We start from the raw sequence: 42,639 nt of genomic DNA, 5'->3' as shown, positions 1-42,639 counted from the left end.
GACAGCCATTGAGAAACTGGAGCCAGACTGTCTCTCAACTTGCTTTATTTTTTGAGGGTAGGCTAAAATTGGATATTACCGTTTAAGGTGATTTCACACTTGACACAGTTTATTGAATATATCCGAAATTTCCGCCTCCAGCATTGATATGCTGTATTTTTCTTACGTTGAAACAAAAGAGGATATAATGGCTCTCAGAGAAGCTGCAAAAGCAGTGGGTTTAGAAGTTCCTGTTGTGTCAAAGGTGGAAACAGTATATGCGGTTAAAAACATCTCAGAAATCTGTCTCCATTCAGATGCAATTTGTATAGCAAGGGGCGATCTTGGAGTGGAGGTGCCTCATGCGGCGCTTCCTTTTGTTGTCAGAGATATAACGGCAGCAGCAAAGAGGGCCGGAAAGCCGGTTTTACTGGCCGGAGAGGTTATGTATTCTCTTGTAACCAGGGCGGTGCCGTTTCGGGCAGAGCTGACCGATGTTGTCGTTGCAATTGAAAGCGGGATTGACGGCTTTATCCTCTCTGATGAGACCGCTATCGGGATTAATCCGGTTACTGCCATTAATTATATAACCTCTATTGCTAAAGAAGTGCAGGACAGGAAAGCTGCGCTCAGGTTGATTTAGTTTTTCTTACAAACTTAAAATACAGAATAAACCCCATCAAAGACGGTTCAAACCGAATCAGCAGATAATCTGTGAAGTGATACAGAACCACATGGATATTCATTTCTATGAAACCGACATCACAAAGGTTTTTATCGTAAATGACACGTGTCAAGGCAAGTGTTTCAAGACTATACAGATAAAAAAGATGAACACACAGAAGTATTGCCATAGCAAAGAGTATTGCTTGCTTTTTTTTAGAAATCCACGGGATAAATACTGTCGCAATTGCTAAACTTAATGGCGCATTGTAGGTATAGCGTGAGGTGGAGATAGTGAGATTACACTCTTCTTTGAGAGAACAACCCGTTTACATCTAAGTACCGCTCAAAGTATTCCAATAAGTAGGTCAGAAGATGGTTTAAGGGTAAGGGCAGAGTCCTTCCCCTTACCTAAAGCTAACTTTCTCCAAAAACCCAAAATATTATTACCAAAATATGTTAAAATCTCAGAGTCTGTTAATGTAAATCAAAAAATATAAAATCACAGGGAAGGTTAAAGATGTCATCAAAAGCAGAGGACGCAGCCGCAGGGTTTCGTTTTGGGTTTGTCTCCATAATTGGTAAGCCTAATGTCGGTAAGTCAACTCTTCTTAACACAATCGTTGGGCATAAACTGGCTATTGTTACCTCAAGGCCTCAAACGACAAGAAACAGAATAATGGGAGTCAAAAACCTTGAGGGCGGACAGATTGTATTTTATGATACGCCGGGAATACATGATGCCAAACATAAGCTCGGTGAGTTTCTGGTTAAAACTGCCGTCTCCTCAGTTAAAGAAACCGAGCTGACGTACTTTGTAACTAACCCGGTATCGGCAGATGAGTTGGACATGAGTATTATAGAAACTCTCAGGCAGCAGAATAAGCCCGCATTCCTCTTAATCAATAAGACCGATACCGTATCCGATAAGGCCCGGCTTTTACAGGTTATTGACGCCTACCAGGGATTGTATGACTTTAACGAAATAATCCCCATATCGGCTAAAACCGGCGACGGGATTGATATTCTGTTAGAGAAAACGCTCAGCTCATTGCCTGAGGGACCAGCGGGTTTTTCCACAGATGTACTGACTGACAAGTTTGAACGCTTCATGGCGGCTGAGATAATACGGGAAAAGGCAATGGAGCTGACATACAATGAGCTGCCTCATGCGCTTGCCGTTGAAATCATAACGTGGAAAGAAAAATCAAACAAACTTGTCTCAATATCGGCAAACATATATGTTGAAAAAGACTCCCAAAAAGGTATAATAATAGGTAAGCGCGGGGCGCTGCTAAAGGAGACCGGGATCAGGGCACGGGTTGAAATTGAGCAGCTGCTTGGCACTAAGGTGTATCTGGAGCTGTTTGTAAAGGTGAGGGATAAGTGGCGAAAGGATACAAATACGTTAAGGGAGCTGGGTTATAGCTAAAGTGGTAATAAGAATGAAAGTTGACGGGCTGCTGTTTGACCCCAGAAGCGGAATGTACATAATGCTTCTGAAAGCTCTTGAGGGGGAGGAAACTCTTCCCATATGGATAGGTAAACCTGAGGCTGACTCTATTGCCCTGGCCCTTGGCAGAGTAGCAACACCAAGACCACTGACCCACGATCTGTTAAAAAATGTCATTGAAGAGTTGAAACTTTCAGTGGCAAGAGTGGTGGTGCGTGAAATCATAGACAACACCTACTATGCAACACTTTACGTAACGGACGGTAAAAGCGAAAAACCTATAGACTCCAGGCCATCCGATGCGGTGGCTGTTGCGCTTAGGACAAATTCCCCTATTTTTGTGGATGAGACGGTCATAGAAAAACGAAACGCTGATGAGCTTGAGGAGTGGCTCCGAAACCTTAAGCCTGAGGACTTTGGAAATATCATGTAATGCTTCTCAGAACTGAGGGCATTGTCTTTAAAAGCTTCCCGCTGGGAGAGGCCGATTTAATCCTTACAGTGTTGTCTCATGACGGGGGGTTTTTGAGAGCCTTTGCAAAAAGCCCAAGAACTACCAAAAGCCGCTTTGGCAGTGCCCTTGAACCGCTTTCTCATATTCGGATTTCTCTTATGGGTAAAGAACATGCCGACCTGCCGCGTCTTACCCAGGCCGACATAATCCACTCGTACCAGAAGCTCAGGGAGCAGTTTGACTGTTTTCTGAGAATTAGCGAGCTGCTTGAAATCACTATGTCACTTTTTGGGGAAAAGGAGCATCACGAAGGGCTGTTTCAGCTTCTGGTGGATACGTTAAACTATATTGAAGCTGAAAAGGGATCTGATTCACTGCGGAGGTTTTTGTTTTATAAGGTCAGGGTGCTTGAAAAAGCGGGGCTTTCCCCAAGGCTTCAGGGCTGTGCCCGATGTGGGGTTTCTGTTGGCACGTTTTATTTTAGTGAAGGCTCTGTTATTTGCGGTAAGTGTAAAGATACAATTGCAGATGACACCCGAACATCGGGCGCACGGTTAATCAGCATTGGGGCTGTCAACCTATATGAAACCATTCGCACATGGAGTTGGGATAAACTTAACAGAATCATGCCAAACGACAAGCTCATCTTTGAGCTCGATTCCTTTCTTAACCTTCACATTAAATATCGAATAGAACGAGGACTCAAAACAAGGGATTTTATGTATAAGACAAAAACACTTGCCACCTGTTTTGTTAACTCTGATAAAAAGGGGATTGTTTAAAGCATCTGGCATAATAATTGACATAGTATTTTGTTGGCCAGTTTTCTTGTAAATTATTATGCGGGCTCTTGACGTTTAAACAGCAGAGACTGCAAAATATGTGTTATATACCAAGTCGCAGTCAGAAGCATAACGAGGCGGCAAGGAGAAAGTGACCTCCCCTTACAGGGGATTCCCCTTTTAGGGGAGACGTTGAGGAGCTTTCGACGTGTGCCAACAAAGTTAGGCAAGTGAATGTGGCTTGGGATAGTGATGACTGTAAATAGTGTAATAAGGAGGTGAGTAAATGAAGAGATTATTAGCTATTTTAGCCAGTTTGGTTCTTACCCTTTCATTTGCTGCGTTTGCAGTAGCAGAAGAGCCTGTATCAGATGCAGGGGCACCGGCAATGGAAAAGCCTATGAAAAAGGCTAAGAAACACAAGAAACATAAGAAGCATCATAGGACCCACAAGCACAAACACAAACACAAACACAGTACCCCGAGTTAGGCAGACAATACAAAAAATGGCGGTGTAAGCCGCCATTTTCTTTCTAAACTTCAATTATGGGATAAATCAACTGGTTACAAAAAGCTGCCGGAAAGCTTCGGGATAAATATGTAATTTTTTGTTTAACAAGGGGAGAATTTTTTTATTTACAAACTCTACCGGGGAATTTTCGGTGATAGAGAGACAATTCATATACATGTCCGTGAAAGCACTTTGTGGATGTTCATCGGAGTTATTCTTTAAATATCTGTAATAAGTTTCGGCAATATATAATACTGCAATATTGTCTCTGAATGTCGCCGGAATTTCATCTGGCGTTGCAAAATCAGGATAACACAGATAATAAACACTTTCATGGATAATTTCCGGCAGTCCCCACTTCTTTAAAAGCATAGCACCTAATTGATAGTGATTAAGATATGACAAAAAGAGCTTAAATTTTGGGTTTTGAATTTCTAACAGAAGCTGTATGCTTTTGCCGATTTTACTAAGCAGGCCGACTGTGCCTATCAGAGCAGAGTGCCCTCTTTTAGTTGATATGGATATTTCAAGTCCAAGTATTGACAGAGCGTTGGCCTCGTTGAGGATTTCTGTAAATTCTGCTCTGTTTGGCATACATTTTTTTATGCCGGAATCCACTATTATTTGATAAAGTTGATTAAAACCAAGAAATAAGATTGCATGATGAATATCGCTTATCTTGTTTTTTAAGTTGTAGTATGCTGAGTTAACGGTTTTCAGCACTATTGCAGCTAATGAGGGGTCGGATTTAACAAGCTCCACTACGTCAGTGACGGCGGTCTTTTCACTGGCCAGCATAGTAATCAGAGTGTTTGTATAGGCAGGAAGCATCGGTATCTTGTTTAGAACGTTTAAAATATGTTCATTGTGTTCATACAATTTGTCATATGAAGTGACAGCACTTTTAAGCTTTAACATCAGGGATTTAGTTCTTTTTTGAGACATTATCTCAAGCCGTATTATTTCGTTGATTCTTAAGGTGGCTATGGTGCTTAATTGCTTGAAAATTATAAGAAGTATTTCGGGTTTTACGGAACGTATTGCTCTTTCATCAAGAGAGAGTAAGTTTGTATCCTCATCTGCAACAATTGTAGCCGTTCTTTTAGACTCTTTAAGGAAAGCTATCTCTCCAACCCATGAGTCTCTTTTTATTGTCGCTATTTCCTGCTGTTTACCATCGATATTTTTTAAAACTTTCACCACGCCGTTAATTATGAAATAAAGCGTTTTATCCTCGTCACCCTCTTTTATTAATACATCACCTTTTCTTATTTTTATCAGTTTACCAGTGTTATATAAAGAAATAACATCTTTTTCGGAAAGACCCTCAAAAAGTAAAGGATATTTAACTTTGGAACCCCGTGCCTCCATGTTGTGTCCTCCTTAAAACTGCTGCGCTGCTTGCCAGCCTCTTAATTTTCCCTTTCATATTTATCTTCAAAGCGTATAATATCATCCTCTGCGAGGTATTCGCCGTTTTGGACTTCTATGACCTCAAGGGAGATTTTACCCGGGTTTTCAAGCCTGTGCAACGTGGACTTTGGCACATAAGCCGATTCGTTGGGGTGTACAAACGTCACGTTATCACCGATAGTTACCTTTGCAGTGCCGTTTACCACCACCCAGTGTTCAGAGCGATGGTGGTGGAGTTGAAGGCTTAGCGAGTGCTGGGGTTTCACAAAGAGCCGCTTGATTTGATAGCGCTGCCCTTTTTCAAGAAGTGTGTAGCTTCCCCATGGTCTGTACGTTGTTACGTGATCGTTTGTCTCCTCTCTGCCCTCTTTTCTAAGGCTGTTTACGATTTCCTTAACCTTATGGGTGTGTCCCCGTTTTGATATAAACACAACATCAGGGGTTTCAACAATCAGGCAGTCCTCAAGTCCTACGGTAACAATCAGGCGGGTATCACCCAGTACCATGGTGTTTTTGGTGTCGTAAGATTTAACGAGGCCGTTAATTACATTACCTTGTGCGTCTGAGTCCATGATTTCAAACATAGAGTCCCAGGAGCCTATGTCGTTCCAGTAAATTTCAAGAGGAAGTGTGAGAATTTTATCTGATTTTTCCATAATCGAATAATCTATGGAAATATCCGGCAGCTTTATGAAATTTTCAAGCATATCGTAATACGGGGAGTTTATGGCAGCTGAGATTTGAGGCTCAAAGCGATCAAATTCCGCCTTCATTGTAGCTATTGCAAAGGCAAACATGCCGGAGTTCCAGTAGTGCTCTCCGTCTCTCAGATAACCCTCAGCTGTTTGCAGGTTAGGCTTTTCGGTAAATTCTGCAACTTTGCAAAGCTGTGCACCGTCTTTGGTTTTGCTAAACTCAGCACCACGTTTGATGTAGCCATAGCCCATTTCCGGTCTGGTTGGCTTTATTCCAAAGGTGACTATGTGACCGTTTACAGCAGCCTCATCAGCTTGTTTAAGATACCATGTGAATTTTTCAGAGGGCTTAATTATGTGGTCTGAGGGACAGACAAAAATGGTTTCGGAATCTGCTGCCCCTAATGCCTCCTGACAATATTTTAATCCCAGAGCTATAGCGGGAGCTGTGTTTCTGCCGACCGGTTCAAATATCATATGTGGTTTTGGGCCGGAAAACAGAGCCTCCATATCAGACATAACGTGGAATTTATACTCTTTATTCGTAAGAATCACTATATCCTCAGGAGACATTGCAGCAGAGGTCAATCGCAGCACTGTATCTTGTAAAAGAGATGTTTTCCCGTTTAGCTTTAAAAACTGCTTGGGAAAACTTTTTCTGCTAAGCGGCCAAAGCCGTGTCCCTGAACCGCCGGCTAACAATAGTGCTTTCATGCTGACCTCCTGATTATAATTAGCAATTTTAAACCCCTGTAAAAATGCGCCTGAGAGGATTCGAACCTCCGGCCTGAGGTTCCGGAGACCTCCGCTCTATCCCCTGAGCTACAGGCGCTTGTGTTGATTGTAAAAGGATTTTTCCTTTTATGTCAATCACTTTTTATACGGCTGTAGCGAAAATATGATATATTATATAATTGGCTTCAGGATGCCGTATCTTATTGAATGTAAGGTGTGTGGAGATTAACGTTTATGCCGGATGTCGGGCTTAGTGAACTAAAAATAGACAAAACATCTTTTGTTAAACGAAAGCAGCATAAGAAGCTTGTCTATCTGATTATCATAGCATTGGTAATAGCCGTAGCCATACTTTATTACATCAGGGTGGCAAGGGTTTTAACGGTTGATGTGTCGGTAGCCTCGCTTATGTATCCGTCTGAGTCTGTGACAGTTTTAAATGCAAGCGGATATGTGGTTGCTGAGCGTAAAGCCGCCGTGTCTTCTAAAATCACCGGACGGCTAATCTCTATTAACGTTGAGGAGGGAAGCCGGATAAAAAAAGGCGATATCCTTGCACGGCTTGAAAACGACGATGTTATTGCTCTCAGAGATCAGGCGTCAGCTAATCTTCAGGAATCAAAAAACGAACTCGGTATAGCCATAGCACAATTCAAAGATGCGCAGATCAATTTTGGACGATTAAAACAACTCTCCGAAGCGGATTTTATTTCCCGCTCGGAATACGACACTGCACAGATGAAGTACAAGACGGCAGCTGCTCAAAAAGATGCAGCCCAATCTAAAATCAGAGCCAGCGAGGCAGCCCTCCGCTCTGCTGCCGTAAACATCGGATACACCGTTATACGCGCTCCCTTTGACGCCGTAGTGCTTACTAAAAACGCCGATGTTGGGGATATCATCACTCCTCTTGGCGCAACCGCAAACGTTAAGGCGGCAGTGGTCAGCATCGCAGATTTAGGTTCAATTATGGTGGAGGTGGACGTCTCCGAGTCTAACATAGCAAAGGTCAAACACGGTCAGCCATGTGAGATAACACTGGATGCCATACCTGATAAACGCTTTAGCGGAAACGTGCATATGATAGTTCCCACAGCTGACAGAACAAAGGGGGCTATCACAGTTAAGGTGAATTTTAATAAAAAAGATCCGGAAATTCTTCCTGAAATGAGCGCAAAGGTTGCATTCCTGTCCAGAGCCGTAACTGATTCGGAAAAACTCCCCCGTACTGTCATCAACTCCGCTGCAATTTCTAAAAACAGGTACTCGGTGTTTGTTATTTCAACAGACGGCAGAGTTAAGGAAACCGCTATAAAAACCGGTGACACCTTTGGTGATATGACAGAAATTACAGAGGGCCTTAAGGTTGGCGATAAAGTTGCCTCATCCGGCATCTCAAAACTAAGAGACGGCCAAAAGATTAAAATCAAAGAGAAGTAACATCACTCATATAGTTGAAATAGAAAACGTCTGGAAATCGTATGTGCGTGGAGCCGAGAAGATTCCTGTGCTTGAGGGGTTGACCCTGTCGGTGGAGGAGGGAGAGTTTTTAGCTTTGATGGGGCCATCGGGCTCAGGCAAGAGTACACTTTTAAATCTGATAGCGGCGATAGACCACGCTGATAGCGGCAATATACGCGTAGGCGGTGTGGACATTACCTCATTGAATGACAGTGAATTATCCCGATGGCGGGCAACAAATGTGGGTTTTATTTTCCAGTTTTATAATCTTATTCCGGTTCTTAGCGCTCAGGAAAATGTTGAACTTCCGCTTATTCTTACAAACCTTAGTAAAAAAGACCGAGTTGCACACGCCACGGCAGCACTGAGAGTGGTTAATCTTCTTGACAGATCCAAACACTACCCGTCTCAGCTTTCCGGGGGGCAGCAACAACGGGTTGCCATAGCCCGTGCCATAGTCACAGATCCCACAATAATAGTTGCAGATGAGCCTACCGGAGATCTCGACCGCCACTCCGCCAAAGATATTTTAGAGCTTATGACAACACTAAATGTGCAGCACGGAAAGACCATCATCATGGTAACTCATGACCCCAGAGCGGCAGACAAAGCACATCTTATCAGAAACTTTGACAAGGGCGTCCTTACCGAATGTATTGAAAACCATCATGCTGCAAGGAAAAAATAATTGCTGCTTTTAAAACTGATACTCAGAAACTCATTCAGGCATAAGCTGCGCACTGTGCTGACAATGTTTGGCGTAACGATAGCGATTTTAGCGTTTGGACTGTTGCGTACCATGGTGGATGCGTGGTATGCGGGAGTTGATGCCGCTTCTGCAAACCGCCTCGTTACACGTAGTGCAATTTCATTGAATTTCTTTTTACCGTTTTCATATAAGGAAAAAATCCGGCAGGTTGAAGGGGTTTCTGCCGTGTCATACGGGGACTGGTTTGGAGGCATATATATAGAAGAGAAGAATTTTTTTGCAAATTTTGCTATGGATTTAAGATCTTTTCTGGAAATTTATCCGGAGTTTTTGGTTTCGGAGACAGAGAAAAAAGTGCTTTTTTCCGATCGTAAAGGAGCAGTGGCAGGCACAAAACTTGCGAAAAGATTTGGCTGGAAAATTGGCGACACCGTTACTTTACGCGGTACGATTTTTCCAGGCAACTGGGATTTCACAATCCGGGCTATTTATAGGGGACGGGATAAAAACACTGATGAAACACAGTTTTTCTTTCACTGGGACTACTTAAACGAAAAGTTGAAAACTATGAACTGGCTCAAAGGCGCTAATTCAATAGGTTGGTACGTTATTGCCGTCACTAAACCAGAACTTGCTGCAGAGATATCTCAACGGATTGACAAACTGTTTAAAAACTCAATGGCCGAGACTCTTACTGAAACTGAAAAAGCATTTCAGTTGAGTTTTGTTTCCATGACGGAGGCAATTCTGGTGGCGGTTCAATTGGTCTCATTCCTTGTGATATTTATAATACTGGCTGTTGTTACCAACACTATGGCAATGACGGCGAGAGAGCGAATACGTGAGTACATGGTGTTTCGAAGCCTTGGATTTGAGCCATTATTTATATTTATAATGATAGCCGGAGAGTCAGTGTTTATAACCATAACCGGTGGTGCTCTCGCTATAGTGTGTACATTTCCTGTGGTCAAAGCATTTGGTGATTATATGTCAGCGTATTTGCCGGTTTTCAGTGTATCGCCTGAGACTGTCGTATTTGATGCTCTTATTTCGCTTGCTGTGGGATTTATAGCTTGTATCATACCACTTTGGTACACACTAAGGATAAAAATAGCGGATGGTTTAAGGGCTGTCGCATGACAGGGCTTTTGATGCAGTATTCTCTGAGAAACCTTTTCAGACGGCGGCTGACCACAACTCTGACGGCCTTGGGGATGGCCCTTGTGGTGTTTGTGTTTGCAGCGGTGCTGATGCTTTCCAATGGATTTGTCCGGACGCTTGTTACAACCGGTTCATACTATAACGCCATAGTGTTGAGGAAATCGGCCGGGGTGGAGATTCAAAGCCAGATAACCCATGAGGATGCAGACATTATAGAAAGCCACTCCGATGCACAAACAGACGTTGACGGGAGAAGACTCTCGGCACGTGAAATAGTGATACTGATAAGCCTCTCTAAGAAAATAACCGGTAAACCGGCTAATGTAGTAATTCGCGGGGTAACAGACAAGTCTTACAGGTTAAGGCCAGTGGTTAAACTCAGTGAGGGCAGGTTTCCTCGTGCCGGTTCAACAGAGATTGTCATAGGGAAAAGCATTGCAAAGGGATTTCAGGGAACAGAAATTGGACAGCGTCTTCGTTTTGCCATGCAGGACTGGGTGGTAGTGGGCATATTTGATGCCGGTAACAGAGGGTTTAACTCTGAAATATGGGGCGATTTAAATGTGATTTCGCAGTTTTTCAGAAGAAACGTGTATTCTTCAGTTATTTTTCAACTTAAGAGCGGCAAGATGTTTGAGGCTGTAAAGGAGAGAATAATCCATGATCCCCGCCTTAAAGTTGACGTCAAACGTGAAAACCTTTACTACGAGGAGCAGTCAGAGATGATGTCAAAGTTTCTTAATATATTGGGTATATCCCTGACCTTGATATTTTCCATTGGGGCAATAATCGGGGCCATGATAACCATGTACACGGCAACGGCAACCAGGATTGCTGAAATTGGCACCCTCAGGGCGTTGGGGTTTAAACGCTTCAGCATACTGATGGCATTTGTTTTTGAGTCGCTGCTTTTAGGAGGTGCCGGAGGAATTGCAGGATTATTTTTTGCGTCTTTTTTGCAGTTCTTTACGGTATCCACTATGAATTGGCAGACATTTTCCGAACTGGCTTTTACGTTTTCTATAAACATTGAGATAATCCTGTCAGGGTTTGCATTTTCCCTGATAATGGGTTTTGCCGGAGGCGTTCTTCCTGCCATAAAAGCAGCCCGGATGAATATCGTGGACTCACTAAGGAATGCTTAATTTTATTAATACCAAGTAGCTGCCAAATAGGTAATATAATGTAATGGTGGAGAAAAAGGACTGGATTCCCGCTCGGAGGCGGGAATGACAGAGTAGTGACTTCTTTTTTTCTGTCATTCCTGCGAAGGCAGGAATCCAGTATTTTATTTATATCTTTGAACGCAACTCGAGACCGTTGCAAAAATATTATAACACCAAAGTTGAGTTCAAAAATATAACAAAATGTTATAGAAAAAGGATGAGATTGCCACACCCCCTGCGGGGGTTCGCAATGACGGCGTGGGCTGTGCGTGGGCGTACCTATCCGTCATTACGAGGAGCGATAGCGACGTGGTAATCTCATCATTATTATATTTTAGGCTGCTACTCGGTATTAATTGGGAAATACTTTTCCCACATTTTGGGAATTTTGCAACGGTCTCAACTCGGTATAACGAAGTGCCTGGTTCTATTCAGTATAGACAAAGCCGCAAACGCACTCTCCCCTAAAGGGTATTCTCCTGTAAGGGAGGCGCTGCTTACTCCCTGCCGCCTGCGTTTACAGCGCTTATTTTAAATCCGTAAATCCCAGCGACTCGGCTGCCTTCATGATTACGTTACGCAGGTCATCCGGTTTGAATGGTTTTGCTATGAAATCAAATGCTCCTTTTTCCATAGCCTGACGAGCCAGTTCCATCATTGCGTAGCCGGTTATCAACACAACCTTTGTCCGCTCTGACTTGGTTCTGACTGTCTCTAAAACCTCAAGGCCGTCCACCTCATCCATTCTGATGTCGGTTACAACCACATCAAATTCCTTTTCCATAATGCGGCTAAGCGCAAGCCTGGGATTTTCAAAAATCTCCACCTCGCAGCCCATTTTCTCAAGTGCCGGTTTAAGCCTCTTTCCCACTATCGGCTCATCATCCACTATCAGTACAGTCAGCATTTTATCCATTGTCTCTACCTTCCCGCTTTTGTCTATGTACAATCTTTTTAATATTACCATCCTGTCACTGCTAAGCTCATCGCAGTTTTTACTGTAATCAACCTCTACGCCGCCCATATATAATATACTTATTTGGTCAGTTACCGCCAGATGCGACAGCTGCTCCGTTACCCAGGGAATCTGGTCGTCAAAAGCCCTCAGGGTAACTTCTAAAATATCGTATCCATTTTCCTCTTTTTTAATTTTATACTTTTTCACAACTTTCTTGATATGTTTTGAAAGGGATTTTAAGTCGGCATCGGCTGGAGGGTCATCTTCTGCCAATATCTTATCGTAACAGAACTTTATAGCACCACAAGCTGGCGATGATTTCTCATGTCCGTAGCGCACCATGACTCCAAAGCTGCCTGTGTTGCTGTCATAGCCGATATGGGAGAAGTTTAATATTAATAACTTACCGTCATTTCTTTCAGGAATATGGTGTGACGCAGGCAAAAGGCTCTCATATGTTTTTACCTTCGGGATGAAAATCCCGCCAAATAGTCTCATACCATAAAACTTTTCAAGATGAATTAAGTCGTCAGAATCATCTGTATCACCATACTTTGCAGGATGAAATTTTCTCATTTCCCGCTTTATAAACTCTATTACAGTTGAGCACTGGTCATCAAGGCAGGTTATGATTACAAGAATAGCGTTTTTACCCAGGAAAATGTCATATTTTTCCATTAATTCTTTTATGTGTTCACATAGTTGAGGAATAGTAACTGATTTTTTAAGAAAACTTTTATGATCCATGGCTATTTCCTCGTCTCCGGCGAAAAATATAAAATATTAATAGTCAGGTTCAAACCTAAATCCCTAAATTTCTGCTGCGTTTTTTCTGGCAGAAACCTCTTTTATTTTCTTGATTATGTCGTTTATATCAACCGGTTTAACAAGAAAATCAAAGGTAAATTCTTTTACTCTGCCGAGATTTTCGTTTGTTTGTAACTGTCCCGAAATGAGGACTATTTCCACATCAGGATTTATCTTTTTAAACTCATTAAAAGCGGCAATCCCGTCAACACCCGGCATTCTGACGTCAAGAAAAACTATATCGGGCGGGTTACTTGTAAAAGCCGCAAAACCATCTTGTGCTGAAAACACAGCCGTTGCCTCATACCCCCTCAACTGTAGCCGTTCCGACAGCGCTGTTGCGAAATCACTCTCATCATCCACTATCAGCACTTTCATCTGAGCAATGTAAGGGCACTTTTTGCGTTTATTTTTGCCATTTGCACCTGAGTCTATCATAAATTGTAAATCTTTGCAAACTATAGTATTTACAAAGCATTCCAACTATTTTTATCCTATCAGTTAGCATGAATGAAATAATTGTTGTGTTATCTATACTGGGTTATGCTGCGGCTGTTAAGTATCTCATGAGGGAGGATATGGAGCTTTCCCTGTTTTCAGCCATATCGCTTGTGGTGTGTCTCCTATATGCGTTTTCGCTTTTTGGAGCGTTAAAGTCCGGCAGTTTCATTGTATTTGGCACTGGGATGCTTTTCCTTGTGTTGGCTCTGATTGTAATTACAATACGATTAAGATCAGATTTGCTTTTAGAATATTTTCTAACGCCTGGAATTGCCACATTTTGGGTCATATCGGGGTTATTTTTATTTAAAACCCGCGGCTATACACTCGCCTTCTGGGATGAGTTTTCCCACTGGGGACTGATGACAAAGGAAATGTATCAAAGCGGAGCACTCAGTGTACCAAAAGGGGCCGTCACTTTCTGGTACTACAGTCCTGGCGCAAATCTGTTTCAATACTACTTTACTGTTATTTCCGGCTTTAACGAACACACCCTATATTTTGCCCAGTTTGTCCTGTTGTTTACCCCTGTTGTGGTTTTTTTCCGAGAGTTTTCATTTAAGAGACATACGCCTTTTATAATACTAACTACAGCCTTTTTTTATACCCTGATTATTGTCTTTTTTCAAACCACTGTTTCCATTATGGTTGATCAGGTGCTTGGTGTTTATTTTGGCATGGCGCTGACGGCTTATTTCAGAGGCGGCAACAAAAAAGATACGTCTTTGCTTTTGTATGTACCTGTTTTGTGTGCTCTAACCCTTTTTAAAGCATCGGGACTTTTCTTTGCTATCGCTGTAACTGTCATAATTTCAGCCTCGTTTATTTTAAAGAATTTTTTTGATAAATCATCTCTTAAATTAAACAGGACTTTGCCTGTTGTTATTACTCTTTTAATTTTTGTTTTATCACCGTTAATAACCTCTGAAAGTTGGAAAGCACATATAAAACACGAAAACGGAGGCCAAATTCCAAATCTAATTCAGTCATCAGGGCAGTCTCTAATGGATGCCGTCAGGTCTCCAAAAAACGACGACCAGCGCACCATAGTAAGTAATTTTTTTAGCGCCATAAAAGACAAGGGACGTGAAATCGGCACATTTAACGTAAAACATTGGTTTGCAGTGTTTTTTGCCTTATTTGGCATATTGTTCATATTAAGGTCTGGCAGAAGAGCCTCCATTTTGTGGGTGTTTTCCACTATGACACTTTTTTTTATAATTTATATTGCTGGAATTCTCAAGGTATATCTGTTTAATCTGGGCCCTTATGAGGGAAAACTCCTTGCCTCGTTTGAAAGATACTCTGCTACATATCTGTTATCGTTTTCACTGCTCTTCTATGGTTTTGTACAACCTGAGAGCATTTTTAAATGCAGACAGGACACTGGCGGAGTTCTTTCCGCTTTAAGGCAATATAAATTATTAATTTTCTATGTGTTTTTTATGGCAGTGTTTTTTTACCATTACCCGATTCTTAAGAATCTTAATATAAATACCGCATTTGCCCATCCCGATTACGACACAAAATGGTTCAGAAACAAGATTAGTCCGCAGATAAATTTTGTTAAATCAAAAACTCCGGCTAATAGCAGCGTTTTTATTGTGTTTTTAGCAACAACCGGATTTGAACACAGGGTTGTCTCCTACGAACTGCTTCCACGGCGTTTTAACATGGGATGCTGGTCACTGGGGAAACCGTTCTTTGACGGAGACATCTGGACTTGTAATATAACAACCAGGGAGTGGTTTGAGCAGTTGTCAAGCGGCAGATATACATATGTTTACATTGCCACCCCTTACGACATCTTTTGGCACACGTATGGTGAGGCTTTTGATAATTCCACAAAACAATGGAGTGATATTCTTTTTAAGGTCAATTATGAGAAAACCGACGGCAAACACTTTCTTTCACCTGTCAGGTGAGAGTATAATAGAGAGTTCTAATGAGTGAAGACACCAAACACGAGCCGGATACAAGAAAAAAAATATTAGATACTGCCTTTGAAGAGATCTACTTAAACGGCTACCAGGGAGCATCGCTAAACAGAATAATCGAAAAATCAGGTTTCACCAAGGGAGCACTGTATCACTATTTTAAGTCCAAAAAGGAGCTGGCCCTTGCTGCTATTTCTGAAACTATGTCTGTTTTTCTTAAACAATACTGGGAACTACCGCTGCTTAACCAACCAGATCCACTGTGTGCGCTCATTAATCACCTCAAAAACCTTCCAACTATTGTGTTTGAACACTGTAAGGTCTTTGAAATCAAGCACGGCTGCCCTCTAAATAACCTCATTCAGGAAATGTCTCCAATAGATGAGGATTTTGCGAGGATTTTAGAGAAGCATTTCAATGAGTGGCAGGATATTTTAACCAAAATCATAGAGCAGGCTAAAACAAAAGGGCAAGTAGAAAAAGACGTCAATCCGGCAGATGCGGCCATGTTCTTATTGTCCTGCCTTGAAGGGTGCATCACCACTGCCAAAAAGAGTAACTCTATGGATATTTTTATTCGCTGCACAGCTCAGATAGAGCATTACATCAACTCACTTAAGGCATAAAATTAAAAAAAAATACCTCTTGACATAGCAATGGTTATGTGATACTATGAAAATACCTACCAGTTGGTATGGGACTGAAATATTCAGAGGAGGTTTAGCCTATGACGGAACAACAGGTATCAAAAACAGTTGACTGTACGGGGATGAGTTGTCCGATGCCGGTAATCAAGACAAAAAAGGGCATTGAAGGTATTACGGTAGGACAGGTGCTGAAGGTTATTTCAACAGATATGGGAGCAAAGAATGATATTCCTGCTCTTATAAGCAGACTTGGGCACAAACTTAAAGAAATAAAAGAAGACGGGCGTACGCTATCGTTTTATATCGAAAAGACAGGGGGTATTAGTGATGCCATTAATTAAAACAGTATCACCGGAGGAGGCTACCGGGAAAACAGCAGAGATTTTCGCAGTGGCAAAAGAAAGGTTGGGGAGAGTTCCGAACGTTTATCAGCTCTATGCAACAACCCCCACTCTTTTAGAAATTCAGTTTAACTCAATGGGCTACTACATGAATCATCCAAATTTGAGCATGGGGTTTTTGGCTTTTGTCAGAATGCTCGTATCAGTAGGTACAAACTGTGAGTATTGCATTGATTTTAATAAGAATTTGTTGATACAGAGTGGTATAGGCGCAGATGTTCTTAATGAGACGATAAAAGACCCAAAGAAGGCTCCGCTACCCGAAAAGGAAAAGACATTACTTCTGCTTGTGTTAAAGGCTGTAAAGAATCCTCGTTCCGTTTGTGCCAGCGATGTAGATGAGCTTCGTAATTTGGGCTGGAGCGACCGGGATATATTAGATGCTGTAATTCACGGAGCTAATAATTCCGCAGCCGATATTATCATAGACACATTTAAGGTTGAGAAAGAATAAAGTTAATTTAACTGGACAATATCGGATATGTCAGGTTCTGGCTTGACAACTAAGTAAAAGGCTGTTGTGTGAAAACCTCAGCCTTTTACTTTATTTCTCTTGTTCTGCTGGGTTTTGTGTGAGTATAAAAAGAAAAAGCCGATGACGCCTTAAAAAGGATATATTGAGAGTGTTCAAAATTTTCGCAGATACTTTTTTTCATCTGCGCCATCTGCCAATTAGCCCTTATACCAATTAGCCGTCAAAAAAGTAGATTAACAAAAAACGGATAAACCACAGATGGACACAGATACAAACAGATAAATTAAATAATCATAATCTGTGTTCATCTGTGGTTAAAATTTTTTCTGAGTGCAACTCGAGACCGTTGCAAAAATATTATAACACCAAAGTTGAGTTCAAAAATATAACAAAATGTTATAGAAAAAGGATGAGATTGCCACACCCCCTGCGGGGGTTCGCAATGACGGCGTGGGCTGTGCGTGGGCGTACCTATCCGTCATTACGAGGAGCGATAGCGACGTGGTAATCTCATCATTATTATATTTTAGGCTGCTACTCGGTATTAATTGGGAAATACTTTTCCCACATTTTGGGAATTTTGCAACGGTCTCAACTCGGTATTACTTAAATTCCATTACAGATATTCATTCGCCTTTTGTATTTCTTCTTTTGCGATAACGTATTTGCCACCCTTTTCCTCTCCTTTGAGGTGATAGGGGTAGCAACTGCCAATTCCTGTTTCAAGTTCATCGTATGGTATTCTGATAAGACAGGCACGGCACTCAACTCCTGCCTCATAATTTCTGTATCCGAGATTTTTGGCCTTGCAGGAGTTGCAAACGTCAAAGTATGACCTGACCTTGCCATTCACTCTGACTACAAAAAATTTTATAGTCTTTCCATTATTATTATAAGCGTAAAAAACCGGAGTTTTCTCTTTTATATTATCAACGCTAACTTCAAAAACGCCGTTGGACAATGTAACCGGTAAGAATTTCTGTGTGTTATTACAGCCAAACAGTGTTAAAAGGAAAATTGCCGCACTTATGATATTTAGTTTAATGATTCCACACCCCAGCTGCCTTTATTTATGAAGCGTAATATGATTAGTAAATTAAAGTCAAGTAGAGCTGTTCATTATAGAAACACTACGGTAATGGGGTTTTAATATCGCACGAATTTATATTAAAATAACGGTTATTATTAAATACTCTTGTAAAGGGGGAGCATCTGAAATGGCATCAGTGTTAGTGATATTAGCAGAGGGGTTTGAGGAAATAGAGGCGGTAGCGGTAATAGATATATTAAGGCGTGCTGAGATAAACACCGTAGTTGCTGGGTTAAAGGAGGGGTTTATTACAAGCGCAAGGGGGGTTAAAATAATACCGGACTGTACGCTGGACAGCGTTAGTGCCGGGAGTTTTGATATGGTGGTTTTACCCGGAGGAATGCCAGGGACAATGAATCTTGCCGCAGATACCCGCGTCAAAGCAATAGTTTCCAGTATGTACAATGACGGCAAATATACAGCCGCTATATGTGCGGCGCCATTTGTACTTTCTGAGGCAGGAGTGCTTAACGGAAAAACAGCGACAAGCCATCCCTCATTTCAGGATAAAATCAAAGCCGCCACGGTTTCTAAAACAGACCGTGTTGTGATTGACGGCAAAGTGGTAACAAGCCAGGGGGCCGGCACGGCGATAGAGTTTGCTTTAAAAATTGTAGAGTTGTTTTGTGGCGCAGAGCGCGCAGAGTCCATTCATGCTGCCATGGTGTGTTCATAAGTCATGGCAATAGAAAGCAGCGAAACGATTAAAAAATACGGGGGGGCAGCGTATCCTGTCAAAGTGGTACGGACGGCTCCGATGTTTGCTGAAAAGCAGCGGAATTTCACCGAACTGATTCCCCATCCCTTGATTCCCCGCATCTCCGTAATGTGGGCGTTTCTGGAAAGTTATATGAAAAAAACCGCCGATGTCTTCCGGATTTATCCTGAAACCACCACAATCCTGGAACAGCGGATTGCTGACTTAAAGGGCGCATTCAAACTTCAGGCTGAGGGAAAGACGGTTGATGCTGACCTTGTCGGCACATTTCACATTATGGTTAATTATCTTGTTAAGTACTCTCTTGTCAGTGAGCCTTTAACTATTGACCAAAGAGAGGAGCTTTTCAATAATCTTCAAAGGGTAAGAGCTCAGCTCTCTAACGCCCACGGCACTACCCCTGCCGTCATAGCCGTCGATAAAACTGACAGATATGTCGCAGACCTCATGTTTATGCTGGCTGAAAGCGTTACAAAGGCGATATCCGATATGTCTGATAAATCATGGATTGAGTGCAACTCCGTACTCGTATCCGTTTTAAACGTGTATAGAAACAGACTGGGGAAACTTCTTGACGGATTTCATGTTTTTATTAACTCATCAGAACTCGGCGGAGCTACAACACCCTCGTTCCATGCTCATGCAATGAGCCAGAGGAGGGACTCAGCTATGGACACCCTCCCGCATGAAAACCGCATGGATAGTACTATCGTTACCAAAAAGCACTTCGAGCGGCTTGGACAAAAAACACTTGATGGCAACTACATCGTGGAAACTCTACAGGAACTTGCTTTGGAAAATTTTCTTGCTCTTTCGGACTCCCTTCAGTCAGGGATTGAATCTCTTGCCGTTGAAAGGCTAAACGACCCAGGTTACATAGATGAGGAGGAGTTTAAGAGATTTTTGAAATCCCTGGCCGTAGTTTCGGAAAAGATACTTGGGGCTGATGAGTATAGCTTTGATGATTTCCTTGAGGATATGCAAAAGCGCCGTGTGTTGTTTCTTTTTGAAAAATACAGTGTGCTTCTTAGTGATAAGGGGCCAAAAAAGTCACTCTCTGAAAGACAACGGGCTATGGAATTTTGCCATTTTATGAAAGATATCAGAGTGCGCCTGAGGTACTGGCACAGGCACGCAAATAAGGTTGCAATATCCCCTGCCTCAGAGATATTTGCCTGCGCTATTATGAAAAAATTAATAGACAGAGGCATCGTAGAAAAAATCCGTGAGGCCATAGTTAACGGAGTTCCGAATGAGCTTTCCATACACTTTGAAGTAATAGATTACTTTAACTTTAGCGGAACAGAAAGTGTAGTTCCAGCGTTTAGCTTTATAGCCGACCCGCAGGTGTGGTCAATGTACGGCAAACCGATTATGAAAATAGCCGAGGAAAGCCTGAACAGCCAGTGGGAAAAAATCTACTACCTGACAGAGGCATGTGTGCAAATATCAGGGGATGCCAGCACAGAGAGCGAAATACTACAGAAACTGGATGATTTAATCGGCATTTCCGATATGCTTACTGAAATGTCACGGCAAGGGATTACTTTTGAACCAACTCCTGACAGCATACTCTACTCTTATGGGACAGACGGCAGCAAGGACATAGTTGGCACTACGCGCAATTACCTCAGGTACTTTGTAAGGTGTTTTGGATTTGCACGGAAAAAGAAGATTTTACTCCTGCCCGGGCTCTGTCCGCGTGCCACCATAATTGAGATAAAGGAACATGAAGGAGCGTTAAAACAAGCCGTTTACATCTCACCAATAGGAGTATATACTGCCGTAACGGATTTAAAACGGTTTGAACGAATATTTGGGCCAATTGGCCTTTTGCGTGAGGCTAATGCACGGTTTGAAATAATCGGGGAGGGAGATGAAAGGTTTGTAATTCAGAAAACCGGCGGCGAATGCCGGACTAAGGGGCGCCCTATATTTCACAGAGACAAAAGGGAGCACCTGAGAAGCCATCCGAGAATGTATGAGGAGCCTATAGTTGAGGCCATAAGTGAAACCATAAAGAAGTACGTGCTCACTCCGGAAAATCTTGGTGATATAGGGGCGCTGTATTTTCAGTTTTACATGCGGGATTTTTTAAACACCGAGTACGCTTCCAATACAGCTTTTGCATGGAAGACCGTGGCCGAAATCCTCCACCACTGCAACCCGGCAATATACAACGTTGAAGAGACGGAAAATATCGAAAGTATCATCCTTGAGGGGCTTTCTAAAAGCTCCCAACACGCTAAGATGGAAACTGATAAGGCGTACAAGTTAATAAAGGTTATACGGGATGCACGCAATAATGCTGTAAAAAAAATGATTACCGTGCGTCAGCGCAGTGATAAACTAAAGAGACAGATAGAAGAGGGCGACTTTATGGCTAATTACGAAAGTGTCATGAAGGCTTTGGAAAGGTGTAAAAATGATGCCAGTTTTAACACATTGCTTCAGTCCCTTGATTTGCCTCAAAACGAACGCACCAAAGAACATATACTGTACATCTTTGGAATAAGACTGACCGAACGGCGTGAACACCTTAAGCAAGAAAAGCACCGAGTGCGGCTAATACGGGATAATCTCCGTACAGTGTCATATTTTAAGTTAGCCGGCCTGATAGTAAATGCCTCCCTTGGGCAGGTCAGGGGTGAAATCAAAGAGCGGTTTTCTAAGTCTGAAGACTCAGAAGCCCTGCTGCGCGACCTCAATAACTCAGAGTACCTGATTGTTGAATTAATATCCAGAATCATATACAAGTACGTTGGGGAATCTACAAAACGTTGCAGCGACTATGCCGAATCACTGGGGCTGCATGACAGCTCGCATCCATTTTTTAAGGCGCTGCTTGCTCACATAGCTGATGAGTTAAAGCAAAAAAGCTTTCAAACAGAGGAGCACTGGAAAGTCCTTGGGGCAAAACCCACGGAGGGACACACCGGATTAATAGAAAAGTGTTTGATACCGGCAGAGATGACAGGCACTTGTATGGCTGATTATGAAAGCTATGGCAGTTGCGTGAGCACCCTTATTGATATTATGGATGGACAGCTTCAGAGAAAAGTATAATACAGAGGGGTACCCCACAAATAATCGTTTCACTTTTCGCCCTCTGTTTTCGTTTCACTTTTAACTACATCTTGTGTAACATTTTCATCCGGCTTTTTTATAAAAAACTGCGACACAAAAATCCCTACCTCATAAAGCACTATCATAGGCACTGCCATAAGAGTCTGGTTAAAGGCATCAGGGGTGGGAGTAACAACACCGGCTATTATAAAAGCCAACACTATGGCATGTCTTCTGTACTTTTTAAGAAATCCTGGTGTAACCACACCCATTTTTGTTAAAATTATTATAATTATGGGCATCTCAAATATTATGCCAAAGGCAAGAATAAACTTCATCGTAAAATCCACATAGTTGCCAACTGAAATCATCGGCGTCATATGCTCGGTCTTATAGGTAAGCAAAAACCCCAGTGCAAACGGAAGCACTATAATAAAACAAAAAAATGCCCCACATAAAAAGAGAACTGTTGCAGAAAAAATAAACGGCAGCACATATTTTTTCTCCTTAGGCAAAAGCCCGGGAGAGATAAAAAGCCACAACTGAGAGAATAAAACCGGCAAAGCTAACACTATCGAGGCCAGCATGGAAAGCTTTATGTGCATCCAGAAAGCCTCCGCTGGCTCCAAAAAAACCAGCTTTACAGCCTGTGTAGTCTTAGGTTCAAAAAATATAAATGGCATATGCATTTTAAAAACCAAACTCTGTTCCATGGGCAGCACAAGCATTTTAAACAGAAACTCAGAGTAGTTAAAGACTACAATGAAAATTACCAGTACTGTTACAGATGAAATTATTAACCTCATTCGTAATTCACCAAGGTGGTCAACGAAAGACATCTTTTTGTGTTGTTGTTCCGGCAGCGGTTCAGGCTGTTGCGGTTGATCTGTCACGAGTTCCTCATTTGTTTTCAGTTTTTGTTTCAGAATGTGTATCCTGATGTGGTTTAGCTGTAGTGTCTGAAGATTCCGGGTTTGTTGTGTCAAGGTGAGAGGTTGGTGGTGTAGCTTCAGGTTTTTTAATGATGCTATCAACAGATGGATACTCAAAGGGTTTGTGCTCAGAGTGAAACTCTTGCACGGATTTTAGAAAGTCTTTATTTATCTTATCAAATTCCTCTTTTAAAGGCGTCGTGTCTTCTTGTATCTCATCATTTATCTGTTCCTTTATCTGATCGAACATTTTTCTGAAATATCTAATAAATTTGCCGATGTTTTTTGCTACCTCCGGCATATTTTTAGGACCAAACAAAAGCAGTGACACCACAAAAATGACAAGTATTTCCTGTATACCAAGATCGAACATTATTGCTCCTCTTCGTATATTCTGTTATAGACCGGCTCTTTGTGCGGATACACAACAGTGAAATTCAAAAAGATCCTGACATCCGGCCTGCTTCTCATAAAATCATACCCTACCCCTAATGTTGTGTACAAAAAATCCAGAGGTCTGAACCTGTAGCCGATACGGCCCTCAAAATAATCAAAACTGTTAACATAATAGCTTTTCTTAAGATATAGCTCCGTAAGCAGGTTCAGATTGTGGGCAATTGGATAATCAGAGCCAAGCAGGATATCTATCTCATTTCTGAGGTCCTCCTTAAATGGCACGTAGTAGAGGGCATTCAGGTGTGTTCTGAATGGCCCCACTTTCTTAGATAAAATAAGCCCTCCGCCATATCTGCCATTTGTGGTTATCTCATTTTGGCCTGAGGGCGCTGAGATAATCCCAAGTATAGCAATAGCAGGCCGCAGTTCCTTCTCCTCAAACAGAAGCGTTTTTAAGCCAATAGATGCGTCTTCAAAACCGTATTCATTAGTTTTCATACTAAAAGGCACTGTGGCGTCAAACTCCACTGTGTTTGCCAGTGAATATGACAAAGAACTGGTAATTCTATAAAACGTGGGATCTACGGACTGCTCCAGTTCAACCCCTAATGCGGCTGAGCCTTGCTCATTTATTGACGCTGAGAAAGTGGAAAATATTCCGTTTGGCTGAACCGGCTGAAGCCCTTTAAAGTCAAAGGCATTTGCGCTTTTGTTGCCGGCAATAAGAGTAGCCGACACTATGGCGACAAAAACAAAAAGCGCTCTTTTATGCCAAATCATGGGTAAAAATAACAGAAAATTGAAGATACTGTCAATGGTTAGCACTCCTTGCAAGGTGATTTAAATAAAGTTATTTTGATATTAAAAAATTGTTTGACAAATGCCTGCGTTAATAAATATAATCAAAGTTGGAATTGATCTTTGATGATGAGATATTTGGTTTTACAGTGAAATTATATAAGGAGGAGTGTATATGGCAGAAGGAGTGATTGCCGCAACAACGGCTACGTGGGAATCTGAGGTGCTAAAGGCGCAAGGACTGGTGCTTGTTGACTTCTGGGCAGTGTGGTGCGGTCCATGCAGGATGGTAGCTCCTATTGTGGAGGAGTTAGCAAAGGAATTTACAGGGAAAATGAAGGTCGTAAAGCTCAACACTGATGAAAATCCCGATGTAGCCAGTAAGTACAAAATAATGGGGATACCAACCCTGATGTTTTTCCGTAACGGTGATAAGATAGACCAGCTTGTAGGGGCTGTACCAAAAGCACAACTTAAGGAAAAGATTCAAACACTTCTTGGTTAGCTTTGTGTGTGTGAGCAGGCAAGCTCTCTTTGTGAGCAACGGGTTGTGGGGCATCTGAGTTACAGGTTAAGGTTGAACAACTGTGGACTATCGTAAGAGATCGATACAAGTACCGGATAGTAACGGTAAAGGCGGGGTTGCTTGTTTGCTTCTTTAAATGAGAAATTAGAGGCTGTTTTTAAGAGGTTAAAAGGGAAGGGATTTTTAACCTCCGGTGATATAGATATAGCCATGAAAGAAATACGTCTGGCCCTTTTGGAGGCTGACGTAAACTTTAAAGTCGTTAAGGGCTTTGTCGAGAGGGTAAAGGTAAAGTCGCTTGGCGCGCAGGTTTTGGAAAGCCTGACGCCTGGCCAGCAGGTAGTAAAGATAGTAAATGATGAGCTCTGTCTCCTTCTGGGGGCAGAAAACGAAAAAATCCGGCTCTCACCCAATCCTCCCACAGTGGTATTGATGGCGGGGCTTCAGGGCTCAGGCAAAACTACCACAACAGCAAAAATTGCACTTCATTTTAAAACCCAGGGCAGGCGTCCTATGATGGTTGCCGCTGACCTTCAACGCCCTGCTGCAATTGATCAGCTTATAACCCTTGGTAAACAAATCGGTGTGCCTGTGTTTTTTTCAAAAGAGGAAAAAAATCCTGTTAAAGTTTGCAGAGATGCAATAACAGAGGCTAAAAAAGAGGCGCGAGACATTGTATTTGTTGACACTGCCGGACGCCTTCACATTGATGACGAGCTGATGGGGCAACTTAAAGACATAAAAGACGCAGTACAGCCCACAGAGACCCTCTTTGTGGCCGATTCAATGACAGGGCAGGATGCTGTAAATATAGCTCATACATTTAACGAAAGAATCGGAGTGGACGGCATAGTGCTTACCAAGATGGATGGAGACGCCCGCGGAGGCGCTGCCATTTCCATTCGTGAAGTCACAGGAAAGCCAATTAAGTTTATCGGTACTGGTGAAAAAATAGATATGATTGAGCCGTTTTACCCGGAGCGTATTGCCTCAAGAATTCTTGGCATGGGGGATGTGCTCAGTTTTATAGAAAAAGCCCAACAGACCTTTGATGAAAAAGATGCCGAAAAATTCAAAGATAAGCTTCTGACCGATAGTTTTACACTTGATGATTTAAGAGACCAGTTGAGTAAAATACGCTCTATGGGCCCCATTCAGAATCTTCTTAACATGATTCCCGGTTTTAACAGGATGAAAGGCGTCGAGGTTGATGAAAAACAGTTTGTACGAATTGAGGCTATGATAAACTCAATGACAAAAAAGGAAAAAAGAAACCCTGATATATTAAACGGCAGCAGAAAAATCCGGATATCAAAAGGCAGCGGCACCACAGTGGCAGATGTTAACCGCCTGTTGAAGCAGTACAAGGATATGAAGAAAATGATGAAAATGTTTAAGGGGAAAAAAGGTTTTAAGATGCCTGATTTTATGCCCTTTTAGATACATATAAAAAAAACCCTTTACTTACGTGAGAAATTATACTAAAATATGTAATCAGAAAATGGAGGTACAGCATTGGTAAAGATACGTTTGACGAGAATGGGAGCACATAAGAGGCCATTTTACAGGATTGTGGTGACAGACAGCAAAACACGGCGTGATGGGCGGTTTTTAGAGATAGTGGGAAATTATGACCCTCTTAAGGAGCCCTCTGCAGTGACCCTGGATGTGGAGAGCATTAAGAAATGGCTTGGGAATGGCGCTCAGCCTACCGATATCGTTAAAAAGCTATTACAGAAGGCTGGTGTACAACTGCAAACAGCCTGATACATTTTGGAGGTGGACATAGTATGATGAAAGAACTAGTTGAGGTTATGGCAAGAGCACTTGTGGATAAGCCTGAGGAGGTCTCTGTTAAAGAGGTTGACGGCGAAAAGACAACAGTTTTTGAATTAAGAGTGGCTGCAAGCGATCTGGGTAAGGTAATTGGCAAGCAGGGGAAAACAGCCCGTGCAATGAGGACAATACTCTCAGCCTCCGGAACTAAAATAGGTAAACGTTCCGTACTGGAAATTCTCGAATAATAAAGCGTCTCAATAAACGTGTTTCTGACGGGCAGCCCTGAATAGTGTTTGAGCGCTGCCCGTTGGTTTTAAAAGGGGTAATGTGTGTGGCATATGTAGAGGTTGGGAGGCTGTTAAAGCCTCATGGACTTAAAGGAGAGATGAAGGCAGTATTGGATCTGGCATTTTCTGATATGGAGACATTTTTTATTGAAAGAGCCGGTTCCGTTGAGCCAATCCGTGTGGAGTCCATAAGGGATGGAACCAACGGCGTTATAGTACAGCTAGCAGGTATAGAGACGCCGGAGCGTGCGCGTGAATTTGCCGGAGCTCTGATTAAAATTGATGAAAATAAATTGCCGGTACTTTCTGAGGGACACTACTATCACCACGAAATAATCGGCCTTGAGGTTATCTCAACAACCGGAGAGCATGTGGGCACAGTGGCAGATATTTTAGATGTTAAATCCAATGATGTGTATGTGGTAGAGGGTAATGGTAAGGAACATTTAATTCCTGCAATAGCGGACGTGATAAAGGAAATAAATCTGACAAAAGGAACCATTACGATAGAGGTAATGGAGGGATTGCTTCAGAGATGAGGTTTAATGTGCTGACAATTTTTCCCGGCCTCATAGAGTATTATGCAGGGGAAAGTATAATAAAACGGGCAATAGCTGCTGACAGGGCAGAGGTGAAAGCGGTTAACATACGGGATTTTACAACGGATAAGCATCTGTGTGTGGATGATTATCCGTTTGGCGGAGGTCCTGGAATGGTACTAAAAGTGCAGCCCATATATGACGCTCTGATGAGTCTCAGGGCAGAGGCTGCACATGGTGAGGCAACGCAAGGCCATGTAGTGCTTTTGTCACCGGGAGGGAGAGTTTTTACACAAAGTGTGGCAGAGGAGTTATCCGCTTCAGGAAAAACTCTGACTTTGATTTGCGGGCGGTATGAGGGCGTGGATGAGCGTGTGGTGGAGTTTGTTGATGAGGAAATGTCCATTGGCGACTATGTACTGACTGGCGGGGAGTTAGCCGCATTGGTTATAATAGACGCTGTGTGCAGGCTGTTACCGGGGGTGTTGGGTGATGAGCGCTCAAAGGAGGAGGAATCCTTTACAAGCGGGCTCCTTGACTACCCACACTATACACGGCCTGCAGAGTTTATGGGAATGAAAGTGCCTGAGGTGTTAATTGGCGGTAATCACAGGCTTATCCAGAATTGGCGGCAGAGGGAATCGTTAAGAAAGACCCTTTTACATAAACCAGATATGGTAAATTATGCTGAATTAACAGAAGCAGACAGAGAGATTATAGAACAACTTAAGGAGGAGATACACAGATGAATTTTTTATCGGCACTTGAGGAGACGCACAAAAAAGGTGACATACCTGTTTTCAATATAGGGGACACGGTCAGAGTGCATGTGCGAGTGGTGGAGGGTGACAAGGAGCGGGTGCAGCCATATGAGGGGGTTGTGATAGCGCGGCATGGTGGCGGCGTGAGGGAGACCTTCACGGTGCGCAAGGTATCGTTTGGAGTCGGCGTGGAGAGGATATTTCCACTGCATTCACCTATAGTAAAACTAATCGAGGTCATGAGACGAGGAGACGTAAGACAAGCAAAGCTCTACTATCTAAGATCAAAGAAAGGCAAAGACGCAAAAATCAAGGAAAAGGGACGGGATCAGCAGCATAAAGCGAGTTGATGTTAAGCCTGTTTAACTTCGACAGGGAATATATTATAAAGGGACATACCCTGATAGGCGGGATAGATGAAGCGGGGCGGGGGCCGCTTGCGGGCCCTGTTGTTGCAGCCTGTGTGATATTGCCCTCTGATTTTTATATTGATGGCTTAAACGACTCCAAAAAGCTGACCGAAGCTGCCAGAAATCGGATATTTAAGGAATTGCTTTACAACAAGGCGGTTGGTATTGGAGTAGGCATGGCAACAAACGAGGAGATTGACAGCGTAAACATATTAAATGCCACGCGTGCGGCTATGAAAAGAGCGGTTGCGGATGTCCCGGTAAGGCCGCAGTTGCTTTTAATAGATGCAGTAAAGCTTAAAGACATTGACATTAAACAGGTATCAATCATAAAAGGTGATGAAAAGAGCGCTTCAATTGCCTCAGCCTCGGTAGTTGCAAAGGTCGTGAGAGATTCAATTATGAGAGGCTATCATAAGACATATCCACAGTATGGCTTTATACGGCATAAGGGCTATGGAACAAAAGAGCACATGGCTAATATCAAGGAGCACGGCCCGTGCGAAATCCACCGCATGACTTTTGCCCCTGTTGCAGCACTTAAAGAAAAGATACTGTTTGCGCAGTAAAACAAATCCAATGGATAACCAAGTTCAAGATAAAATCAATAAAAATATTTGTGTAGTAATTGATACTAATATTTGGTTTAGTGATAAAATGTTAATGAGTAACAGCGGATGCACTCTAAAATATCATTTATCGAGAATTATTGGAGCTAAAATAGGACTGCCTGAGGTTATTGAATATGAAATCGAAAAGAATATAGTTAAATACGGAGCAGAAAAGATAGAAGAGATAAGGGAAAATATGAGGTATATTCAAATGATTACAGGTAGTATCCCTGAACTATCATTACCAACTGAGGATGATTTTAAGAAATCAGTAGATAAACAATTTAGCGTTCTAGAACAAAAGCAACTGTTATATAGAATTCCATTTACGATCTCTCACGCAAAAAACGCTCTCAGGCGAGTTGTAGATGAAACGCCTCCCAACGGTAAAGAGAACCAACAATATAAGGATTCAGCAATATGGGAGGCAATACTATGTATATCAGAGGAAAACGACGTTCATTTTATAACAAGCGATAAAGCATTTTATAAAAGCCGTTCATATAAAGAGGGTTTACATAAATCCCTGAAAGATAATTTGAAAGAAGGTAAAAACGTCATTATTCATGAAAATATAGACTCATGCCTTCCAGAATTAAAAAAATTATTACCTCCTATAGATTATCCAATAATGAGAGATAAAATAAATAAAGAAATAGATTCTAAGATTAGAGGTGATCTGAATATAGTTAAAGCAAATAAAGATATAGAGTTTATCTTATCTACACTAGAGAACCATGTATTTGAAACATTTGTCACTGAAAACAGTGAAATATTATTCATTTCTTTTAATTTCACTTATAAAGTAACTCCGGTTGACGAAACACTTAGCATTTCAAACGCTACTTTATTAACAATAGGTGATTGTTTCTATAATCATAAAACGGCTGAAATTTCGTATGTCCAGGTACATCGTTATGAATATAAATGGTATGACTCTAATGGTGAACAGACAATATTTCCATCGAATTATTTTGGTATAAATGTGACTATGGGGCAGAGAACTTTACCATATGAAGTGAGAACGGAGCTTGACAAATATCAAAAAACTGATTAGGGTATCGGGTTTATATTGTGATAAAATTACTGTTATTCATGACAACAAACTTTATCTGCTGACCGATTGAGGGCTTATACATAGTTCCATTGTAAGAATAATAAAGGAGGAGATTACGACGTCGCTACCGCTCCTCGTAATGACGGATAGAAAGGCACTACCCACGCCGTCATTGCGAGCGCAGCGTAGCAATCTCCTCATTTTTCTGTAACTTAATTTTTTCTTTGACCGCAACTCAGTATTAATATTTTTTTAGAATGAATACTCTGTCAGTAAAAATGTGCACTGTACAGCAATATTAGTTTACAATGCTAAAGGGATAAACAATAACTCCCGCCGTGAAAATATGATTCAAAACAAAACACTCCAATGAGTTCATCAGAAGCTCCGTTCGCAAAAAAAAATGAACAGATTTACGTTTTATAAACTATCAGAGTGAGAACATTTTTGCTGCCGTCAACTCTTTGATAGTTAACCTCATCAACAAGTTGTTTTACAAAGAAAATGCCGAGGCCGCCTATTTTTCTTTCCATAAGTGGCACATCAATGTCAGGGTCCTCTGCCTCAAGGGCATTGAAAGGAATGCCGGAATCAATTATTTCAATGACAAATTTGCTACCCTCCTCAGACGTACAAATTACTGAAATATCACCATCCTGCTCCTCATACGCATAGTTTATGACGTTAACCACAATCTCTTCACAGGCAAGCTCAATGTCTCCAATCTTATCATCAACTATGCCAAACTCCCTTGCTGCCCCGGCTATCTGTTCCATAATCTCATGGAGGTTTTCCATCTTAGCCGGCAGCTTTATTTCAGTCATTATTGCCACCAGTGTTACAACTCTCTCACTGCTTCATCCATAGAGCTGCAAATTTTCAGCACAGTAGTCATGCCGGACATTTTCAGCACCTTTAAAACCTGCTCAGTGGGCTCAATAAAGGCAAGTTTGCCTTCACACTTTTTAATCTCTTTTGCAACGGCAATAAAACTCCTTAACCCTGCACTGCTTACGTACTCAAGCTCTTTAAGAGAAACCACTACTTTGCCGGGATTTTGGCTTAATACCTCTTTCATCTTCTCGTCGAAAACGGATGTATTCGATGCGTCCATACGGCCAATTATAGAAACCACATCCAACCCGTTATTTTTATCAGCTTTTACCTCCACGGCCATTATACCCCCTGTTTTTTTATATTTACTTAAAATGTTATTATAACAAGTCATTTGAATTAAATACCACAGTACGGGAGGTTTTCTGATGGACAAAAGTAATTTTAGTTATTTAATGAGACGTTTGTACGAGGAGATAAAAGCTGCGGATGTGGATGAGGCATATGAGACGTTTATGCTTATCATGGATTTGGTATTTATAGATAAAAACGTTCCACGGTTTTTTCAGGAATTGCTGGATAAAAACGCTCTCAGGATGTTTGATGACATATCGCTTGTCAAATTCAACGCTAAGGATGTAATAAGCAAAGAGGGCGACCGTGACGATTCTATGTTTATAATAGTAAGTGGCACGGTGCGTATATCCAAAAAGAAGGTTAAAGCAAAGGGCCCTCTGATTCCTATGCCGCCCGTATTGCTGAATCATCTGATAACCTCTATGATTTCCGGAAGCTCTAAGACACTTTCTTCTCTTTCAGTCGGAGATTTTTTTGGCGAGTCGGCGTTGTTTTCAGCAAAGCCCATGGCAGTAAGCGCCATTGCCGAAACCGATGTGGAGGTTATGGTGATAACCGGTAAATCGCTCCAAAAAGCGATGAGTGTTAAGCCTAATCTGCGCTCTCTGCTTAGAGAGTATTATGTTTCACGGCTTGATTCCATGCTGGAGTCTCTGCAAAAAGAACAGAGTATGGTTCAGGCCTGTGCTTTTGGGACACTTTTGGGAACAGTTATGCCTGATGAGAGCAACTATTCGGATAGTTCTATGATTATGAGTGCTGATTCGGGGACAGGCGAGTCCAGACAGGTGGTGGAGGCAAGTTTCTCTCTTAAATCCAGGTCCGGGGTAGAAGTTGGCCTTGATAAAGTGAAAGCCCTCTACGCAGCAAATCGAAAGGGAGATGCCGCACTTTTGTATCTGAGATTGTACAGTCTGTTTTTTAAAGATTTTACTGCAGTTGCCACAGAAGCGTTTACCAATAAAGTGTTGAATAATCCTAAGGTTAAAAACATAAAGTTGCTTTCTGATGTTTTGGATAAAGTGCAAACCATAATAATACCTGCTGCAATACACACTGAGCTTGAGGTTGTTGATGAACAGGATTACCACGGAAATTTCCTTGCCTTATTTAATGATTTGCTTAAGAGGAAACTCGATAAGGCTAAGCAGTTAAACTTTAAGCAAGACCAGATAATTGTAAAGTATGGGGATAAGTCAGACTCTATATACGTGGTCAGAAGTGGCTCAGTTAAGGTTTATCCTCTCGGAGTGATGCCTGAAGGTGGAGAGGATGAGAGTAAGGTCATTGAAATAGGTAAGGGAGAAATATTTGGTGAATTTGCTTTTTTCACTAAAAAAACCCGCACTGCTACTGTAATTGCCGCCGAGGATACATCCATTTATGAGTTAAAGAGGCCACTTGTTACGGAAATTGTGAAAGAATACCCTGAAGTTCTGGAATTCTTTAAGAAAACGTACCAGTCCGGAATCAATAACCTGATTAAAGAGGCAGATGCCATTAAGGCATATTACCAAAATGATCTGGCTTCTTAATTAAGAACTTAAGAAGTATAAGGGCTAAGCTATGGGTTTTTTTCAGCACTCCTTTATGGAAAGGAGAAGAAAATGGGAGGTTCCTATGAGAAAAAAAATTTTTAGGATGTTAATTATGTTGGCACTTATGGTTTTTAGTGTTTCAACACTGTCCTATGCCACAAACGGTGATAATCTGATAGGCGTAGGCAGCGGTTCGAGAGAGATGGGTGGAACAGGCATTGCGGCTCCTCAGGATGCTGTTGGCGCTATCTCTGGCAACCCTGCGGCAGTAGGGGACTGCGGAAAGGTTACACTTGATTTGATGGGAACGCTATTTATACCCACTGTAACCAATAAGGTTACGGTTGGCAGCGCTTCTTATAACGCAGACAGTGCAAGTAAGGTCTATCCTATACCTTCTTTTGCGGTTACGATTCCTGTTTCTACGCAGTTGAAGTTTGGGCTTGCGGCTTATGGAGTCAGTGGACTGGGCGTGGACTATGGTGGCACTAATGTGGATAATTCAAGATATTACGATTTCTCAGCCATGTATCATCGTCCTGCCGGAAGCATAGTGTATCCACTACAGTCGGGTACATATACCAACATTAGCACTATGCAGATAGCACCTTTCGTAAGGTACAAGTTTGACGATCAGTTCTCTTTAGGCATAGCTGCCAGAGTGAATTATTCGATACTGGACTTAGGCAGCGGTAAAGTAGATGAATTTGGTTTAGGCGGAAGAATAGGCTTGCTTTATAAGCCTGTGGATAGTGTATCTTTAGGGTTAACTTATGCTACACCGATACCGATAACTTACAAAAGTGTAACAGATCTTGACGGTGATGGTGTAAAAGATGATCTTAAGCTTTCGCAGCCGCAAGAGATTGGCTTTGGTATAGCGGTATCACCGGTTAAGGACAAACTGCTGCTTGAGGCCGATCTTAAATGGGTAAACTGGGCAAACGCAGATGGTTTCAAGGACTTTGACTGGAGCAACCAGTTGGTACTGGGTGTTGGCTTACAGTATAAACCAATTAAGCAATTAGCTCTGAGAGCAGGATACAACTATGGTAAGAATCCTGTTAATAACCACAGTAATTTTAACGGTTCAAGTACCAGCATGACAACCATTCAGGGAAAAACCATGCCTACGTATTACTATGAGTCATTCAGGATTACCGGTTTTCCAGGCATTGTCGAACATCATCTGACCGGAGGCATTCAATACACAATAAACGACAACGTTGGAATAAATGCCGGTTACATGCACGCATTTAAAAATACTATAACAGAAAACGGCACTAATATGATGGGTACTGCCGTATCTTTTGAGTCCTCATTATCAGAGGATTCAGTAGAATTAGGTGTTACGGTTAAGTTTTAGCATTAAGGACTTACGTGAATTTATGGTGAACACTATATAAAACATAAGAGACAGTGGGTAGTGGACGCCTCCTCCCCAGGATGCGCCCACACCGCTGTCTCTCTATATCGCCTCAAATCCTCTTCTAAAAGCTAAACGCCCAACACTTCATCTCCATTTTAAGTGCCTAACATGCCACACCGCTCCGTCTCCAAAACGGATAGTGTTCAATCTTTGCATATTGCAATTAGTGTACCAATTTAGAAGTTAAACTTTTTGGGGAAACTGTAATTACCGGGATTTAACATAAGTTTTCAATATCAATAGTTTTTATGGAACTGTATTTTATGAAAACTAAGGACTGACTATTTGTTTTTTGTGACAAGTATGAAAAAATTTGCACAATAAATGTGCAATAATTTTCATATATGCAGAATTTTGCACAGTGCTGGTGCTGTAATCAAAACGTAATGCCTCACCATTACTTGCACGGATTTGGGATAAATTTCTTTCTTTTATACTAATTATGTTATCATAATGTTTGGAGTTAAAAGCAAAAAACTAGGAGTTGCTTAGATAAAATGAAAATAACGCTTATTTCCCCGTATCCGGACATAACCGTTTTTGGTTTGCGGACAATTTCAGCTTGTCTGAAAGAGAAAGGTTATGAATCTCATATAGTATTTCTGCCTGACCCCTACGGCGATAACATCATCCATGGCAAGGACAGGTACGGGCAGTTTGTGATGGATGAGCTTGTGGAACTCTGTAAGGATTCTGATTTCATAGGCGTCACTCTTATGACAAACTTTTTTGACGGAGCGGTACAGATAACCCGTAATCTTAAAAAATCTCTTAAAGTGCCTGTTATCTGGGGAGGCGTTCACCCCACAATAAGGCCTGAGGAATCGCTGGAGTTTGCCGATTATGTGTGTGTTGGTGAGGGCGAGGACGTTGCCGTTACCTTTGCCGATAAACTAAATGCAGGAATTGACCAGGCTGATACTCCGGGCCTCTGGTGCCTCAGAAACGGAGCCGTTATAAAAAATCCTGTTGGTATACTTGATAAAAATCTTGATAAATATCCACGCCCCGACTACAGTTTTACAGACCATTATGTTTTATTTGATGGCCACATCCAACCGCTGACCAATGAGCTGATGAAAGAGTTTCTTGAAAAGGGTACTGTTTCAACCTATCTTAAAAAAATCGGCTATCAAACTATGACAGGGCGCGGCTGTCCTCATAAGTGCACATACTGTATCAATGACACGATTAAAGACCTCTATAGCGGTAAAGGTTATTTGAGATGGCGTTCAACTGAACACGTGATTAACGAGCTCCTGTGGGTCAAAGAAAATATGCCCTACATCGGCTATGTATGGATATCTGATGACTCGTTCTTTGGCAGGGGGCTAAAGAATATCGCTGAGTTTTGTAAAAGCTATAAAGAACAGATAGGGCTGCCATTTACCTGTCTGGCAAGTCCGCTTACGATAACAGAAGAGAAAATGGAACTCCTCGTTGACGCAGGCCTTATGTACGTACAGATGGGAATAGAGAGCGGAAGCGCTAAAATCCAGGAGATTTTTAACAGAAAAGCGATGTCTAACGAAAGAATGATGGCAGCCATTAAAATCATCAATAAGTACAAAGACAGAATGAGTCCACCCTCTTACGATTTCATCCTTGACGTCCCATACGAAACCGATGAGGATAAAATAGAAAGCCTTGAGTTTGTATCCAAAATTCCAAAACCGTTTCATTTGCAGCCATTCTCGCTGGTCCTTTACCCGGAAACAAAACTCTACCAGAAAGCTAAAGAGGATGGCTATATAACAGACGAAAAACGTGACATTTACTCTAAAACATATACCATGAGGGACCCTAACTACTTTAACTTACTAATATCACTGTCAAAAGACGGAAAACTGCCCGGTTCGTTGCTTAGATTACTAATAAAACCCAAAATCGTTAAAATGATGATGAGCGACAGGTCAAAGCCCATTGTAAAAAACGTCTATCATATACTACAGAGGACTAAACAGTTGGTCAGACAGATTGCTGAGGGAAAGCCATAAAAATTCTCCTTGTGCAGTCTTATCTGGGAGGTACCGAGCAAATCGTCTTTCCTTTGGGGCTAAGCTGCCTGAAATCAGCCATTACCGGACATGAGGCCAGTGTCATTGACCTTAACCTCCACAAAGAGCCTTTTAAAGCGCTTAGAGAACACATCAAAGCAGTAAGGCCGGACATTATCGGCATTTCTCTGAGAAATATTGATTCAACAAACAAGCGCAATGTTGTTTTTTACTATGAACACCTTGCCGAGACAGTGAAAACCATTAAAGCCCACTCTCAGGGGAAAATAATCATTGGCGGCTCCGGGTTTTCCATGTTTGCGCGGGAAATAATGGAGGATCAAAGGGATATTGATTTGGGTGTGTTTCTTGAAGGAGAGAGGACATTTCCACTGCTTTTGGAAAATCTGTCAACTCCTGAGAAAGTGCCCTCGGTGTTTTATAGAAAAAACGGTGAAGTCGTATTTAGCGGCCCGGGCGGCCAGGTTGATGTAAGTTATACAGGCATTCCTGACAGAGCTGATATGTCTGTTGATAAATACAAGACTACGCGCGACAGCATCGGAGTGGAAACAAAGCGTGGGTGTGGCCTTAACTGTATATACTGTATATATGGGTTTCTAAACGGCAAAAAGCTTCGCCTTAAAGATCCGGTCAGGGTTGTTGATGAAATAGAGAACCTTGTTAATGTCCACGGAGTAAAAAATTTTACGTTTGTTGACTCGGTGTTTAATGTACCCCAAAAACACGCTGAGGACATCTGCAGAGAATTAGCCAAAAGAGCGCTCGGTGTGCAGTGGTCGGCATGGTTTAGTGAAAAAAACCTTACACGGGACTTTGTAAACTTAGCTCTTGACGCAGGCTGTAAAAATATAATTTTGTCACCGGACGGCTTTTCTGACAGTGTTTTAAAAAACCTTGGTAAAAACATAACCAAACGGGACATCCTTGACTCTTTTGATCTTCTAAGACACATGGATGGTTTTGAGGTAAGTTACAACTTTTTTAAAAATCCTCCCGGACAGGATTTTTCTGGTTTTCTAGCATTGATGCGTTTTTACCTTACAGCAAAAGCACAGATGGGCAGCCGCGTACATTTTGAATTTAACTCGATGCGCATAGAGCCGCACACACAACTATTTGACATAGCGCGCAGGGAGGGTCTTGTCAAAGAGGGTGATAATCTACTCTACCCAAAGTACTATACAAACCCAAAGACCAGATACATAGAAAGTGTTTTCAACGGTCTGTTGCGATTAAAAGGAATGTGATATGGAAAGAGTCAATAACATGGCATCACATCAGCAGTACCAATCGGTGTGCGCTGTGGTGGTTACTTATAACAGAAAAGCGCTGCTTTTAGAGTGCCTTGACGGGATAAAAAACCAAACAGTGTCGGTTGAGGCAATCTATCTTGTTGATAACGCATCAAGTGACGGCACACCTGAGGCGTTGCTTGAGGCAGGGCTGATAGCGGAGCTCCCGCAACAGGGTCTGAATGATTCTGCAATTTACACGTATAAGCCGGAAAACCTTGGCGGCATAACGTTATACTATATCAGGATGAACACCAACACGGGAGGCGCCGGAGGTTTTCATGAGGGGTTAAAGAGAGCCTATGACAATCCGCATTCGTGGTTTTGGCTTATGGATGATGATGTTGAGCCGCTTCCTGTAGCGCTCAGCACACAGCTTTCTTTTTCTTATGCCGGTAAGTGCATAATGCCCGGGAAAAAATTTCCAGATGGCACAGTATTCCCTGATGACAGCCACTTTTGTCTTACCACAGGGAGGATGACTCCGGTCTTAGGCAAGGAGTTTTCACAGGCTGAGGCATTTTCCTGTAAAAACTATGGCACCTTTGAGGGAATGCTGATAAGCCGTGAGGTGGTTGAAAGGGTGGGTTTCCCTGACACACGGTTTTTCTATATCGGTGATGATTTTGTCTATGGCGCTATGGCTTCACTTTATACCAATGTGCTGATGCTTAAGGAGCCGATTTTTCTTAAAAAACTCAAAAGAGCAGACCCGAAAACAGTGATGGGAAAAGAAAGTGTGCGTCTTAAGGAGATGGAAATATACTACGGCACTAGAAACCGGTTTCTGATATTTGAGTACTTAAAAAAACTCGGCACATTCTCTTTTTTTGTGGCTTATGTTTCGGTGCTTACAGGGGTTTTGCGCTCAACTATTGGGATAGTGTTTATTGACAGAAGCCCAAAAAAATTGTATCTGCTGTATAAAGGTTTATTAGATGGAATGTTAAAGAGATTTACCGGTAAGTGACAAGGCTATGGTAACACAGGAAAGCATATACAGGGATATTTTAAGGCTTCTTGTTTGGTACCCTTTCAGGTGGTTTATAGAAAAATCCACAGTTGAAGCCGGCATACAGGCGTTGAAAAAAATGGGGCAGCTTCATTTTACACTTGCACGTGGCGGCCATTGCGCACTTATGAAAAATATATCGAAAGTTAAAGAGTGCTCAACGGAGGAAAAGTACGAAATTATAAAACAATACTATGAAAACCACTACGTGGACAGGTTGTTGATATTTATTTTTCCAAGGTTTGGCAAAAAGGAAATAGATAAACTTATAGAATTTGAGGGGCTTAACAATCTTGATGAAGCGCTTGCAAAAGGGCGTGGCGTTGTGTTGATTCACGGGCATTTTGGACCAGTGCATCTGCCGCTTGTGGCACTCTCACGCATGGGTTATCATTTAAAGCAAATCGGGCTTCCCTCTGATGAGGGGCTCAGTTGGACAGGCAAAAACGTAGCTTTCCGGCTGAGGATGAAGTACGAACGTCTGATACCGGCTGAAATAATTAATGCTGAATCCTTTCTCAGGCCGGCTTTCAAATGGCTCAAAGAAAATGGCATAATCATGATTACCGGAGACGGCAGCGGCACAACTAAACATGTCGGCAAGCACGAGGTTTTCGATTTCCTGGGGCAACAGGTTTCTATTCCCCTGGGGCCGGCCACACTGGCACTTAAAACCGGAGCATCCCTTAATCCTCTTTTCATAGAGCCCGGCGCCAAAAAAGCATATAAAATCACCATAGGGCCTGCTATAAATCAAAATGGCGAGAACACACCCACCGCTCATGCACAAAAATTCCTGCAACTGTATGAGAAGCGCATACGCAAGTTTCCCGGTTTTATGCACTTTCTTGACCGTTTTGAGGAAAACCGTATGATTATTGCAAAACATGAACATCAGAAGTAGATAAACCCACACTAAACCATTGACAATTCTGCTGCACAAAGCGTATCTTAACTGTGTGGCGGTGGCGTGGCAGTGGCGGTACATAAATGAAATTGCAATATATAAAGGAGAGACCAAATGAGTGATTCAAATGACGAATTATCAGCTCAGAACCCGGAAGAGAATAAGGGGGAACAAACTGAAGGAAAAGGGATTCCTGCTGTAGGAATTATATTATCTGCAGTGATAATAGCCGTAATTGCTTACTTTTACCTTTCTCCAAAAGGTAACGACTACAATGAGTTGATGAACAAGGCAGCAACTTTTACCGCTCAAAAACAGTATCAGGAGGCAATCAACGCCTATAGTCTTGCGATTGAAAAAAGACCCAAAACTGCAGATGCCTACTTAGGCCGCGGAACTGCCTACGGAGAGCTTGGTAAACCTGAGGAGACCTTAAAGGATATGAATAAGGCTATTGAGTTATCCCCTAAAAACGTTGAAGCATACATCAACCGTGGTATAGCAGCAGCAAAGACTGGTAACAACGAGGTCGCCATAAATGACTTTAACAGGGCAATAGAATTAAATCCCAAAATGGCTTACGCCTATTCTGCCAGAGGGCTTTCCTACTACATTTTAGGCAATTTTACCGATGCAATTGCAGATTTCAAAAAAGCTATAGAAATCAATCCTAATGATAAAATGACATATCCGCTTTTAGGTGTTGCATATCTGAAAAATAAAAATTATGAGGAATCAATACCAGTTTTTGAAAAAACTCTGGAAATAACCCCCAACGATCCCTCAGTCTTATATAACCTTGCGTGTGCATATGCTGTAACTAAGAGGACAGAGAAGGCCTGTGAATTTCTCAAAAGCAGTATTGACAAAGGCTATAAAGAATATAATAACATTAAAAGTGACACTGATTTGATAAATATCAGGGATCTTAAATGTTATAACGATTTGATTGCTGGTAAGTAAACTTCCATGTCACTGATAAGGGGTTAAAGCATGCACATATTTGGCCGCAGAGTCTGTGTTTTAATATTTGTGATGCTGTTTTTTTGTGCGATTCCACTAACCGCAGCTGAAGATAATGATTCCGCAATAATAACTGCAAACACAGAGGCTCAGCCGTCTGTTTTGTCAGTAGATGCCAGTGATAATGCAACTGTAAGTGATAATTCTACAAAACAGCCGGATACGCTTTCGCAAAACGATGTACATTCTGATGAAAAACCACTGGCCGGCGATGAGAAAACCGCCGATTTAGAAATAGCCGATCCGCTTGAGCCATTAAACCGTGTGGTGTTTGGATTTAATGACATCCTCTATACCGTTGTTTTAAGACCTTTTACAGGCATCTATAACGTTGTTGTTGCCGAGGACGTGCGTGATGCGCTGGATAATTTTTTTTACAATCTCTTTATGCCGGTACGGTTTGTAAATGCACTCCTGCAGCTGAAGCTTGAGGATGCTGGCAAGGAACTATTACGTTTTGGTATAAACAGCACAATGGGAATAGGAGGTTTAGCAGACTTTGCCTCAAGCGACTTTAATTTGAAGAGAAACAATAAAGATACTGGGCAAACCCTGGCCTACTACGGCTTTGGCCACGGGTTTTACATAGTCTGGCCGTTTTTAGGGCCTATGTCTTTAAGAGATTCCATTGGCTATGCCGGTGATATGTATCTAAAGCCAATAAATTACGTAGGCAGCCTTAATAAATCGTTAGAATTGACTGCCTACAGATATACTAACAACCTGTCACTTAACAGAGACGACTATCAGACATTGAAAGAATCCGCAGTTGACCCATACCTGTCCCTAAGAGATGCTTACATCCAGTACAGAGCTTTTCAGGATAAAAAGTAAGCGTACTATTAAAAACAAAGTAAAGCGCTTGTATATCAAAAGTATTTTAGAAGACTGGCTGGAGCGGTATTTAAGTTTTTATTTTTTGATATTGGAATGACAAACCTTCATACCGTGCGTGTTGCCTCAATAGAAAATCTATACGAAAGTATAATCATTGCCTCATAGTATAATCTATCTGTAAGCATTAGTATTAGAACCCGAGTCTTTGGTATTAGTCAAGCTTTTGCTTTTGGTCAGATTTTTATTTTTATGGACTTCTTCCTTCAAGAAAGTGAGTTCCTGAAGCTTTTCCTGTAGGCGTATAATATTTCTTTTCAGCTTAGCCGGATTTAGTAAGGCATATTGATTTTGGAGTCTGTCCTTATTCTCTTGTGGCACATGAGGTGACATTAAGACTCTTTGATAAGGAGTTATAGGCTTATCGTACTTTTTAGTTATTTTAGATCCTGTTCTTGTTTTTTCAGTCAATTTCATTACTGGTTGAAAGAAGTTTGTGTAGAGTCTTAAATACCCGTAAAGCTCATTTAACACATCAAGCTCCTTAGCGGTGTCATATCTAAGATACCCCACTGCGCGTCTTACCACTGAGTAATTTTTCTGCTCAACAAAACAGTTATCGTTTTTACGGCCACTTCGTGCTCTTGTAAATGTTATTCTCTGTTCTTCGCAATACCTCAGAAGATGGCTGTTTATAAACTCACTCCCATTATCTGAGTCTATTACAACAAGATTAAAGGGCAAACGACCTCTTATCTCTTTTAACGCTGCAAATACCCATTTCTCTGCCTTGTTTCTTACAGCTTGCGTATCTGTCCAACCTGTGCATACATCTGTTACATCGAGGGTTTGAATAAACTCTCCTTGCGAGTTTCCGCCCTCGTGCCCTACTAGGTCTATCTCTGTAAAGCCGGGTCTCTTTTTATCCCACTGCGAAAAGGTCTTTACTGGTATTTGACTTTTTAACAACGTCCCCGGTTTAGTATGGGATTTGCCCTTCAAATTGTACTTCTTTCTCTCATTGGATAATAGCCTGTCTATTGTTGCTGGGCTTATCCGGTAGAGTTTTTCCCTTGTAGTATCCCCTATCACTATCTCTTTGTCCCTCTCCCTTAGCCCCCATAAGCGCTCAAATAAGATATTAGATAAATAGAGGCATATCATGATACAATATACAGTATGGAGGCAAAAATAATACAAGATGAATGGGAAATACTTAAGAGGTTCTTACCTAAAGACTGGGAAGCAAAGGCTACTGGTTTAGGTGCATTAACACGTAAGCGAAAAATAACAAATGCAAGCACTTTGCTTAGACTATTGTTAATTCATTTTGCAGACGGCAAATCTCTGCGTACAACAACAGCCTATGCGGAGGAAGTCAATCTATGCAGCATTACTTTTTCTTATTGTACTTAACCGGCCTTTCACTAATTCATTATCCTCAGGACTGCGCAGCCATACATCCCAGTCACCAATCTCTCCTTCATTTAAACTACGCAGCTTTTCTAATACAG

The 42,639-nt window shown here is 41.8% G+C and carries 45 protein-coding genes and 1 tRNA gene; 33 read left to right on the top strand and 13 right to left on the bottom strand.

The features are described from left to right. Nucleotides 1-112 precede the first annotated feature (112 nt). Complete coding sequence (locus tag HQK88_14160; GenBank protein MBF0617946.1) at nt 113-622, top strand: hypothetical protein; 510 nt, start codon at nt 113-115, stop codon at nt 620-622. Here the strand turns inward: HQK88_14160 and HQK88_14155 are convergent. Further along, complete coding sequence (locus tag HQK88_14155) at nt 609-833, bottom strand: hypothetical protein (GenBank protein ID MBF0617945.1); 225 nt, start codon at nt 831-833, stop codon at nt 609-611. The genes HQK88_14160 and HQK88_14155 overlap by 14 nt on opposite strands. A 329-nt stretch (nt 834-1,162) precedes the next feature. On the opposite strand from HQK88_14155, the gene era reads away from it, so the two are divergent. From era to HQK88_14135, 4 genes are all read left to right on the top strand, one after another. After that, a complete protein-coding gene (era, locus tag HQK88_14150) occupies nt 1,163-2,074 on the top strand; it encodes a GTPase Era (GenBank protein MBF0617944.1) in 912 nt (303 codons plus the stop codon). Nucleotide 2,075: 1 nt separating this feature from the next. Then, nucleotides 2,076-2,528, top strand: a complete 453-nt coding sequence (locus HQK88_14145; protein ID MBF0617943.1) for a bifunctional nuclease family protein — start codon at nt 2,076-2,078, stop codon at nt 2,526-2,528. Beyond that, nucleotides 2,528-3,331, top strand: coding sequence for a DNA repair protein RecO (gene recO, locus HQK88_14140; GenBank protein ID MBF0617942.1), 804 nt, complete (start codon nt 2,528-2,530; stop codon nt 3,329-3,331). Before HQK88_14145 ends, recO begins: the two co-directional genes overlap by 1 nt. A 286-nt stretch (nt 3,332-3,617) precedes the next feature. Further along, nucleotides 3,618-3,821, top strand: a complete 204-nt coding sequence (locus HQK88_14135; protein ID MBF0617941.1) for a hypothetical protein — start codon at nt 3,618-3,620, stop codon at nt 3,819-3,821. A 66-nt stretch (nt 3,822-3,887) separates the two neighbouring features. Here HQK88_14135 and HQK88_14130 read toward each other — a convergent pair whose 3' ends face one another. The 3 genes from HQK88_14130 to HQK88_14120 form a co-directional block, all read right to left on the bottom strand. After that, entirely contained in the window at nt 3,888-5,213 is a 1,326-nt protein-coding gene (locus tag HQK88_14130) for an HDOD domain-containing protein (protein ID MBF0617940.1), read from the bottom strand. A gap of 41 nt (nt 5,214-5,254) precedes the next feature. Further along, complete coding sequence (locus tag HQK88_14125; GenBank protein MBF0617939.1) at nt 5,255-6,664, bottom strand: mannose-1-phosphate guanylyltransferase/mannose-6-phosphate isomerase; 1,410 nt, start codon at nt 6,662-6,664, stop codon at nt 5,255-5,257. Between the two features lie 45 nt (nt 6,665-6,709). Continuing rightward, a tRNA-Arg gene (locus HQK88_14120) sits at nt 6,710-6,782 on the bottom strand. A gap of 137 nt (nt 6,783-6,919) precedes the next feature. Here HQK88_14120 and HQK88_14115 point away from each other — a divergent pair. From HQK88_14115 to HQK88_14100, 4 genes are read left to right on the top strand one after another with little or no spacing between them, the layout of a single operon-like run. Next, entirely contained in the window at nt 6,920-8,125 is a 1,206-nt protein-coding gene (locus HQK88_14115) for an efflux RND transporter periplasmic adaptor subunit (protein ID MBF0617938.1), read from the top strand. 1 nt (nt 8,126) lies between these two features. Then, nucleotides 8,127-8,834 (top strand): ABC transporter ATP-binding protein, encoded by a 708-nt coding sequence (locus tag HQK88_14110; GenBank protein ID MBF0617937.1) that lies wholly within the window; start codon nt 8,127-8,129, stop codon nt 8,832-8,834. Beyond that, nucleotides 8,835-9,995 carry an ABC transporter permease gene (locus HQK88_14105; protein MBF0617936.1) on the top strand — a complete coding sequence of 387 codons (1,161 nt, stop codon included), beginning with the start codon at nt 8,835-8,837 and terminating at the stop codon, nt 9,993-9,995. It abuts the gene before it with no gap. Beyond that, a complete protein-coding gene (locus HQK88_14100) occupies nt 9,992-11,161 on the top strand; it encodes an ABC transporter permease (protein MBF0617935.1) in 1,170 nt (389 codons plus the stop codon). The genes HQK88_14105 and HQK88_14100 overlap by 4 nt, the downstream gene beginning before the upstream one ends. 547 nt (nt 11,162-11,708) lie before the next feature. Here HQK88_14100 and HQK88_14095 read toward each other — a convergent pair. Further along, nucleotides 11,709-12,887 carry a response regulator gene (locus tag HQK88_14095; GenBank protein ID MBF0617934.1) on the bottom strand — a complete coding sequence of 393 codons (1,179 nt, stop codon included), beginning with the start codon at nt 12,885-12,887 and terminating at the stop codon, nt 11,709-11,711. A 63-nt stretch (nt 12,888-12,950) separates the two neighbouring features. Beyond that, nucleotides 12,951-13,385, bottom strand: coding sequence for a response regulator (locus HQK88_14090; GenBank protein MBF0617933.1), 435 nt, complete (start codon nt 13,383-13,385; stop codon nt 12,951-12,953). 68 nt (nt 13,386-13,453) lie between these two features. Between HQK88_14090 and HQK88_14085 the strand changes: the two genes are divergently transcribed. The 4 genes from HQK88_14085 to HQK88_14070 all read left to right on the top strand — a co-directional run bounded on the left by HQK88_14085 (nt 13,454) and on the right by HQK88_14070 (nt 16,887). Continuing rightward, a complete protein-coding gene (locus tag HQK88_14085) occupies nt 13,454-15,373 on the top strand; it encodes a hypothetical protein (GenBank protein MBF0617932.1) in 1,920 nt (639 codons plus the stop codon). Nucleotides 15,374-15,393: 20 nt separating this feature from the next. Next, complete coding sequence (locus tag HQK88_14080) at nt 15,394-16,011, top strand: TetR/AcrR family transcriptional regulator (GenBank protein ID MBF0617931.1); 618 nt, start codon at nt 15,394-15,396, stop codon at nt 16,009-16,011. A gap of 101 nt (nt 16,012-16,112) precedes the next feature. Then, nucleotides 16,113-16,373: a sulfurtransferase TusA family protein gene (locus tag HQK88_14075; protein MBF0617930.1), complete on the top strand. Its 261-nt coding sequence runs from the start codon at nt 16,113-16,115 to the stop codon at nt 16,371-16,373. Beyond that, on the top strand, nt 16,360-16,887 hold the full coding sequence (locus HQK88_14070) for a hypothetical protein (GenBank protein MBF0617929.1): 528 nt from the start codon (nt 16,360-16,362) through the stop codon (nt 16,885-16,887). The genes HQK88_14075 and HQK88_14070 overlap by 14 nt, the downstream gene beginning before the upstream one ends. A gap of 637 nt (nt 16,888-17,524) precedes the next feature. Here HQK88_14070 and HQK88_14065 read toward each other — a convergent pair. Next, nucleotides 17,525-17,869, bottom strand: a complete 345-nt coding sequence (locus HQK88_14065) for a DUF2318 domain-containing protein (protein MBF0617928.1) — start codon at nt 17,867-17,869, stop codon at nt 17,525-17,527. Nucleotides 17,870-18,125: 256 nt separating this feature from the next. Here HQK88_14065 and HQK88_14060 point away from each other — a divergent pair, with 256 nt between their 5' ends. Both HQK88_14060 and HQK88_14055 read left to right on the top strand, forming a co-directional pair. Next, complete coding sequence (locus tag HQK88_14060; GenBank protein ID MBF0617927.1) at nt 18,126-18,674, top strand: DJ-1/PfpI family protein; 549 nt, start codon at nt 18,126-18,128, stop codon at nt 18,672-18,674. A gap of 3 nt (nt 18,675-18,677) precedes the next feature. Then, a complete protein-coding gene (locus tag HQK88_14055) occupies nt 18,678-21,782 on the top strand; it encodes a hypothetical protein (GenBank protein ID MBF0617926.1) in 3,105 nt (1,034 codons plus the stop codon). Nucleotides 21,783-21,811: 29 nt separating this feature from the next. Here the strand turns inward: HQK88_14055 and tatC are convergent, their stop codons facing one another. From tatC to HQK88_14040, 3 genes are all read right to left on the bottom strand, one after another. After that, nucleotides 21,812-22,621: a twin-arginine translocase subunit TatC gene (gene tatC, locus HQK88_14050; GenBank protein ID MBF0617925.1), complete on the bottom strand. Its 810-nt coding sequence runs from the start codon at nt 22,619-22,621 to the stop codon at nt 21,812-21,814. Nucleotides 22,622-22,682: 61 nt separating this feature from the next. Then, on the bottom strand, nt 22,683-23,087 hold the full coding sequence (tatB, locus tag HQK88_14045; protein MBF0617924.1) for a twin-arginine translocase subunit TatB: 405 nt from the start codon (nt 23,085-23,087) through the stop codon (nt 22,683-22,685). Beyond that, nucleotides 23,087-23,890, bottom strand: coding sequence for a hypothetical protein (locus tag HQK88_14040; protein MBF0617923.1), 804 nt, complete (start codon nt 23,888-23,890; stop codon nt 23,087-23,089). The genes tatB and HQK88_14040 overlap by 1 nt, the downstream gene beginning before the upstream one ends. A gap of 193 nt (nt 23,891-24,083) precedes the next feature. Here HQK88_14040 and trxA point away from each other — a divergent pair, with 193 nt between their 5' ends. The 9 genes from trxA (at nt 24,084) to HQK88_13995 (ending at nt 29,878) form a co-directional block, all read left to right on the top strand. After that, nucleotides 24,084-24,413, top strand: coding sequence for a thioredoxin (gene trxA, locus HQK88_14035; GenBank protein ID MBF0617922.1), 330 nt, complete (start codon nt 24,084-24,086; stop codon nt 24,411-24,413). Between the two features lie 141 nt (nt 24,414-24,554). Next, complete coding sequence (gene ffh, locus HQK88_14030) at nt 24,555-25,874, top strand: signal recognition particle protein (protein MBF0617921.1); 1,320 nt, start codon at nt 24,555-24,557, stop codon at nt 25,872-25,874. A 75-nt stretch (nt 25,875-25,949) separates the two neighbouring features. Beyond that, a complete protein-coding gene (rpsP, locus tag HQK88_14025; GenBank protein MBF0617920.1) occupies nt 25,950-26,201 on the top strand; it encodes a 30S ribosomal protein S16 in 252 nt (83 codons plus the stop codon). Between the two features lie 23 nt (nt 26,202-26,224). Further along, the gene (locus HQK88_14020; protein ID MBF0617919.1) at nt 26,225-26,458 is read left to right on the top strand and encodes a KH domain-containing protein; all 234 of its coding nucleotides are present in this window, start codon (nt 26,225-26,227) and stop codon (nt 26,456-26,458) included. An 86-nt stretch (nt 26,459-26,544) separates the two neighbouring features. Further along, nucleotides 26,545-27,039: a 16S rRNA processing protein RimM gene (rimM, locus tag HQK88_14015; protein ID MBF0617918.1), complete on the top strand. Its 495-nt coding sequence runs from the start codon at nt 26,545-26,547 to the stop codon at nt 27,037-27,039. After that, nucleotides 27,036-27,788 carry a tRNA (guanosine(37)-N1)-methyltransferase TrmD gene (gene trmD, locus HQK88_14010; GenBank protein ID MBF0617917.1) on the top strand — a complete coding sequence of 251 codons (753 nt, stop codon included), beginning with the start codon at nt 27,036-27,038 and terminating at the stop codon, nt 27,786-27,788. The genes rimM and trmD overlap by 4 nt, the downstream gene beginning before the upstream one ends. Continuing rightward, the gene (gene rplS / locus HQK88_14005; GenBank protein ID MBF0617916.1) at nt 27,785-28,150 is read left to right on the top strand and encodes a 50S ribosomal protein L19; all 366 of its coding nucleotides are present in this window, start codon (nt 27,785-27,787) and stop codon (nt 28,148-28,150) included. Before trmD ends, rplS begins: the two co-directional genes overlap by 4 nt. Then, nucleotides 28,150-28,779 carry a ribonuclease HII gene (locus HQK88_14000; GenBank protein ID MBF0617915.1) on the top strand — a complete coding sequence of 210 codons (630 nt, stop codon included), beginning with the start codon at nt 28,150-28,152 and terminating at the stop codon, nt 28,777-28,779. The genes rplS and HQK88_14000 overlap by 1 nt, the downstream gene beginning before the upstream one ends. 10 nt (nt 28,780-28,789) lie before the next feature. Beyond that, on the top strand, nt 28,790-29,878 hold the full coding sequence (locus HQK88_13995) for a DUF4935 domain-containing protein (protein MBF0617914.1): 1,089 nt from the start codon (nt 28,790-28,792) through the stop codon (nt 29,876-29,878). Nucleotides 29,879-30,291: 413 nt separating this feature from the next. On the opposite strand, the gene HQK88_13990 is transcribed toward HQK88_13995, so the two are convergent. Next, nucleotides 30,292-30,702 carry an ATP-binding protein gene (locus HQK88_13990; GenBank protein MBF0617913.1) on the bottom strand — a complete coding sequence of 137 codons (411 nt, stop codon included), beginning with the start codon at nt 30,700-30,702 and terminating at the stop codon, nt 30,292-30,294. A 14-nt stretch (nt 30,703-30,716) separates the two neighbouring features. Further along, a complete protein-coding gene (locus HQK88_13985; GenBank protein MBF0617912.1) occupies nt 30,717-31,055 on the bottom strand; it encodes an STAS domain-containing protein in 339 nt (112 codons plus the stop codon). 85 nt (nt 31,056-31,140) lie between these two features. On the opposite strand from HQK88_13985, the gene HQK88_13980 reads away from it, so the two are divergent. The 8 genes from HQK88_13980 (at nt 31,141) to HQK88_13945 (ending at nt 41,125) form a co-directional block, all read left to right on the top strand. Further along, nucleotides 31,141-32,604 carry a cyclic nucleotide-binding domain-containing protein gene (locus tag HQK88_13980; GenBank protein ID MBF0617911.1) on the top strand — a complete coding sequence of 488 codons (1,464 nt, stop codon included), beginning with the start codon at nt 31,141-31,143 and terminating at the stop codon, nt 32,602-32,604. An 85-nt stretch (nt 32,605-32,689) separates the two neighbouring features. After that, the gene (locus HQK88_13975) at nt 32,690-33,973 is read left to right on the top strand and encodes a TonB-dependent receptor (GenBank protein MBF0617910.1); all 1,284 of its coding nucleotides are present in this window, start codon (nt 32,690-32,692) and stop codon (nt 33,971-33,973) included. A 560-nt stretch (nt 33,974-34,533) separates the two neighbouring features. Next, nucleotides 34,534-36,033 carry a B12-binding domain-containing radical SAM protein gene (locus tag HQK88_13970; GenBank protein ID MBF0617909.1) on the top strand — a complete coding sequence of 500 codons (1,500 nt, stop codon included), beginning with the start codon at nt 34,534-34,536 and terminating at the stop codon, nt 36,031-36,033. Nucleotides 36,034-36,044: 11 nt separating this feature from the next. Continuing rightward, nucleotides 36,045-37,304 (top strand): cobalamin-dependent protein, encoded by a 1,260-nt coding sequence (locus HQK88_13965; protein MBF0617908.1) that lies wholly within the window; start codon nt 36,045-36,047, stop codon nt 37,302-37,304. 1 nt (nt 37,305) lies between these two features. After that, a complete protein-coding gene (locus HQK88_13960; GenBank protein ID MBF0617907.1) occupies nt 37,306-38,319 on the top strand; it encodes a glycosyltransferase family 2 protein in 1,014 nt (337 codons plus the stop codon). A 7-nt stretch (nt 38,320-38,326) separates the two neighbouring features. Then, nucleotides 38,327-39,265: a lysophospholipid acyltransferase family protein gene (locus HQK88_13955; protein MBF0617906.1), complete on the top strand. Its 939-nt coding sequence runs from the start codon at nt 38,327-38,329 to the stop codon at nt 39,263-39,265. Between the two features lie 117 nt (nt 39,266-39,382). Beyond that, on the top strand, nt 39,383-40,231 hold the full coding sequence (locus tag HQK88_13950; protein MBF0617905.1) for a tetratricopeptide repeat protein: 849 nt from the start codon (nt 39,383-39,385) through the stop codon (nt 40,229-40,231). Nucleotides 40,232-40,261: 30 nt separating this feature from the next. Further along, nucleotides 40,262-41,125: a VacJ family lipoprotein gene (locus tag HQK88_13945; GenBank protein MBF0617904.1), complete on the top strand. Its 864-nt coding sequence runs from the start codon at nt 40,262-40,264 to the stop codon at nt 41,123-41,125. Nucleotides 41,126-41,299: 174 nt separating this feature from the next. On the opposite strand, the gene HQK88_13940 is transcribed toward HQK88_13945, so the two are convergent. Continuing rightward, a complete protein-coding gene (locus tag HQK88_13940; GenBank protein MBF0617903.1) occupies nt 41,300-42,217 on the bottom strand; it encodes a DDE-type integrase/transposase/recombinase in 918 nt (305 codons plus the stop codon). Between the two features lie 87 nt (nt 42,218-42,304). On the opposite strand from HQK88_13940, the gene HQK88_13935 reads away from it, so the two are divergent. Further along, entirely contained in the window at nt 42,305-42,541 is a 237-nt protein-coding gene (locus tag HQK88_13935; GenBank protein MBF0617902.1) for a hypothetical protein, read from the top strand. The last annotated feature ends 98 nt before the right edge of the window (nt 42,542-42,639 follow it).

The sequence above is a fragment of the Nitrospirota bacterium genome, from assembly GCA_015233895.1.
Classification (GTDB): Bacteria; Nitrospirota; Thermodesulfovibrionia; order Thermodesulfovibrionales; family Magnetobacteriaceae; genus Magnetomonas.
Note: the sequence above shows the minus strand (reverse complement) of the source record. Positions and strands in the feature narration are given on the sequence as shown.

What these genes read in the sequence shown, in the direction of transcription:
- trmD (MBF0617917.1), top strand. Translation starts at nt 27,036, where the DNA reads ATGAGGTTTAATGTGCTGACAATTTTTCCCGGCCTCATAGAGTATTAT.
- HQK88_14070 (MBF0617929.1), top strand. Translation starts at nt 16,360, where the DNA reads ATGCCATTAATTAAAACAGTATCACCGGAGGAGGCTACCGGGAAAACA.
- HQK88_14085 (MBF0617932.1), top strand. Translation starts at nt 13,454, where the DNA reads ATGAATGAAATAATTGTTGTGTTATCTATACTGGGTTATGCTGCGGCT.
- recO (MBF0617942.1), top strand. Translation starts at nt 2,528, where the DNA reads ATGCTTCTCAGAACTGAGGGCATTGTCTTTAAAAGCTTCCCGCTGGGA.
- HQK88_13970 (MBF0617909.1), top strand. Translation starts at nt 34,534, where the DNA reads ATGAAAATAACGCTTATTTCCCCGTATCCGGACATAACCGTTTTTGGT.
- tatB (MBF0617924.1), bottom strand. Translation starts at nt 23,087, where the DNA reads ATGTTCGATCTTGGTATACAGGAAATACTTGTCATTTTTGTGGTGTCA.
- HQK88_14090 (MBF0617933.1), bottom strand. Translation starts at nt 13,385, where the DNA reads ATGATAGACTCAGGTGCAAATGGCAAAAATAAACGCAAAAAGTGCCCT.
- HQK88_14115 (MBF0617938.1), top strand. Translation starts at nt 6,920, where the DNA reads ATGCCGGATGTCGGGCTTAGTGAACTAAAAATAGACAAAACATCTTTT.
- HQK88_14075 (MBF0617930.1), top strand. Translation starts at nt 16,113, where the DNA reads ATGACGGAACAACAGGTATCAAAAACAGTTGACTGTACGGGGATGAGT.
- HQK88_13990 (MBF0617913.1), bottom strand. Translation starts at nt 30,702, where the DNA reads ATGACTGAAATAAAGCTGCCGGCTAAGATGGAAAACCTCCATGAGATT.
- HQK88_14060 (MBF0617927.1), top strand. Translation starts at nt 18,126, where the DNA reads ATGGCATCAGTGTTAGTGATATTAGCAGAGGGGTTTGAGGAAATAGAG.
- rplS (MBF0617916.1), top strand. Translation starts at nt 27,785, where the DNA reads ATGAATTTTTTATCGGCACTTGAGGAGACGCACAAAAAAGGTGACATA.
- era (MBF0617944.1), top strand. Translation starts at nt 1,163, where the DNA reads ATGTCATCAAAAGCAGAGGACGCAGCCGCAGGGTTTCGTTTTGGGTTT.
- HQK88_13945 (MBF0617904.1), top strand. Translation starts at nt 40,262, where the DNA reads ATGCACATATTTGGCCGCAGAGTCTGTGTTTTAATATTTGTGATGCTG.
- HQK88_14020 (MBF0617919.1), top strand. Translation starts at nt 26,225, where the DNA reads ATGATGAAAGAACTAGTTGAGGTTATGGCAAGAGCACTTGTGGATAAG.
- HQK88_13980 (MBF0617911.1), top strand. Translation starts at nt 31,141, where the DNA reads ATGGACAAAAGTAATTTTAGTTATTTAATGAGACGTTTGTACGAGGAG.
- trxA (MBF0617922.1), top strand. Translation starts at nt 24,084, where the DNA reads ATGGCAGAAGGAGTGATTGCCGCAACAACGGCTACGTGGGAATCTGAG.
- HQK88_13985 (MBF0617912.1), bottom strand. Translation starts at nt 31,055, where the DNA reads ATGGCCGTGGAGGTAAAAGCTGATAAAAATAACGGGTTGGATGTGGTT.
- HQK88_14000 (MBF0617915.1), top strand. Translation starts at nt 28,150, where the DNA reads ATGTTAAGCCTGTTTAACTTCGACAGGGAATATATTATAAAGGGACAT.
- HQK88_13995 (MBF0617914.1), top strand. Translation starts at nt 28,790, where the DNA reads ATGGATAACCAAGTTCAAGATAAAATCAATAAAAATATTTGTGTAGTA.
- HQK88_13950 (MBF0617905.1), top strand. Translation starts at nt 39,383, where the DNA reads ATGAGTGATTCAAATGACGAATTATCAGCTCAGAACCCGGAAGAGAAT.
- HQK88_14095 (MBF0617934.1), bottom strand. Translation starts at nt 12,887, where the DNA reads ATGGATCATAAAAGTTTTCTTAAAAAATCAGTTACTATTCCTCAACTA.
- HQK88_14125 (MBF0617939.1), bottom strand. Translation starts at nt 6,664, where the DNA reads ATGAAAGCACTATTGTTAGCCGGCGGTTCAGGGACACGGCTTTGGCCG.
- HQK88_14080 (MBF0617931.1), top strand. Translation starts at nt 15,394, where the DNA reads ATGAGTGAAGACACCAAACACGAGCCGGATACAAGAAAAAAAATATTA.
- HQK88_14155 (MBF0617945.1), bottom strand. Translation starts at nt 833, where the DNA reads ATGGCAATACTTCTGTGTGTTCATCTTTTTTATCTGTATAGTCTTGAA.
- HQK88_13960 (MBF0617907.1), top strand. Translation starts at nt 37,306, where the DNA reads ATGGAAAGAGTCAATAACATGGCATCACATCAGCAGTACCAATCGGTG.
- tatC (MBF0617925.1), bottom strand. Translation starts at nt 22,621, where the DNA reads ATGTCTTTCGTTGACCACCTTGGTGAATTACGAATGAGGTTAATAATT.
- HQK88_13975 (MBF0617910.1), top strand. Translation starts at nt 32,690, where the DNA reads ATGAGAAAAAAAATTTTTAGGATGTTAATTATGTTGGCACTTATGGTT.
- HQK88_14040 (MBF0617923.1), bottom strand. Translation starts at nt 23,890, where the DNA reads ATGATTTGGCATAAAAGAGCGCTTTTTGTTTTTGTCGCCATAGTGTCG.
- HQK88_14055 (MBF0617926.1), top strand. Translation starts at nt 18,678, where the DNA reads ATGGCAATAGAAAGCAGCGAAACGATTAAAAAATACGGGGGGGCAGCG.
- HQK88_14130 (MBF0617940.1), bottom strand. Translation starts at nt 5,213, where the DNA reads ATGGAGGCACGGGGTTCCAAAGTTAAATATCCTTTACTTTTTGAGGGT.
- HQK88_14100 (MBF0617935.1), top strand. Translation starts at nt 9,992, where the DNA reads ATGACAGGGCTTTTGATGCAGTATTCTCTGAGAAACCTTTTCAGACGG.
- HQK88_13935 (MBF0617902.1), top strand. Translation starts at nt 42,305, where the DNA reads ATGGAGGCAAAAATAATACAAGATGAATGGGAAATACTTAAGAGGTTC.
- HQK88_13955 (MBF0617906.1), top strand. Translation starts at nt 38,327, where the DNA reads ATGGTAACACAGGAAAGCATATACAGGGATATTTTAAGGCTTCTTGTT.
- HQK88_14135 (MBF0617941.1), top strand. Translation starts at nt 3,618, where the DNA reads ATGAAGAGATTATTAGCTATTTTAGCCAGTTTGGTTCTTACCCTTTCA.